Source organism: Sinorhizobium fredii USDA 205 (assembly GCF_001461695.1).
In the GTDB taxonomy this organism is placed as follows: Bacteria; Pseudomonadota; Alphaproteobacteria; order Rhizobiales; family Rhizobiaceae; genus Sinorhizobium; species Sinorhizobium fredii.
In genome coordinates, this window is the sequence record NZ_AUTC01000090.1 from 1 (window position 1) to 55,285 (window position 55,285).

The window sequence follows — 55,285 nt, forward strand, 5'->3', positions numbered from 1 at the left end:
ACCGAACAAGAGGCGGTGATGGTTACACCACGCCGCTCGGCACCATCCGCCGCTGTGATCAACTGCACGTGATGGGACAAGCGGCTCATCGTATCGCGATAGGTTATCGGGTCCAGCCGGGTCTTCTCCAACACATCACGCTCCGGATCGGTATCTCGCACATACATAGACTGTCGCGAAAAATATGAAACTAGGCCGATCGAGATTCTTGCCGATGCGCGCACGCCGATGACGCAGATAGGGTGGTCGTCGTTTCCGGGCCTATCTTTTTCCTTTGACGAGTTCTCCCACTCCCTTAAAACATGGCCTGCGATAGCGGGAAAAAACATGCTGAAATCAATTGATACGACCCTTTTTGTCGCCGCGCTGACGCTGACCTCTCCCGCGCTTGCCGCCGGCCTCAAGATTGCGGTCGTCGCGCCCGCCGACGGCCCCTTCGCGGCGCTCGGCAAACAGATCACCGATGGCGCCGCCTTTCAGGCAGGCGATCGGGGAAGCGAGATCGTACCGATCGCAGAGAGCTGCGATCCGGCCGGCGGCGAGGCGTTGACGAAGGCGTTGCTTGCCAGCGGCGCCGAGGCGGCGATCGGCTTTCTCTGCACCGAGAGCCTGGAAGCGGCGCTGCCTGCCCTCGCCGAGGCCGGCATTCCTGCGATCACCCTCAGCGTGCGCTCGGATATTCTCATGGAGGACGCTCTCAAGAAGAAAAGGCCGCTCTTTCGCCTGGCACCAAGCGGCAAGGCCGAGGCCGCGGCGATCACCGATGCGATCGTGACCAACTGGCGGGACAAGCCGCTGGCGCTCATCGATGACGGAACGATTCATAGCCGCGAACTTGTCGAAAGCGTCCGCAACGCCCTTGCAGAGATCGGCATTACCCCGGTTTTCACCGACACCTACCGTCCGGCCCAGGAACAGCAGGTGAGCCTCGTTCGACGCTTGGCGAAAAGCGGCGCAACGCATGTGTTCACCGGTGGCGACCGCAACGACACCGCCGTCATCGCCCGCGACGCAAAGGCGGAGAATGTTCCGATAACGCTGCTTGGCGGCGATACGCTGAACGCCGCGGATCTCGACGTGCCGCTGGAGAATGGCGTTCTGGCCGTGACTATTCCCGATGCGACCCGGTCGGGCGAGGCTGCGCCGGTCGTCACGGCAATGCGTGCCGCTGGCGTTGAACCAGATGGTTACGTCCTTCCGGCCTTTGCAGCGGTGTCGCTTCTCGAGCAGGCGAAGGATCAAGCGGAGAAAGATGACAAGGCTGTCCTCGACGCTCTTTCGAAGGGTCCTTACACAACCGTCTTAGGACCGATCCGCTTCGACAGCACCCATGAACGGGCCGAGAGCCCCTACACACTGATGCAATGGCGGGACGGCCGTTTCGCGGCCGCTGCGAAATAGGCAAGGCCGAGTGATGCGCAAGGGACCGACGAATCTGATCACCGACGTCGCGGGGATCCTGGTTGGCAACGCCGAGGATCACCGGTTGAAATCCGGCGTAACGGCGGTGTTATGCGATCCGCCGGCTACGGCCGCGGTCCAGATTCTGGGTGGCGCACCGGGCACGCGCGAGACCGACCTCCTCGCCCCGCACAATACGGTCCAGACCGTGGACGCGATCGTTCTATCCGGCGGCTCCGCCTTCGGCCTCGACGCGGCCTCGGGCGTGCAGGCCGCGCTTCGCGAAATGGGCCGCGGCTTTGCCGTCGGCCCGCATCGGATTCCGATCGTTCCGGCGGCAATCCTCTTCGATTTGATCAACGGCGGCGAGAAGGATTGGGGGCAATATTCGCCCTATCGCGACATCGGCTATGAGGCCGCACGCGCCGCGGCCGGGACATTCGCGACGGGCAGCGTCGGCGCCGGAACGGGAGCCTTGACGGCCACTCTCAAGGGAGGCCTCGGTTCCGCCTCGACGATCCTTGCGAACGGCATCACCGTCGGCGCGCTTGTCGCCGTCAACGCGCTCGGCTCGGCAACCATCGGCGAGACGCGCCATTTCTGGGCCGCACCCTTTGAACTGGATGGCGAATTCGGCGGGCTCGGGATGCCATCTCCCTGGCCGCAGGATGCGGCGCAGCCGCGGCTCAAGTTTCGCGAGGCGGCGGCCGCCGCCGCCAATACGACCATAGCCGTCATCGCCACCGACGCGGTTCTCTCGAAGGCGGAGGCGAAACGTCTGGCGATTGCGGCCCATGACGGCTTCTCCCGGGCGCTGTGGCCGTCCCATACGCCGCTCGACGGCGATCTCGTGTTTGCGCTCTCAACGTGCGCCAGCGGCAAGAAACCCCTGCTGGAGGATTTCATCGACTTGAGCGCCGCGGCGGCCGCAACCATGGCAAGGGCAATCGCGCGGGGCGTACACGATGCCGCGGCGGCTGCGGGCGACCTCAAGCCCGCCTGGTCGGCGCAGCCAGATAACTGACGCCCGCCCCTCGCATGTTGTTCGCACGGTCGGGGGATGCTATGGGCGCGGGAAAGACCGGAGGCTGTTCATGACCCACCCCATTCGCATTGCCCCATCGATCCTGGCGGCCAACTTCTCCAAGCTCGGCCAGGAGGTCCGCGATGTCGTGGATGCCGGCGCCGATTGGATCCACCTCGACGTCATGGACGGCCATTTCGTGCCGAACATCACCTTCGGTCCCGACGTCATCAAGTCGCTGCGCTCCTACACGGACGCCACATTCGATTGCCACCTGATGATCGCGCCGGCCGATCCCTTTCTCGAAGCCTTTGCCAAGGCCGGCTGCGACATCCTGACCGTCCATGCCGAAGCGGGCCCGCATCTGCACCGTTCCTTGCAGACCGTGAAGGCACTCGGCAAGAAGGCCGGCGTTTCGCTCAACCCCGCGACGCCCGAACGCGCGCTCGAATATGTCCTCGACAGCGTCGATCTCATTCTGGTGATGACGGTCAATCCGGGCTTTGGCGGCCAGAAATTCATCTCCGCGATGGAAGAGAAGATCCGTCGCATAAAGGCAATGGTCGGCGACCGGCCGATCGAGATCGAAGTGGACGGCGGCGTCACGCCCGAAACCGCCGGCATCGTCGCCGCGGCCGGGGCCAATGTGCTGGTTGCCGGCTCCGCCATCTTCAAGGGCGGCTCCATCGAAGCGTACCGCACCGCCATCGGGGCGATCCGCAAACCGGCCGAAAAGGGTCGCTGATGAGGACGCGGGCGGCGATCGCGACTGCAGTCCTGATCGCAACGGCGAGCGCCGCGCCGCCCACGGTCGCCGGCGACTATGCCAGTTTCCAGCCGATCGGCTTTTCCTCGGACGGCAAGGTCTTCGCCTTCGAGGAATACGGCATTCAGGACGGCTCCGGCTTTCCCTATTCAGCGATATACATCCTCGACACACAAACCGATGCGTTCCTGCCCGGTGCGCCGGTGCGGGCGCGCGTCGAGGAGGATGGCGGCGCTCTTCCGAAAGCTCGCCATGATGCGCGTCGGCGGGCGGCGCCGCTGATCGACGCCTACCGGCTTCTCGACACGCCTGGGCTGCTCGCCGCCTACAATCCTGTGACGGAGCCGGACGCGGCGGACCACAGACTGAAATACGATGCATTCCCCGCCGACCCGGCGTTTCGAAAGACTTACGCGCTGGAACTCGAGTCGAAGAGTTTCGAAGCCGACGGCATCTGCAAGGATCTCCTGAAAGAGGTCAAAGGCTTCCGCCTCGTCATGACGGAGAAAGCCGGACAGCCCGTGTCCGAGGTCTTGCAGGATGACTCCCGCATTCCCGAAAGCCGCCACTGCCCGACCGGCTACCGCATCGGCGGCGTGCTGACCCACATCAACGACGACGGCTCGCAAGTCCATGTCGTCATGGTCTTGGTCAAATCCCTCGGCTTCGAGGGTACGACCGACGGCCGCTGGATCGCGGTGCCAACCTGGCCTGGACGATGAAGGAACAGCCGGCCTCGCGCAGGCGGCTTGTCGATCCCACCAGTTCTCGGAGACGTGGGCGCCTTCTTCGTGCTATTCCGTCATGGCGGGAAGCATGTCTAGGTGGTCCTGCCTGGGGTCTGACGATGGCCTCTTCCGCCTGGTGCGCGCTCTGGCTGCGCGAGCATGACGCAACATTCCACCTGGAAAGCATCCTGCTGCTCTTCGCCTCGGGCGGCCTCATTGCCTGGCCGCTCTCGCTTTTCGCCGGGCGCTGCATGGCGCAGGATCGCGCCGTTGAAACACGCTTTGCCGCCTATCTGCTATGCCTGATCGCCGGCACCGTCGGCGTGACGGCGCTGCTCTTTGCCCTCGACTATCGTCTCTTCTATTCCCAGTGGCATGCGCCGACTGGCTCGCGCATCTGGTTCTACCAGGCGCTGTTTACCTCGCTCTCCGCCTACTATCAGTTCCTGGTGCTGGGTGTCAGGTTATACCTGCCCCTCGGGGCTTTCGCTCTCCTGTTGGCGAGCCTGTGGCTGGCGCGTCCGCAATAACGTTGAGCTTCCGTCCCATCTTTGGTAGAGGCACAGCCATCCTCCACTGAATGAAAGCATAGAGCTCATGATCCCCCGTTACTCCCGGCCGGAAATGGTGGCCATCTGGTCGCCGGAAACGAAGTTCCGCATCTGGTTCGAGATCGAGGCGCATGCCTGCGATGCGCTGGCCGAAATCGGCGTGATCCCCAAGGGAGCGGCCAAGACCATCTGGGAAAAGGGCGGCGCGGCTGAGTTCGATGTGGCGCGCATCGACGAAATCGAAGCCGTCACCAAGCACGACGTCATCGCGTTCCTCACCCATCTTGCCGAATTCGTCGGCCCGGATAGCCGCTTCGTGCACCAGGGCATGACCTCTTCCGACGTGCTCGACACCTGCTTCAATGTGCAACTTCTCCGCGCCACGGATCTGTTGCTCGCCGATCTCGACCGGCTGCTCGAGGCGCTGAAGCGCCGCGCTTTCGAACACAAGGACACGGTGACGATCGGCCGCTCGCACGGCATCCATGCCGAGCCGACGACTTTCGGTGTCAAGCTCGCACTCGCCTATGCTGAATTCGACCGTTGCAAGCAACGCCTTCTCGCCGCCCGCGAAGAAATTGCGACCTGCGCGATATCCGGTGCCGTCGGCACCTTCGCCAATATCGATCCGCGCGTCGAGGAACATGTGGCCGAAGCACTCGGCCTGAAGCCGGAGCCGGTCTCCACGCAGGTGATCCCGCGCGACCGCCATGCCATGTACTTCGCCACGCTCGGGGTCATCGCCTCCTCGATCGAGCGTCTAGCGACGGAAATCCGCCACCTGCAGCGAACCGAGGTGCTGGAGGCGGAGGAATATTTCTCGCCGGGCCAGAAGGGCTCCTCGGCCATGCCGCACAAGCGCAACCCGGTGCTGACGGAGAACCTGACGGGCCTTGCCCGCATGGTCCGCGCCTTCGTCGTTCCGGCGATGGAGAACGTTGCCCTCTGGCATGAACGCGACATTTCGCATTCCTCGGTCGAACGGATGATCGGACCGGATGCAACGGTGACGCTCGATTTCGCGCTGGCGCGGCTGACCGGCGTCGTCGACAAGCTCCTCGTCTATCCGGAGAACATGACGAAGAACATGAACAAGTTCCGCGGGCTTGTTCATTCGCAGCGGGTGCTTCTCGCCCTCACCCAGGCCGGCGTTTCCCGCGAGGACGCCTATCGCCTCGTGCAGCGCAATGCCATGAAGGTCTGGGAGGAAGGCAAGGACTTCCTCGAGGAACTGCTGGCGGACAAGGAAGTCCGGGCGGCGCTCTCCGAAGAGGATATCCGCGAGAAGTTCGACCTCGGCTACCACACCAAGCACGTCGACACGATTTTCCGCCGGGTTTTCGGCACGGTCTGAGCCGCATTTCCGAGTGCCGCGGGCGACACGAGAGCGTCGTCAGCATGGAATCGGCCCGTATTTGGGCGCTTGCTTCAAATGCGGGCCTTTTTGTTAGCAAGCCCTTCAGCGCTCTTATGGAATCTGACTCTGAAACAATCAGGTTAGAGGAAGCCATGGCGTTTAGGGAGAGCGTGCAGCGCGCGTCAGCGCGCAGGGACACAAAGATAACTGGCACGGTCAGCTGCAGTACCGGCTCGAGCAATGGCGTCGTGAAGGATCTTTCCGACGAAGGGATCTGTTTTCAGCTGCTGTTCGACATCGGCGCCCGGACGGGCCAGGAAGTGACGATCCGCAGCGAGGAGCTAGGCTTCCTCACCGGGATGGTACGCTGGTGCCGCGGCGACAGGATCGGCATCAAGCTCAAGCTGTCATCGAATACGGCGGCGCAAATCTCGTCCTATTACAAGTTTTTCCGCTAAGCCGACGGCCGGCCATGGGCCGGCCGTGCTTTTCTGCCGTCTAGCGGATCGGCTGGGCCGGCTCCACCAATTTCCGATAGAGATGCCAGGTGGCGTGGCCGAAAATCGGCATGACAACTGCCAGTCCGACAAAGACCGGGATCGACCCGATCACCAGGCCGACCGCGATAATCAGCCCCCACAAGGCGACCGGCACCGGATTGGCCAGCGTCGCTCTTACCGAGGTCTCGATTGCCGTAAAGGCGCCGACATCCCTGTCCAGCAGCAGCGGGAAGGAGATGACGCTGATCGACAGCACGGCCACCGCGAATACGAACCCCACCGCATTGCCGACGAGAATCAGGTTCCAGCCCTGCTCCGTGCCGATGATGCCATTCCAGAATTCGGCAATGGAGTTCGGCGGCGTTGCGCCGAACATCGTTACGTAGAGGCCCTGGGCGACCAGGAGCCAGACGACGAAAATGACGAACAACAGGGCCGCCACCGCCAGGATCGACGGAATTGCCGGATTGCGGTGCAGCCGCAGCGCATGTGGCCAGGACGCGTCCATGCCGAGTTCGCGGCGCCGGCTGATCTCATAGAGACCGATGGCCGCGACAGGCCCGATGAGGGCAAAGCCGGATGCGAGCGGATAGAGCAACGGCAGCATGTTCGCCCCCGCGCTCCAGGTCATCAGCACGACGCCGGCGATAGGATAGATGAGACACAGAAAAACATAATGCGACGGCTTCTCGCGGAAATCATCCAACCCGAGACGCAGCGCATCGAACACATCTGCAATGCCAATCTTTCGTATCTCGGGATGAACGGCGCTTTCGTTCGCCCCCGAGAGGACATGGAAGGTTGTCATGGCTCACACTCCTCAACGAACCAGAGCAGCCATGGATCCGCAGCGGCGGCAAAAAGATGGCCGATGCGAACCGCGACCGCCATCTCGGATTATACAGAAAACACAACCCTTGTCGCCTGTGCCTTGACTTCGGCTCTTTTCATCGCCAAATCGCGGCGATCATGAAGGTTTCAGAAGCGCATATCCTGATCGTTCCGGGCTATACCAATTCCGGGCCGGACCATTGGCAAAGCCGCTGGGAGCGGAAGCTGTCGACCGCGCGCCGCGTCGTGCAGGCGGAGTGGTCGAAGCCGCTGCGCGAGGATTGGGTGGCGCGGATGATCGAAGAGGTCAATGCCGCAAGGAAACCGGTGGTGATCGTCGCCCATTCGCTCGGCATCGCCACGGCCGTTCACGCGCTTCCACATTGCAAGAAGAAGATCGCCGGCGCCTTTCTTGTCGCTCCGCCCGACGTCGCCAATCCGAACATTCGCCCGAAGCATCTGATGACCTTCGGGCCCTATCCGCGCGAGCCCTTACCCTTCCCGTCGCTCGTGGTCGCCAGCCGCAACGATCCGTTCGGCTCCTACGAACAGGCGGGCGACATTGCCAATGCCTGGGGATCTCTTCTCGTCGATGCCGGCGAGGCGGGCCATATCAATGCCGAATCCGGCCACGGGCCGTGGCCGGAAGGCACGATGGTCTTCGCCCAGTTCCTCAGCCGCCTGCAGGGCTGAGCGGCTCGCCACAGTAGGTGGCACCTACAGCGCCGTGCGTCTTTTCAGACGCACAAAGGTCGCTGTAGCACTTTGATTTGCTGCATGTTTTTTTCCTTAAATCGGCTACGATCTAAGGAAACATGCAGCGGAACCGGGTGTCAGCCGGCCCGAACCGTAGCCTTGCCCTCTTCGACCAGACGGGTCGCCGCGTCGGCGATCGAAATGCGTTCGAAGGCCAGCTCGTCGGCGATCGGGCGAAGCACCCGCTGATCGAACTCCGTCGACCCGAGCGGCGCAGGAGCCGGGTAGTTACCCACCTGGTCCTTGAGCGCGTTGATGTATTTCACCGTTTCCGCCTCCGTCGGGTTGAGCGACGGCAGAATGGCCTCGCGCACCTTGGGCGACATCGGCACACCGCGCTCGACGCCGAGGATCTTGCCGGCTTCCGGATCGTTGACGAAGAAATTGATGAAGCGAGCAGCCTCCTCGCCATGCTCGGTCGTCGCGCCGATGCTCCAGATCAATGCCGGTCGATAATAATGACCGGAGGGGCCGCCCTTCTCGGCGCGCGGCAGCATGCCGATGCCGAGTTTGCTCTTCATGATGAGCTGATAGCCGACCATCTGGTTCGAATAGGCCATACCCATGGCCGAATAGCCGAGCGAAAGGCAATTCGTGTCGATCGTGTTCTGGTCGAGCGTCTGAATGTCGGCACCGACCGTGCCGCCACGCTTGCGCAGATCCTCCCAATAGGCATACCACTCCTTGGCTTCATCGACGCCGAAGCCGAGCCCGCTCTCGGTGTAGAGGCTGCTTCCGCGCTGCCTGAGCCAGGCATCGAAGACATAGGCATAACGGGCACCGTATGGCCCGCCCCAAACGTTCTTCTTGCCTGCGGCCTTGGTCATCTCGATGGCAATGTCGGCATATTCCTTCCAGGTGGTATCGACCCCGGGCGGCGTGATCCCTGCTTTCGCGAAGGCATCGGCGTCGTAGAACAATGCGAAGGCGTTCAGGCCGAGCCCGACGCCCCAGAGCTTTCCATCAACCGTCGTCAGCTTCAGCACATCCTTGCCGAAGGCACCCACGTCCAATGTCGACGGAATGAACGGGTCGAGGGCAAGGCAGGCACCGCGCTTGGAATAGTCGGAGATCGTGCTCGGCTCGAGCTGGAAAACGTCGGCGATGGCGCGGCCGGCCATCTGGGTCGCCAGCTTGGTCCAATAGCCGTCGCCGCTCAGGCTCTCGCCGACAATCGATATGCCCGGGTTCTTCTCCTGGAACAGCTTGGCAACACTCAAGGTCCGCTTCGACCGGTCATTGGATCCCCACCACATGGCGCGCAACTGCACGTTTTCAGCCGCGAGTGGCGAGGTTGCGCCAAGCGCGATGCCGGCGGCGGTGCCTGCCGAGCCGAGCAGGAATGTGCGTCGATTGAGTAGCATGCCGTTCCTCCTGTCGTTATCTGCCGTGCGCTCTCCTCCAGCGCCCGGCGGGTCCAGTTCCGCGGAAAGCTTATGCAAGAACGCAAAATTTGCAAGAATTTGTTTAATGCTTGCAAATTTGCATGATTTGCGCAATGTTTGCGCCATGATCGATACATCGTCCAAACGCTTGCGCCAAGCCGATATCGCTGCCCATGCCGGGGTTTCCGTTTCCACCGTCTCGCGCGTCCTCGCGAACGAACCGGGCATCAGCGAGGACGTGCGCCGGCAGATCCTCCAGGTTGCGAGCGACCTCGGCTATCCGATAAAGGCGCCTTCGGCGGCGCGCCCGGGGACGCTGGCCCTGATCGCGAGCAATGGCGTGACGGGGGGGCTCAGCGTCTTCTATGAGGGCATTGTCGAGGGCCTGCGTTCCGAGGCGGCCAAATTGGGCATGCCGTTCGATATCCGCCTCGTCAGGGAGGCGAAGGCGACGCCGGACAATATCCGCGAGCACATGGAATCCGTTGGCGCGGAAGGCCTCTTCCTGGTGGGGATCGACCCCGCTGACGCCCTTTGCAAATGGCTCGAGAAAAGCGGCACGCCCGTCATCCTCGTCAACGGCACTGACCCGCAAATGCGCTTCGACGGCGTCTCGCCCTCGAATTTCTCCGGCGCCTACGCGGCGACGCAGCGGATGCTTGACGCAGGGCACCGCCGTATCCTTCACCTGACCGGATCGCACCGACACACGATCCGCGAGCGCATCCGCGGCTTCGAGGCGGCAGTCGGTTCTGTTGAGGGCGGCGAAGGGCGCGTCATCCGCCTGCCCTTTGAGAGCAATTCCAGCATAGAGGCGCATGCGGCAACGCTCGCCGCCCTTACCGAGGACGGCGGCTTCTCGGCGGCATTCTGCATGAACGACTTTATCGCCGTCGGCGTGCTCGAAGCGATCGCCGAGATCGGCCGGCGCGTACCCGAGGATTTCGCCGTCGTCGGCTTCGACGACCTGCCCTGCGCGGAAATGGCCAATCCACGGCTTGCGACGATGCGCGTCGACCGCGTGGCCCTCGGCCGCGAAGCGATCGGCATGATGCACTTCCGTCTTCAGCACCGGGATGCGCCGGCCCGGCATGTGTCTCACGCGGTGACCCCGGTGACCGGCGGGACCTTGGACGAGAGACAGCACCCATGACCTATGACCCCGCCAGTGCCAATCCGCTCGCCGCCAATCCGCTGGAAACGCGCAGCGACATGCAGCACGCCTTGCTGGACCTCTTCGATCCGCTGCTGCCGTATTTCTCAAAGGGGAATGCACGCGTGCGTCTTGATGCGGCCGGCGCCCACTTCGACCGGGCCGCTGCCGATCTCGAAGGCTTTGCGAGGCCTCTTTGGGGCCTCGCGCCGTTCGCCGCCGGTGGCGGCGATTTCCGCCATTGGCAGCGTTTTGCCGACGGCATCGCGAACGGCACCGATCCGAACCATCCGGAATTCTGGGGCTGGGTCAACAATCGCGACCAGCGCATGGTCGAACTCGCTGCCATCGGTTTCGCCCTCGCCCTGATCCCCGAAAAACTGTGGGACCCGCTGAACGGCCGGGCGAGAGACAATCTCGTCACCTACCTGCTCCGCGCGCGGAAATTCGACTATGCCGACAACAATTGGAAATTCTTCCGCATCCTCGTCGACGTCGGCCTCGATCGTCTGGGCGTCGGATACGACCGCGGCCTGACCAACGCCTATCTCGCGGAGCTCGACGACTTCTATATTGCCGATGGGTGGTATCGCGACGGCAATGTGCGGCGTGTCGATCACTACATCCCCTTTGCCATGCACTTCTATGGCCTCGTCTATTCGCGCCTTGTCGACGATGACTATTCGAAGCGCTGTCGGGAACGCGCCCTCGCCTTCGCCCAAGATTTTCGTCACTGGTTCGCCGAGGATGGAGCGACCCTGCCTTTCGGGCGCAGCCTCACCTATCGCTTCGCCTGTGCCGGCTTCTGGTCGGCACTCGCCTTTGCCGATCTCGAGGCGCTGCCGTGGGGCGAGGTCAAGGGCCTTTGCCTTCGCCACCTCAGATGGTGGGCAGACAAGCCGATGACGCATCGCGACGGCGTGCTGTCGGTCGGCTACGGCTATCCGAACCTCTTGATGTCGGAAAACTACAATTCGGCGGGCTCGCCCTATTGGGCGTTCAAGGCTTTCCTGCCTCTCGCCGTCGGCGAAGACCATCCGTTCTGGACTTCCTCGGAATCGCCACCCGTACCGCTCTCCGACACGGTGGCGCTTCGTCATCCGGGCATGGTGATGATGCCCTGCAGGGGTGACGTCGTGGCGCTTTCCTCCGGCCAGGAGAACCGGCAGATGCGGTTCGGCTCGGAGAAATACGCGAAATTCGCTTATTCGACGCGCTATGGCTTCAGCGTCGAGAGCGACGAACGGGGCTTTGTCGGCGGGGCTTTCGATTCCATGCTGGCCTTCAGTGACGACGGCATTCACTACCGGGTGCGCGAGACCAATCAAGATGTCCGGCTTGCCGGCAACGTGCTCTATTCCAAGTGGTCGCCGTGGCCAGACGTCGTAGTCGAGACATGGCTGCTGCCAGCCTCGCCTTGGCATGTGCGGTTGCATAGGGTCGCGACTCCGAGACCGCTTGAAACGGCCGAAGGCGGCTTTGCCATCGCCAGACGAGACTTCGAGGCCGACACGCTTTGCGCGTTGACCGGCGCTGCCTATGCCATCGGGGAAGAGGACTTTAGCGGAATCCGCGATCTCGGCTCGACGGTCGCGCGCCAAGGGCTGGCGCAGAAGGCGCCGCCAAACACCCACCTCATCGCCGCAAAGACCCTGGTGCCGCAACTGCGCGCCGCGATTCCTGCCGGTGAAACCATTCTTCGCTGTGCCGTGCTGGCGCTTCGCGACACCTTTGCCGTTTCAAGCGACTGGGAACGTCCGCCGGCTGCGCCAGACCTCACCGACTTGCGTGTTGTAGCGGTGCAAGGCGTGACTGTCAGCGCCATGAATGCGCCGGGACGGATGCCATGACCCGCCCGGCGATTGCCTTTGCGATGCAGCCCGATAGAACCCAGCACGTCCTGACGCCGGACCTTCTCGCGCGCATCGATAGTCTCTCCCGCATTCTCGATCCGCTACCAATGACCGGGTTCACCGACAGCCGAGCGAATCGCTTGCTGGCCGAAGCGGATATCCTGGTGACCGGCTGGGGCGCGCCGCGCTTCGACGCGGCCGCCCTTGCAGCGGCACCGCGCCTTCGCCTCATTGTCCATGCCGCCGGAACGGTCAAGGGCCTGATCGATACCGCTGTCTTCGATGCAGGGATAACCGTAAGCCACGCGGCCGAAGCGAATGCCGTGCCCGTCGCCGAGTTCACGCTCGCGGCGATCATCTTTGCGGGCAAGAACGTCTTTCGTTTCCGCGAGCTTTATGCGGCCGACAGGGGACGCCGGCGAACCCAATTGCTGCAGGGACAGCCGATTGGAAACTATCGCCGCACAGTCGGTATCATCGGCGCCTCGCGGATTGGAAGGCGGGTGATCGAACTGCTTCGGCCATTCGACTATCGGGTGCTGCTCTACGATCCGCTGGTCGGCCAAGAAAGCGCTTCCGGCCTCGGCGTGGAGAAAGTAGACCTCGACGCGCTGATGGCGAACGCAGACATCGTTTCGCTGCATGCGCCTTCGCTACCCGAGACCAGGCACATGATCGACGCGCGGCGCCTGTCGCTGATGAAGGAGGCTGCGACCCTGATCAACACGGCGCGCGGGGCGCTCGTCGACGAGGCCGCCCTCATCGAGAAGCTCGGGACGGGCACTATCAATGCCATCATCGACGTGACACATCCCGAGGTTCCGGAAGAAACGTCGCCTCTCTATGATTTGCCGAACGTCTTCCTGACGCCGCACATTGCCGGCGCCGTCGGCCTTGAAAGGACGCGCCTCGGCGAAATGGCCGTCGATGAAATCGAACGTTTTCTCGCGGGGCGGCCGCTGCTGTTCGAAATCCGCAAGCACGATCTGGAGCGCATGGCATGAGCGATTTCGAACCGGGGCTGTGCACCGTTACCTTCCGTGGCTTGCCCCCGGAAAGTATTGTCGATCTCGCCCGAGAAGCCCGCCTTGCAGCAATCGAATGGGCGGGCGACGCACATGTTCCCCCTGGGGACACATCCATTGCCCGGATTGTCGGGCGCCACTGCGAAAGGGCTGGACTGGCGACCTCCTACGGATCCTATGTGGCGCCGCCGACGGATCACCTGTTCGAATTCATGCGCACAGTCGAGAGTGCGATTGCGCTCGGCGCTTCGAATATCCGCATCTGGGCCGGCACCCGCCGGCGCGATTCCAAAGACTATAGTGCCGGCGAAAGACGCGCCGCGGCCGATGCGATCCGCGACATGGCTGCCGAAGCGGCGCGGCATGACATCAGCGTCTCACTGGAATATCACCCGCAATCGCTGACGGATACGACCGAGTCCGCCTGCGAGCTGATCGAGTCGATCGCCCACGACAATGTCTATCTCTATTGGCAGCCGCGCCCCGGGCTGGCACTCGGCGAAGCGATTGCCGAGGTCGCGCGGATCGGCGAGCATATCTCCCATGTCCATGTCTTCGCCTGGGATCGGGACCGAAACCGCTTTCCCTTGGCGTCGGCCGCCGACTACTGGCGAACCATCCTCGCCAGCCTTCCGGCGTCGCGCTGGAAAGGGCGGAGATTTGCAATGCTGGAATTCGTCGCCGACGACGATCCGAACGCCTTTTTCGAGGATGCGGCGACGCTTCGGAAAATCCTGAGTGATTGAAGGCCTATCCGCCAACTCGTCCGACCCAAGATGGGCTGGCGCAGCCGGTCAAAATCCGCTTATTATACGGGGACTGCCGGGGTCGTAGCTCAGTTGGGAGAGCGCCGCAATCGCACTGCGGAGGTCGAGGGTTCGACTCCCTTCGACTCCACCAAGTCTCCGGTGTCCAGCCCGGCGACATAGGCAACAGATCGTTCCTAAGACATGGGTGACGAACGACACGCCGATGCGGCCTGTCGTCGCTCGCCAGCCCACCACTAGAAACTGTATTTGCTGCGGACCGTTCGCAGACTCCGATGCGGAAAAAAGAGCCCGGGATCCAAGGCCGGGACGTTGAGCGCACGGTATTTTCTCACCTAGTAAAACCGCCTTCTCGCATTGCCTCTTGCTTGCCAAACAGCGTGATTTGAGAGAGACTTAGCTATTGGCATCATTGCATATCGGCAACTCCCGCAGGTGGGGAACATCATGCCTCTCAAATCTCTGATCGCCGTCACTGCAATCACGCTTCTCACACTTTCAGGATGCGCTTCGACGGGCTCAACGGGCAACACAACCTACACCCAGTGGTACGGCCCCTATCCTGAACCTGATTTCGACGTCCTTAGTCCCGGCGGGCTGCGTCTCGCCTACTAGGAAGCGCTACTGCATGACTCCTTAAATCGGAATCGATTCAAGGACAAAATCATGCAGCCTTTCAAAGTGCTACAGCGACCTTAGCGCGTCCGATTGGACGCGCGGCGCTGCAGGGCCGGCGTGCAGGCAAAGCCAAGGCGAGCACGACGCTCGGCCGACGAGCGAAGCTGTGCCGAAAGGGCGGCTTCCCCACCTCTTCCGACGTCAAACGGAGTCACCCCTCTATTGCCGCAATGGGCGTCGACGCTCGGCTAAAGTTCACCGAATATTAAGTGCTTGCGGAACACATATGGAACGGATAGTTTCTGTTCTTGATTTGTTTCGCGAATCTGGAGTGACGCGCATGCTGACCCGCAAGCAACAGGAATTGCTGCTGTTCATTCATGAACGGATGAAGGAATCCGGGGTGCCGCCGTCCTTCGACGAGATGAAAGACGCGCTCGATCTCGCGTCGAAGTCTGGCATCCACCGGTTGATCACGGCGCTCGAGGAGCGGGGCTTCATTCGCCGGCTACCCAATCGGGCTCGTGCGCTCGAGGTTATCAAGCTGCCGGAAGCCTATTCCGCCGCCGCGCAGCCGCGTCGCGGCTTCTCGCCGAGCGTCATCGAAGGCAGCCTGGGCAAGCCTCCCACCGCGCCGAAGCCAGCGCCGGCGCCGGTCGAGAGCGCGTCCATGACGGTGCCGGTCATGGGGCGGATCGCTGCGGGCGTGCCGATTTCGGCCATCCAGAACAACACACACGAAATTTCCGTGCCGGTCGAGATGATCGGCAACGGCGAGCACTACGCGCTCGAGATCAAGGGCGATTCGATGATCGAGGCGGGCATCCTCGATGGGGACACCGTCATCATCCGAAACACAAGCACCGCGAGCCCGGGAGACATCGTCGTGGCCCTGATCGACGACGAGGAGGCAACCCTGAAGCGATTCCGTCGCAAGGGCGCCTCGATCGCACTCGAAGCCGCGAACCCGGCTTACGAAACGCGGATATTCGGACCTGACCGGGTGAAGATTCAGGGCAAGCTCGTCGGCCTGATCCGGCGCTATCATTGACGCCGCTTGGCGCCGACAGGGCGATTTGCATGGGCGGTCGTTGCGGCCGGCATCAGGAGGTTGCGGCCGACGCATCCTTCCGCTTGCTCGGCGCTGCTTGGTCCTGAGGAGCATTGCGACCTTTCCTCTGCTACGACGGAAGGCGAATGATGGCGGAGAAGATCAAGAAGGCCGCTGTTCCACATGCACGAAGGTCGTGCTGGTGGGTTTGTATAGCTGCATGTTTCCTTATGTCCGCTCCGATTCATCCGCCTGCTCCCTGAATTTCCCTTTCCCAGCCGGGATACTCCGCCTCGGCGACGAGCAGCGGCGCGGGCAGTACCCTCCGCGCTTGGCAGCAGCAAACGTCAAGTGATTCGACGCGCGCATTTCCACTTTGAATTGCCAAAACGGCATGGCATGTTCCGGCGGCGCGAAATTGGCTCGGAGGGCTCAGGTGCCGGTATCGGACGAACTGTTCTATCTTCTGTTTCTGTTCGGATTCTACGCCACGACGGTCGTTACCTATTTCGCCCTTGGCTATGGTCTCACCTGGGTCAACGATCGCAATCCTGAGCGAAAGATTCAGAAGGGGCGCGGTTCCGACAAACGTCGCCATGCGGAAATCCGTCAGAGCCTGGCTTCGATGTTCAGCGCTTGCCTGCCGCTGACCATCGGCCTTTACGCCCAGCAAAAGGGCTGGGCGCCGGCGCCCTGGGCCCTGAACTGGTGGGCAGCGGTGCCGCTCTTTGTCCTGTGCATGTTCCTTTATGATACCTGGTTCTATTTCATGCACCGGCTGCTGCACACGAAGTGGCTCTACCCGTTGCACGCACTTCATCATAAGAGTGTCGCACCAACGATCTGGAGCACCTATTCGGAGGATGTTCTCGACAATTTTCTATTGCAGGGATTCTCGGCAGTAATCGTCTTCATCGTGCCGTTTCCGCCGGCAATTCTCATCGGACAAAGGCTGTTCGAACATTTCAACGGCATGTTCGGCCACTGCGGGTTCGAGTATTTCGCCTCGTCCTCGGCGCGCTACCCGTCCCCGTTGCTGTGCACGACCTTCCACGATCAGCATCATTCCGGATTTCGATACAACTACGGCAATTATTTCTCGTTTTGGGATCGCGTGCTGGGTACGATTTCGCCAAATTACGACCAGCGCGTGAGGAAGTTCGAGGCGGAGGGACCGCCGCTCAGATTCAGTCAGGACATTGGCTGCGACCTACATCAGGCCGCCGGCGACAAGAGCGATACGAACATCGAATCCGTCAACACGACGGCTGAGGAACCAAGAGTGACGGCCCGAGTTTGATGAGGGTCGCACTCATCTGAGCGCGACGCTGTATGGGAGCGGTGTCCTCGGCCCCTCGAAGGATGCCGCTCTTCCGAAGCCGGTAAGAAGCAGATGGGCGAGCTCGTGAAGCAGGCTGTGGAAGAACAGGCTGAAACATCATTTCAGAAATCTCCGAAGAGGTTTTTCAGATGTCTGGTCTTGCAAAAATAAGTCGGAAGGGCTAAACGCCCGCCATCGCTCGATTTTCCGAGCACGAGAGGCCTCGTGGCGGAGTGGTGACGCAGAGGACTGCAAATCCTTGTACCCCGGTTCAATTCCGGGCGAGGCCTCCAAACTCTTTCTCCAATAATTTCAACGTATTGAACTTTGCGAAGGCGCGCTCCGGCGCCTCTGCCATGTCGCAAAGGCGCCTTCAGGCAAGCAGAGCGGATTTTCCGGGCTGCTCGAAGGAAGGGCGCGACGGTCCAGATCGATCTTCGGACGCTGGTCGTAACCTTGCTGCCGGCGCCAACTCCCCCGGCAAGCCCACCGACGCGATTGTTTCGGCCGGGTGGAGTCGAGAGTTGGGACGATTAGCCCACGGGAGACTTCCAGGGGAATAAGGACGCCGGGGGGATGGCGGAGTTTCGCCAAGGCGCCAAAGGATCCGTTTCAGGCGGCCCCCGACGTAAAAAACGCAAATGATCCCTTTGAGCTATAATCTCGACGGAACCGAAAGAAGCTCGTCGATCGTCGTGCGTCCCAGGTCGTTCACCCGCCGACCTCAAACGCCTTCGTCAAAATCCCTGTGCAGGAGGCGGATTTCCGCTGTCCAGCATGTCGCTGAGATCAAACATAGGCGAAGCCGCTGCAGATCGTTTTCCCGCTGTGGGAGAAGCATCTCTATGATTCCGATTTGATTAAATTTCAATCGCGCCTACATTAGTAACACATACGCTCCCTCTCGCTGCTGACCACGGATGTACTGGCAGCGGCGGGAGGCGACCACGGAAGGTCGGGTTAAGCCCGGCCTTTTTTATGTCCATCCTGAAAGGAGCTCGTTTGTGAAGAACGCCACTACCGGCCATCTGTTTAAATCCGAGAAGAAGAATCCGGCGGATCGTGCGGATCAGGCGACGCTGGCGGCCCGAGCGATCAACGAGAAGGAGGCCGCGGCCCGTGGGAAGAAGACGGAACGCCTGAAGCAGTTGCGGCTGGAAAAGGAAGCTGCCGACGAGCAGAACGCTCCGGCAGAGTCAGCGAAGAAGCGGAAGCTGGCAAAGCGCAAATAGGAGGTACGCCTCAAGCGTGCTTCAGCTCCGATTTAACCATGCCGTCGTCGCCGCGACGGAATGCCCGCTCACTTCCCCGAGGAATTCTCCGTCCCGCGTCGGCGAGCCCACCAGACGGCGAGCTTGCGGCGGGCGCGGCGCACAGCAGGAATGTCATGCGACAGGACGAGCAGACCGAGGGGAACCATCCAGAAGCCGAGGACCGGCAGAAAACCGAGCAGCCCACAAACGACGAGCAGCGAGCCGATCAGGATGCGCAATGCCGGCGAGTCGGGCAGCGCGATACGCCACTTGCCAAGCACGATTTGTCGCGTTTGCGGATCGATGCCGAAATACCTCTTCTTACTGCCGTTCGTCATCATGCCTCTTTCAACCAACACCCCAACAGTTGGTGCTTTCTCCACAGGCCCGCAACCAGCTCCCGCGATTTTTTTTGAAAAACCGCTTGGCAAATCGAGAAAGCATTTGTATTAGCAGCCTCACTTCTGCGGCGCAGATGATCCCTGGTAGCTCAGCGGTAGAGCACTCGACTGTTAATCGATAGGTCGCCGGTTCGAATCCGGCCCGGGGAGCCAGTTTCGAAAGAGCCATTCGCGGCGAAAGCCCGAGTGGCTCTTTTCATTTGTCGCTCCCACCGACTTTCATGAAGGTGCCTCATGCGCTGGGCATGGCTTTTCCTTGTGCTTGCGATTGCGACCGAAGTCGTCGGCCTCACAGTCATGAAGGCGGCCTCGACATCGAGCGCCTATACCGGTCACGCCGTCATGTACGCCTCGATCGCCCTCTCCTACGTGTTCCTCGCAAGGGCCGTGAAGACGATCCCTGTCGGCGTTGCCTATGCGATCTGGGAAGGCTCGGGCGTCGCGCTCATCACCCTCGTCTCGGTGTTCGTTTTCGACCATGTGCTGACCGGCCGCGAAATGCTCGGCCTGTCGATGGCCGTGGCGGGCATTCTGCTCGTCAATGCCGGGAGGGCTGACGGCGAGGAAGCCACCGAGGAGCCGACGGCATGAGTGCATCGGGTCTCTCTTTCGCCTTCGCCGTCATGGCCGGCATCCTCGATGTTGCGGCGAATCTCGCTTCGACGAAGTCGAATGGATTCGTGAAGCGCGGCTGGGGCGTGCTTTCGATCCTGCTGGTGCTTGCCGCCTTTGCCCTGCTCGCCGAAGCCGTCCGGGGCATGGAACTGGCGATCGCCTATGCCGTGCTTGGTGGCACCGGGATTTTCGGCACGGCGATCTGCGGCCGGCTCTTCTTCGGAGAGAAGCTGAAGCCGATCGGCTGGCTCGGCCTCATGCTCGTCTTCGGCGCGGTGCTGGTGCTTCACACTGCCTGACTCGGCCGTTTGCCGGACGGAGATTGCTTGCGCTTTGGTGCCGCCCCATGCGGCCCCGGTCCGGCCATGAGCCAGTCGAGAAGGGCGAAATAGGCACCATAAGGCAGCAGCCGCAGCAACTTGACGGCGTAGGTGAAGCGTTTTGGAAAAGTGATCTCGAAGCTTCTCGACTTCAGTCCTCGGCATATCCATTCCGCAGCCTCGTCGGCGCTGACAAGGGCGGGGCGCGGAAGGTTGCTCTTCACCCTGCCTCGCGTCGCGACGAATCCGGGACAGATGAGTTGGAGCCGGATGCCGATCCGGTCGAGGTCGAATTTCAGGCTCTCGGTCATGTTGATCAGCGCCGCCTTGGTGGCGCCATAGGCCGCACTCATGGGCAGCCCGCCATAGCCCGCCACCGACGACATGATGGCGATCTGCCCATGGCCGTTCGCCCGCATATGCTCGACCAGAGGCACGAGACAATTGACGACGCCGTGCAGATTGACCGCGAAGCTCCTGTCGAACGCCTCGAGATGAAGGTCGTCGCCGCGAACGGGAATGGCGACGCCCGCATTGAGGATCGCCAGCGCCACGCGGCCATGTTCGTATTCGACCGCGGTCAGCAACCGCTCCATGTCGCGCGGATCGGTGACGTCTCCGTCCAGCACGACGATTTTGCCCGGCCCTTCGGCCTCATGCTGGAGGGCGACCAGCTTCTCATGGCTGCGCGCCGTGACGACGACTGAGAAGCCTTCCTCCACCAGTCGCAGCGCTAAGGAGCGCCCTATTCCGGAACTTGCCCCGGTTACCCACGCCCATCCATGCTCGGGCCGGGCGGTAAATGCAGTCATCATTTCGTCCTCGCACGTCGTTCAGGAAGGTTGCCCTTCCGCAAGGCTCGGCGCAGCCGAGCCGGTTGCCTCTCCGACGGCAAATCCTGCCCGCACTCTCCGCTTCCCGCGCGTCGATTTGACAGCGGAGACGATTTTTGCCCGGGACAGGAAAGCGGCGAAACGCTATTTCTTGCCTGTTGCACAGCGTGAGCCGAAAACACGCCAATATTTCGGCGATCCTGCACTTAAACCAAATGTTTATCGCTTGCCGTTCGTCGAGGTTAATGCTTGGCTGAGGCCCGGCGTTCGTTCCGTCCAGCGTGAGGTTTTCTAAGATGAGTGTCTATCCGTCCGTGCTCGAAGCCATCGGCAATACGCCGTTGATCCGGCTCAACGCCGTTTCCGAAGCCACCGGCTGCACCATCCTCGGCAAGGCGGAATTCCTCAACCCTGGGCAGTCGGTGAAGGACCGGGCAGCGCTCTGGATCATTCGCGAAGCCGAGAAGGCCGGTCAGTTGCGCCCCGGCGGCGTGATCGTCGAAGGAACCGCGGGCAATACCGGCATAGGGCTGGCGGTCGTCGGCAGCGCGCTGGGATACCGCACCGTGATCGTGATTCCCGAAACGCAGAGCCAGGAGAAGAAGGACGCGCTGCGCCTTCTCGGCGCCGAGCTCGTCGAGGTTCCGGCCGTGCCGTACAAGAACCCCAACAACTACGTGAAGGTTTCCGGCCGGCTGGCGGCCGAACTCGCCAAGACCGATCCGAACGGTGCCATCTGGGCGAACCAGTTCGACAACGTTGCGAACCGGGAGGCGCATGTCCAGACGACAGCGCCTGAGATCTGGCGCGACACCGACGGCAAGGTCGACGGTTTCATCTGCGCCGTCGGCTCCGGCGGGACGATTGCCGGTGTGGCTGAGGGCCTGCGCGCCAAGAACCCTGCCGTCAAGATCGGCATTGCCGATCCGGAAGGGGCGGCGCTTTACAACTATTACGCCCATGGCGAACTGAAGGCGGGTGGGAGCTCGATCACCGAGGGGATCGGCCAGGGCCGCGTTACCGCGAATCTGGAGGGCTTCACGCCCGATTTCGCCTATCAGATCCCCGATTCGGAAGCGGTGCCCTATGTCTTCGATCTGATCGAAAAGGAGGGCCTCTGCGTCGGCGGCTCCAGCGGCATCAATATCGCCGGTGCGGTTCGACTTGCGCGCGAGCTCGGCCCCGGACATACGATCGTGACGATCCTTTGCGACTATGGTAACCGCTATCAGTCGAAGCTCTTCAATCCGGACTTCCTTGCCTCGAAAGGCCTGCCGGTACCGGCCTGGCTGAACAGAACCTCGAACATCACCGTTCCCTACGAACCAGTCGGATAGTCTTTGCGATGACCAGGACCGTGACCGCCCTCTTCCGCGAGGATTTCTACCTCTCGACCTGTGAAGCAAGTGTCACGGCGATCCTGGAAGACGGCGGGATCGAACTCGACCAGACCTGCTTCTACGCGACCTCCGGCGGACAGCCTGGCGACACGGGTTTCTTCGAGCGAGAGGACGGCAGTCGTATTCCCATCGTCGACACGCGGCATGGCTCGACCAAGGATGTCATCGTACATGTCCCCGCCGATGGACAAGCACGGCCGACGGTCGGCGAGAAGCTTGTTCTCCATATCGACTGGCCGCGCCGTTACCGGCTGATGCGCATGCATACGGCTTGCCACCTGCTCTCGGTCGTCTGCCCCTACCCGATTACGGGCGCCGCCGTTGGCGATGAAGAGAGCCGGGTCGATTTCGACATGAGCGAAACGATCGACAAGGATGAGGTGACGGCGGCGCTGATGAAGCTCGTCGAGGCAAACCATCCGGTCTACGTACAATGGATCGCCGACGAGGAACTCGCCGCCAATCCGGGCATCGTCAAATCGAAGAATGTCCGCCCTCCCATCGGCATGGGGCGTGTGAGCCTCGTGTGCATCGGCGAAAACTCCGCCGTCGACAGCCAGCCTTGCGGCGGCACCCACGTTTCGGAGACGCAGGAAGTCGGCGCGATTCACATAGCCAAGATCGAAAAGAAGGGTAAGGAGAACCGGCGCTTCCGGATTCGTTTCGGAGCGGCCGAAAACCTTGCCGCCCTTTAAGCCATCGAGGAACGACAATGACCAACGATAACAACAATCGAAGCGCCTTCGTCGTTTCCCCGGACTGGCTCGAGCAGCATCTCGACGATCCGAGCATCAGGATCGTCGATGCCGCCTGGTACCTGCCGGCGCAACAGCGCGATCCCAAGGCGGAATACAGGGCCGCGCATATCCCCGGAGCGGTCTTCTTCGACCAGGATGCGATCGCCGACCAGACAAGCGGCTTGCCGCACACGCTCCCCTCTCCAGATGCCTTTGCCGAAGCCGTCGGAGCCATGGGCATCAGCGAGAACGACACGATCGTCGTCTATGACGGACCGGGCATCTTCACGGCGCCGCGGGTCTGGTGGATGTTCGGCATCATGGGTGCCAAGAACGTCTTCGTTCTTGACGGCGGCATGGACGGCTGGAAGGCGGACGGCAGACCGACGACCACCGAGATCCCCAGCCCGGCGCCGCAGACCTTTCATGCAAGCTTCGACGCCAGGGCCGTCACGTCCTTCGAGCGCATGAAGGAGACCGTCGAGAACCGCCTCGCCCAGATCGCCGATGCGCGGAGCGCCGGCCGTTTCAGCGGCGAGGAACAGGAGCCGCGGGCCGGGATGCGGTCGGGCCATATGCCCGGCGCCAGAAGCCTTCCCTCCGGCGTTTTCTCCGACGGCGGCAAGCTCAAGGACCTCAACGCGTTGCGTCAGATCTTCGCGAACGCCGGCGTCGACCTGACGAAGCCGGTCGTGACGACCTGCGGATCGGGCGTGACCGCCGCAATCATCACGCTTGCGCTTCAATCATTGGGACATACGGACAATACGCTCTATGATAGTTCCTGGTCGGAATGGGGCGGCCGGCCGGATACCCCGGTCGCCATCGGTAGAGAGTGAAAGCCATGCAAGGATCGAAGCCCGCTGCGATCACGGCACATGTGACTGAACTCGAGATGACGTCGCCGCCGAAGCAAAGCCTGCCGGTGCCCGTCAATATACACACCGCGATCCTGCGGGTGTCCGACATCCCGCTGCCCTATTATCGTTTCCTCTATCTGCGCGTCGGCAAGCGCTGGAACTGGGCGGAACGGCTGCGGATGAACGACGAAGATCTTGCGGCGGTGCTGCACGACAGGCGGACGACGCTGACGGTTCTCTACGTCAACGGTGCTCCCGCCGGTTTCTTCGAACTGCAGCAGCGAGATGGCGACGTCATCGACCTCACCCATTTCGGGCTCATGGAACATGCCCTTGGCCTCGGCCTCGGCAAGTGGTTCCTGCTTCAGACCTTGTTCGCTGCCTGGGCGATGGACCCGCGCAAGGTGACGGTCACCACCAACAGCCTCGATCATCCGCGTGCCCTGCAGCTCTACCAGCAGTTCGGCTTTTCCCCGGTCGCGACGCGGGAGGCGATCGTTCGACCTTTGAGCGACGACGAGCTGCTCACCTTCGCCAGGAAGCTCTGAACGGACCGCTCCGGCAAGTTTCGGGTGTCGCGAGCAAGCGCAAGGGGCCATTCTCCTCGTCGAAACGATGAGGAGAGACCCTATGACGCTGCGATACGTCGCGATGCCTGATATGGATGCGGAACAGCTATGGCAAGGAGGCCGGGATGCCTATGGCAACCTGCCGGAACGACACATCTCGGATGGGGTGGGCGTTCCGTGCCGGCACTGCCTGCGCAATGTCGAGGAAGGCGAGGCTTACCTGATCCTTGCCTATCGGCCGTTTTCGTCAGCCCAGCCTTACGCCGAAACGGGACCGATCTTCATGCACGCCGATGCGTGCCCGGCGGCGGACGGGACCTTGCTTCCGTCGATCCTCACATCCAGCACAGATTACCTGCTTCGCGGATACAGTGCCGACGAGCGCATCGTCTATGGGACCGGTGGCGTGGTCCCTGCGGACATGCTCGAGCGGCGGGCAGATGAGCTGCTGGCACGGCCGGACGTGGCTTCTGTGCACGTGCGCTCCGCCAAAAACAATTGCTATCAGTGCCGCATCGAAACGGCCTGAAGGCCGGCCCGGCGTCCGAGGACGCCGAGCCGGTTTGAAACATTCCGCTCAGGCGACGTGAAGTACGCTCTCCGGCGCGTAGGAGTCATAGCCAAGCGCTTCGGCGACGGGCGCGTTCGTCACCCGGCCCCGATGGACGTTGAGGCCGGCTCGCAAATGCCGGTCCTCGGCAATCGCCTTGAGACCACGATCGGCAAGCTGCAGGCCGTAATAGAGCGTCGCATTGTTGAGAGCATGGGTCGAGGTAATCGGCACGGCGCCCGGCATGTTGGCGACGCAATAGTGCACGATGCCATCCACCTCATAGGTCGGCTCGGAATGGGTCGTCGCATGCGAAGTCTCGAAGCAGCCGCCCTGGTCGATCGCGACGTCCACGATCACCGCACCCTTCTTCATGCCCGACAGCATTTCGCGCGTGACGAGCTTCGGCGCAGCCGCACCGGGGATCAGCACGGCGCCGATCACCAGGTCGGCGGAAAACACTTCCTCCTCCAAGGCGTCGATCGTCGAATAGCGGGTATGGACGCGACCGTTGAAGATGTCGTCGAGCTGGCGAAGGCGCGGAATCGAGCGGTCGATGATCGAAACGTCGGCGCCAAGGCCGACAGCCATTTTCGCGGCGTGCAGACCGACGACGCCGCCGCCGACGATCGCCACCTTTGCGGGAAGTACGCCGGGCACCCCGCCGAGCAGGATGCCGCGGCCGCCATTGGCCTTCTGGAGGGAGGTGGCGCCAGCCTGGATGGCGAGCCGGCCGGCCACTTCAGACATCGGCGCAAGCAGCGGCAGGCCGCCGCGATCATCCGTTACCGTCTCGTAGGCGACCGCGGTGACGCCCGAGTTCAGCAGTCCCTTCGTCTGTTCGGGATCCGGCGCCAGATGAAGATAGGTGTAGAGAATTTGGCCGTCACGCAGTTGCGCCCATTCGGAAGGTTGCGGCTCCTTGACCTTGACGACCATGTCCGATTTCTCGAACACGTCCTTGGCCGTCGGGACGATCCTCGCGCCCGCGGCGCGATAGGCGTCATCATCCGCCCCGATCCCCGCCCCGGCCTTGGTTTCGACGATAACCTCGTGGCCATGGGCAACGTATTCCCGCACCGATCCGGGCGTCAGGCCGACCCTATATTCATGATTTTTGATTTCCTTCGGGCAACCGACACGCATCTTTGCGTTCCTCTCCTGTCTGTGCGCTTGCGCAACATTGATGATCAGACAAGGAAAACAGATGGCGTCGAGAATGTCCTTGCAAAGTCGTGTCCCTCGGCGCATGGAATTCGTGGTTTATTGCAGGACTAACGAGATTTTTAGAGGAAAGCACGAATGAGCGAACTGGATGCCATTGATCGTTCGATTCTGCGAGTCTTGCAGGAGGATGGCAGGATCTCGAATGCCGACCTCGCCGCCAAGGTCGGGCTATCGCCGTCGGCCTGTTCGCGGCGGGTCGACATCCTCGAGAAATCCGGCACGATCGCCGGCTACCATGCACGCATCGCGCACAAGGCGCTCGACTACAAGATCATGGTCATCGTGCATATTTCGCTCTCCGGCCAGTTCGCCAAGACGCTCGCCGAATTCGAATCGGCGGTAAAGCTCTGTCCCAATGTGCTCGTCTGCTACCTGATGTCCGGGGAATACGACTACATTCTGCGCGTCGCAGCGAGGGATCTCGAAGACTACGAGCGCATTCACCGCGACTGGCTGTCGGCCCTGCCACATGTGGTGAAAATCAACTCGAGCTTCTCGCTGCGAGAGGTCATCGACCGCCCTAATGTCGGGATCTGAAGTGCCCTGTGGATCAGCGCCCGACGACGCAGTTGCGGCCGGTGTTCTTGGCCGCATAGAGACGAATATCCGCCTCGGCCAGGAGTTCGTGAATCCGGGCACCGTCGGCAAGGGTCGATGAAACGCCGATGCTGGTGGTCACCGGATGACCGTTCGGAGTCTTGACCGCGGCGGAGACGGCAAGCCGTATGTCCTCGGCCCGTGAATGAACATCCGCATAGGGAATGCCTGGGCAGAGCACGATGAACTCCTCACCGCCATAGCGGAAAAGCAGGTCCGCCGGCCGGAGCTTTGCCCTCACCGTCTCGGCCAGCTTTTTCAGCACGCGATCGCCTTCCATGTGGCCGAACTGGTCGTTGACGCTCTTGAAACGGTCGACGTCGATGATCATCAGGCTGAGCGGAACGCTTGCCGCCACCGCGTCGCGCATCATCCGCTGCCCCTGTGCTTCGAAGCGGCCACGGTCCAGCGCACCCGTCAGCGTATCGTGACCGGAACGCGACAGCAGATCCTCGTAGCGCTCACGGAAGGTAAGATCGTTGAAGACGTCGCCGAGAGGCCGGTCCGAAATCGCCAGGAAGGTGTGACGGGAAGCCGTGAGATAAAAGCCGATTGCGACGGCATAAAAGGGCGCCGCCAGCATCTTCGCCATCCACCCGCCCCAGAAGAAATCCGAAGGCGCGCCGTTGATGAAGTGGAGCGCGGCATAAAAGCCGACCTGGTCGAATGTCAGCACCACGACGCCGCAGATCAGGAAGCGGATCGTGACGAAGCGGCGAAACCATCGACCGAGCTTCTCGTAAAGCAGGATGATGATCAGAGAGTCGAAATAGAGGAGCGTCGTGCCCCAGACCATCAGCCAGCCCATTTCATCGATGAAGGCGATATCGGCGAAACGGCCGGGAACGATCGACACTGTCTCATGCCGCCTCAAAAGAAGGCTGAGCGCCACGGTCAGGAAGTTACCGGCGAGCAATCCGTAGATCGGCTGGCGGACGGTCGCCGCGTCCTCCTTCACATACAGGAGGAGGATCATCATGAGCTTGCCGGAAAAGAATACGGCCGAGCCGGGAGAAATCACTCCGAATGGCAGTTGAACATAGAAGACGGCGGCAAGATAGGTCTCGATGAAATGCATGACGCCGAGGGCCGCCACGAAGACGCCGAGCCCCAGACGGGAGCGCAAGTGCAGAAGCCCGATCATCGACGCTACATAGACCAAGGCCTCGGCAAGCAGGAGCATGAGATTGGCGTATGGCATGCGCTGAGGAGACTTTCGTTTTCACTTGATCGCTCCTTAACGCTAGAACTTGAATAAAGCTTTACCGAGCGACCTATGCGGGCAAGGACGAGGCAAGATTCCGCCCCTTGCGGTTCGGCGGCAGTCGGTCATAGTCGCGCGGTCAGGTTGCACAGACGGCCGCCATGGCGGCCGCTTGCACGTCTTGATCTATCCGAACGAGGCCTGGATACGGAGACCGCCATGACTTCGACGACCGCATTGCATCCCATTACCCGCCGCGCCCTGCTCGGCGGCTTGGCTGCCTCCTCCGCCCTCGCCGTCCTGCATCCCTTCTCCGTGCGGGCCGCCGCCAACCAGGCCCATCTCAGGATCATGGAAACGACAGACCTGCACGTGCACGTGTTCCCCTACGACTACTACGCCGACAAGCCAAACGATACGCTCGGCCTCGCACGCACCGCCTCGATCATCGATGCGATCCGCGCCGAGGCGACCAACGCCATCCTCGTCGACAACGGCGACTTCCTGCAGGGCAACCCGATGGGCGATTACATCGCCTACAAGCGCGGCATGAAGGCGGGCGACATTCACCCGATCATCGCCGCCATGAACGTACTCGGCTACGACTGCGGCACGCTCGGAAACCACGAGTTCAACTACGGCCTGGACTTCATGTTCAATGTGCTCCAAGGCGCGAACTTTCCGATCGTCTGTGCCAACCTGACCAAGGGTGCACTCGCCGCTGGCCCCCGGCAGGACCAGCTTTTCCTCAAGCCCTACGTCATCCTCGATCGAAAGGTGAAGGACGGCGCCGGCCAGGAGCACCCGATCCGGATCGGGCTGATCGGATTCGTGCCGCCGCAGATCATGACCTGGGACGCCAAGCACCTCGAAGGAAAGGCAAACGCTCGCGACATCGTCAGGGCCGCGGAAGCCTGGGTGCCGCAGATGCGCGAGGAAGGCGCCGATATCGTCATCGCTCTTTCCCACTCCGGCATCGGACAGCAGGCCTATGCCGAGAACCTCGAAAACGCCTCGGTGCCGTTGGCGGCGATCGACGGCATCGATGCGATCGTCACCGGCCACAGCCATCTCGATTTTCCCGGGCCGAAGTTCGCTTCGATCGGAGGCATCGACAACAAGACAGGGCTGATCTCCGGCAAACCCGGCGTGATGGGCGGCTTCTGGGGCTCCCATCTGGGCTTGATCGACCTGCTCGTCGAGCGCGACGGCGGCGCGTGGCGGGTGATCAGTTCAACGAGCGAAGCACGGCCGATCTACCGGCGGGAGGAGAAGAAGGTCATCGCCGAGGTCGGCGACAAGTCGGAGGTGCTGGCGGCGGCGCAGAAGGACCACGAGGCGACGCTCGCCTATGTCCGCACCCCCGTCGGCAAGACCTCCGCGCCACTTTACTCCTACTTCGCCCTCGTCGCCGACGATCCCTCCGTGCAGATCGTCAGCCAGGCGCAGACCTGGTACATCCGCAATATGCTGAAGGACACCGAGCACAAGGACCTGCCGGTGCTTTCGGCGGCAGCCCCCTTCAAGGCGGGCGGCCGCGGCGGTGCCGACTACTATACCGACGTTGCGGCCGGCGACATCGCCATCAAGAACGTCGCCGATCTCTACCTCTATCCCAATACCGTGCAGGCGGTCGTCATCACCGGCGAGCAGGTGCGCAACTGGCTCGAAATGTCGGCCGGCATCTTCAACCAGATCGCCCCGGGGTCAACTGACGCCAGCCTGATCAACGGCGACTTCCCGTCCTACAATTTCGACGTGATCGACGGTGTCTCCTATCAGATCGACCTTTCGCAACCGGCCAAATACGACAAGGACGGCAATGTGGTGAACGCCACGGCCAGCCGCATCCGCGACCTGCAGTTCTACGGCACGTCGATCGATCCGGCCCAAAAATTCGTCGTGGCAACCAATAACTACCGCGCCGGCGGCGGGGGGCATTTTCCGGAGATCGCCGCCGACAAGGTCATCTTCGTCGCCCCCGATACCAATCGCGACGTGATCGTGCGCTACATCGTGGAGCAAGGGACGATCAACCCGTCGGCCGACGCCAATTGGAAGTTTGCGCCGCTCAAAGACACCAGCGTCATCTTTGACAGCAGCCCAAAGGCAAGGCAGTTCCTGGCTGAGGTCAAGGCCGTCACCGTCGAAGACGCCGGCGACGGCGCCGACGGCTTCGCCCGTTTTCGCATCAGGCTATAGAGGGTGCAAATGGCTACCCCCTCTGGCCTGCCGGCCATCTCCCCCACAAGGGGGGAGACTAGATGTGGCCCGCTCTGCGCTTCAATCGAACCGTTCCGCTTGCAGACCTGACACCGGTCGGGGCAAGGGGCGAGCCGCACATAGTCTCCCCCCTTGTGGGGGAGACGGCCGGCAGGCCAGAGGGGGTTAGCGCCCCAGAACCTCGACTTACATATCAAAGAAATTCTGCAACCGATTGCTGCAGAACAGATTGTGCCGCTTACACCGACCGGGACTGGGCCTCGTCGGAAAAGAGCGCCGCGCGCTGCTCATCGATAATCTGCCGCCCCTTGCGGAGCACCGAATCGATGGCGTCCTGCTCGGTGGTGAACAGATCGGCACGGATGAAATTGCGCACTTTCGTGCCGCCATCCGGCATCGCCTTTTCGATGCTGCCGGCCAGCCGGAACTGCGCGCCCTCGCGCATCGGCGTGGCACGGATCAGGCAATCCGCATAGGTCTCAGTCTTGCCTGGAACGGGCTCGGCCTGCTTTTCGGAGCCGCTTGAGAAGCCGAACAATTTCGAGAAAAACGATGCCATGCCTCATGGTTAGCCGTGGCGGCTGCCTCTGTCAAAGCCAAAGTTGGCTGGACTGCGCAGCCAGCCACCGACGGCCGTCAAATGACCAGATTGGCGAGAATCTCGTTCTCGGTAATGTCCTGATATCTGAGCCCCGCCGCGTCGAAGCGCTGCTTCAGCAGCGGGAAGTTTTCCGCATGTTTGGTCTCGATGCCGATCAGGACGGAACCGAAGTTGCGCGCCGATTTCTTGAGATATTCGAACCGGGCAATGTCATCCTCCTCGCCCAGCAGATTGAGAAAATCGCGCAGGGCGCCAGGCCGCTGCGCCATGCGCAGGATGAAGTATTTCTTCAGACCCGCGTAACGCATCGCCCGCTCCTTCACGTCGGGCAGGCGCTCGAAGTCGAAATTGCCGCCGGAAACGACGGCGACCACCGTCTTGCCTTCCAGCGCCTCGCGACCGAGCGCTTCCAGCGCGGTGATGGACAAGGCTCCGGCCGGCTCGAGAACCACACCTTCGACGTTCAGCATTTCGGTGATCGTCAGGCAGATGGCGTTTTCGGCGAGAAGCATCACCTGTTCCGGCGCAAAGCCGCTGAGCGCCGCGAAATTGAGATCGCCGATCCGGCCCACCGCCGCGCCGTCGACGAAATTGTCCACCTGATCGAGTGTCACGACACTGCCCGCCTCAAGGCTGCGCCGCAGGCTCGGCGCGCCCTCCGGCTCGCAAAACATGAATTGATCGGTCGTCAGGGCATCGCCGAAATAGCCGGTCACCCCGGCCGCCAGTCCGCCGCCGCCGACGGGCAGCACGACAAGATCGGGGACCGCGCCGTCCGGCAATTGCTCGACGATTTCCGCCGCGACGCTCGCCTGTCCCTCGATGATGTCGGCGTGGTCGAATGGCGGCACCATGATGCCGGCGATCGCCTCGACGTGGTCGCGCGCGGCCTGGTAGCACTGGTCGAAAATATCGCCGACGAGGCGGATGGTAATGTATTCGCCGCCGAAGATGCGGGTCTTGTCGATCTTCTGCTGCGGCGTCGTCACCGGCATGAAGACGATGCCCGGAACGGAGAAGTGCCGGCAGACGAAGGCAAAGCCCTGCGCATGGTTTCCGGCCGAGGCGCAGACGAAGGTCTTGCCCGAAGCACCCGATGCAAGCGCCTTGCGGAAGAAGTTGAAGGCGCCGCGGATCTTGTAGGAGCGCACCGGCGAAAGATCCTCGCGCTTCAGATAGACCGTGGCGCCGTAGCGCGCGCTCAGATGGTCGTTGAGCTGCAGCGGTGTCGCCGGAAAAATCTCGCGCATCGCCGCGGCCGCCTGTTCAACATCCTGCTTCATCTCGTGCCATCATCCGTTGGTTATTCAGATCGCCGTCGCTATCGCACATTGTCGAGGTTGAAACCATCGATTTGACAGGTCGCGCTTTTCGACGCTCGGCAGTGCTCGGGAAAGGTCACTCTACGCCGATCTGCTGCGTCGCCGCAGGCTCCTTCGTCTTGACTTGCGGATGCCAAATGCCGACAGTTTGGGCAGTCAGGATGCTGGGGACCTGCGATGGCGAACTACCTGCCCATGCTTGCAATGCTGGCACTGGCGGCTCCGGCCGTCGCCGTTTGCGAAGCCGCGGCCGGCCCGCTTTCCGACGCTGCGGCGAAGGCGGAAAAACAGGCAGACTCCGGCGATGCAGCGGGCGCGCGGGAAACGCTGCGCCAGGCGGTCAGCGCATTCGCACAGACCCTTCCCTTCACGATTGGCAAGGCGGTTTTCGTCACGGCCGAACCGGCCGGCTACGCCATGTACGAACCGAAGCAGGATTCGGTCTTCAAGACGGGCGAAACGCTCGTCTCCTATGTCGAACCGGTTGGGCTCACCTGGAAGGAGGCAAGCGCCAAGGGCAAGCTCGAGACGCGCTTCACCGTCGATCTCGACATCGTCAGCCCGAAGGGCGAGGTGCTGGCGACCCGCAAGGCCTTCGGCGACTTCACCTTCACCGGCTACCTCCGCAACCAGGAGATATATGCGACGCTCACCGTCGACGTTTCCGGGGCGCCGGCCGGAGACTACGTCCTGCGCTTCCGCTTCAACGACATCAACAGCGGCAAGAGCGCCAGCGTCGACCAGCCATTCAAGATTGCGGGTGAGTAGCGGGAGATTGCGTGAGAGGGTCCACTGCAATTTCTACGCGGAGCAGTTGGTGCGGACAACGGGACTCGAACCCGTAAGCTATTGAAGCGACAGATTTTAAGTCTGTTGTGTATACCAATTCCACCATGTCCGCGCGTGACTTAATTCAATTACTTAGACGCTTCAGTCAAGCAAGTTTTGCGGGCACCTACACGCCGCGCGTACTATCGGACGCGCAAAGGTCGCTGCAGCACTTTGAAATTCTGTATGATTTTGTCCTTAAATCGATTCCGATTTAAGGCATCATGCAGAGCGTTTTGGGAATTCCCGCCGGAAGGCTGCCACTTACCTCCCTTCAACTGAGGTGCGGTCCAATCTCAGTGCCACGTTCTTGACAAAATTCACCCAAACCCCTGATTCGCCAGGGGTTCAATCCTTGCGTGTTGCTGGCAATGTGTTGACCTCAAAACTGTCCTTTTTGGCTGAGGGGATCGGCGTGCGTCCATTGCGAGCGTCCAGCAACACACCTTTGTGGCCGGAGGACCTCGACGCGCTTCAGCGTGTCTTCGACCGGCTGTGCAGCGAGTACCGGTGGCCGCGCAAGAGTGCCCAGGCGCAGCGATACGGCCGGATGCTGATCGAAGAGTATCAGGCCGGTACGCGGGATGAGCGCCTGCTCCTGGCCGCCGGACGATCGTTCGTCGATCGGTCCCTCGACCAGAGGAGGCCGGCATGACGCAGGAGGTTTCGGTCAATTGCGATGATCTCGCCGAGAAGCGCCGCGCCATCGACGCCATGAAGGACGCCTTCGCCAGCGCCATCGAGGCGCGCCAAGCGGAGATCCGCGCTCGCGACCTGCCGGGGCAGAGGACGGGATGGATAGGCATGCTTGTGCGAAAACCGCGCGAGACACGTCCTTCACGACGTGAGTCGGCGTGACGCCTCGACGCCGACACTCGCCTCATACGCGAATGCCGGGGCCTGCCGCCTCATTCATGGAAACGGCGCCGTGCGCGGCCGTCTCAGTGATAAAAGAAATAATCGCAATCGGCTTTCTGGGCGTCTTCGCCGCGCCAGACCCGGACTGCCAATTTTGACGATTCGCCTTTGTCTTCGAGCCGTAACCCGAGCAGCGACACGGCGGCCGCCTTTGGGTTGGGGGCATCGATTTCGATGACCGATCCGACCTGGTGAACGCCCTCCCGAGCGGTCCAGGTGAAGATCTGAACGCTATAGTGCATAGATATCCTCCGTCGCGCTGTTGCTCGCGTCCGTGGACGACCTGGGATTAGGGGCGAAACATCGGTCCGCAGGCAAAGGCCCCTATGAACTCTCAGCCATCCTCGACGGTTGCTTCAGGTCGATCTCCTCCATCGGCGTGTTCGAAATGCCAGTTTCCCTGCTCATCCTGGAAGCTGATTTCCTCATCGTCGCCGCCGACCTGCTGTTCCGCCGCCGCAACTCTTGCGGCCGCCAGCGCCATCTCGCGACTGGGAAAGGACTCTGAATACGCGTCGGCTGCCTTGTAGGCCCAGCCTCCGTCGTGTTGAACGATCGAATAGATGATCCGCGCCATTCTTCACTCCCGTGGATTTCCAGAGACAATCATGCCCCCGGTTGGGCCGTTGCCGCACGGCCGCTATGCTCCTCCTTGCCTGTGGCGTGTCCACGCTGGACGGCGCGATGTTAACACAAATTGGCTAGAGTTGTGCCATTTTTGAAAGCTGCTCCACGACCTCCCTCCCCGACTTCAATTGCTGAACGATTTCAATGGAAAACGCGGCCCCGAGAGGGGGCCGCGTTCGCATGGGACTAGCTAATTCGATTGGGATCAGTCGGCCAGCTTGGCGGCGATCCGCGCGACATGGGCGCCCTGGAAGCGGGCCGCGTCGAGCTCGACCTCGGACGGCTGGCGCGAGCCGTCGCCGCCGGTGATCGTCGATGCGCCATAGGGGGAGCCACCCTTGATCTCGTCAATGCCCATCTGCCCCTGGAAGGCGTATGGCAGACCAACGACCACCATGCCATGATGCAGCATGGTGGGGATCAGGCCGAGGATGGTCGATTCCTGACCGCCATGCTGGGTTGCCGAGGAGGTGAAGGCCGACCCGACCTTGCCGACCAATTTGCCCTTCGCCCAGAGGCTGCCGGTCTGGTCGATGAAATTCCGCAACTGCGAGGCAACCGTGCCGTAGCGCGTGCCGGCGCCGAAGATGATCGCGTCGTAGTCGCCCAGTTCCTCGACCGTCGCGACCGGCGCCGGCTGGTCGATCTTGTAGTGGGAAGCCTTGGCGATCTCTTCTGAGACGAGTTCCGGGACACGCTTCACCGACACCTCCGCGCCGGCCGACTCGGCCCCCTCCGCAACGGCGTAGGCCATCTTTTCGATATGTCCGTACGCCGAGTAGTAAAGAACCAAAACCTTAGCCAAAGAAAATCTCCTTCGATGTCCGGCAATTCCGCTTGATCGCCGCGGCCGGCAGGATTTATCAAATCGCATGCCATTGCCAGAACGGGACCGGTCGACAGACTGTTCAGTCTTTTTCAACAGTAAGCAGATCGTGTTAAACGATCCGAACCATTCCGGAGCGCAAAATGAACAGTGCCAGTGTTGTCACCGCTGCCATGCTCGCCATTGGAGACGAGCTTCTCTCCGGCCGCACCAAGGACAAGAACATCGGCCACCTTGCCGACATGCTGACGATGGTCGGTATCGATCTGCGGGAGGTTCGTATCGTCGCCGATGACGAGGAAGCAATCGTCGAAGCCGTTAATACGCTGCGCGGCCGCTATGACCATGTCTTCACCTCCGGCGGCATCGGCCCGACCCATGACGACATCACCGCCGACGCCATCTCGAAGGCGTTCGGGGTGGAGTGCGTCCACGATCCCAAGGCGATGGAATTGCTCGGCGCGATGTATCAGCGGCGTAGCATGGAGTTTACCGAGGCACGAAAGCAGATGGCGCGCATGCCGGTCGGCGCCGACCACATCGCCAATCCGGTATCGACCGCCCCGGGCTTCAAGGTCGGTAATGTCTACGTCATGGCCGGGGTGCCGCAGGTATTCCAGGCGATGCTCGATGGCCTGCTGCCCAGCCTCCAGACCGGTACGCCGGTCCTGTCGCGAACGGTGCGCTCCCCCTTTGGCGAAGGCGATATCGGCACGCCGCTGACCGAGGTGCAAAAGCACCATCCCGAAACGAGCATCGGTTCCTATCCGAAATTCGACGGCAAGAGCTTCTCGACCGATATCGTGATCCGCGGCCGCGACGAGTCGGCGCTTGCGGCGGCCGAGGCCGATGTGGCGGCGATGCTCGAAGCGATCTCACGCTCGCGCCAGGGCGGCTAACCCGGTCCGCAAGCAAAAAGACAACAAACCGACCCCAAGTTCATGCGACCGGCGTACCGGCTACGCAGGCTCTTGCGCGGCAGGCTTCATTGCCAGTATTGCATTCGCCAACATGGAAGCGCCGCGTGTGGCACGCCGATCTGCCGAAGCGCTTCACAGTCCCAATCGACCAAGCGGAGCGCGTCACATGTCTCTTCCCGAAAAAGCCTTTCCCGTATCCTGGGACCAATTCCATCGCGACGCGCGGGCGCTCGCCTGGCGGCTCGCCGACAACGGGCACGAATGGCGCGCCATGGTCTGCATCACCCGTGGCGGCCTCGTGCCGGCGGCAATCGTCAGCCGGGAACTCAACATCCGCATGATCGAAACCGTCTGCATCGCCTCCTATCACGACTACGACACGCAGGGGCAGATGAAGCTGCTGAAGGGCATCTCGCCAGAGATCGCCAAGGACGGCGGCGAAGGTGTGCTGATCGTCGACGACCTGACCGACACAGGCAAGACGGCCGCCGAAGTCCGCGCCATGCTGCCCAAGGCGCATTTCGCCGCGGTATACGCCAAGCCGAAGGGCCGCCCGCTGGTCGACACCTTCGTGACCGAAGTGAGCCAGGATACCTGGATCTATTTCCCCTGGGACATGGGCCTCACCTATCAGGAGCCGATCGCCAAGGGAACACGCGGCTAAGCCCGTCGCCGCTTCAGGGAAGCGGCGGAATATGCTCGACCAGCATCTCGGCCGTCGCGGTATGGCCGGCGCGGATCCCCGCCTCGCCGTGGCGCCAGACCGCCGCGGCGGCCGCTTCGAAGGCTGGAAAGCCCTGCGCCAGATGAGCGCCAATCATCCCAGCCAGCACATCGCCCGATCCGGCAGTGGCAAGCCAGGGCGGCGCGTTCGTATTCACGACGGCGCGGCCCGAAGGCGCGGCCACGACGGTGTCGGGTCCCTTGTAGACGATCACCGCATGGCTGAGGCGCGCCGCGGCTTGCGCCTTTTCGATCTTGGAAAGCGCGGCATCCGCGGCAACCTCCGGGAAGAGGCGCACAAACTCACCTTCGTGCGGCGTCATGACAACCTGGCCGCCACTTGCTGCGATCTTTTCAAACAGCTCTCCCCTTGCCTGCTGAAAGGAACTCATCCCGTCGGCATCGAGAACCAGGGCGCGATCGCAGAGCATCAGGGCGAAGTCCCTCGCCTTCTTGCCGACGCCGAATCCCGGGCCAAGCACGAATGTGCCGAGCCGCTTGTCCTGCAGCCATTCGGCGAGGTCGGCGGCACTGCCGATTTCCTTGAGCATGACGGCCGTCAGGTGCGAAGCGTTGACGGCCATTGCCTCCCGCGGGGAGCCGAGCGTGACGAGCCCTGCCCCGGCGACCAGACCGGCCGTTGCCGAGAGCCGCGCCGCACCGGTGGACGTCGGCCCTCCCGAAAGGACGGCAAGGTGACCGCGCTTGTATTTGTGCGTGCCCGCTTCGGGGCCAACGGCATACTGCCTCCAGATGGCCGGCCCGTTGATCCGCAGGTCGCTTGCCCGCGCCGCCACCAACCGAGCCGGGATGCCGATATCGAAGACCTCGAGCGCGCCGCTCAGCACACGTCCCGGCATCAGCACATGCCCGGGCTTCGGCGCCATGAAAGTGACCGTATGGGCAGCGGTGAAACTTGCGCCGCGCACCTCCCCGGTGCGGCCGTCGATGCCAGAAGGCAGATCGACCGCCAGAACCGGTATCCGGCTTGCATTCACCTGCTTGACGACCTTCCGTGCAGCATCTGCCAGGTCGCGAGCGAGCCCTGCCCCGAACAGCGCGTCGACGATAACGTCGCCCGATTTAGGCTGGTAAGATTCGATATCCACGACCGCGAGCCGGCAGGCGCTGCGGGCCTTGGCCGCGTCACCCCGAAGCTTTCTGGGGTCCCCCAGGGAGAACAAGGCAACCTGCGCGCCACTTTCCGCCAGGGCTTCTGCGGCGACATAGCCATCGCCGCCATTATTGCCCGGCCCGCAGAGGACGACAAAGCGAGAGGCAGCCGGAAACAGCCGGAGGGCGGCAGCCGACACCGCCATCCCCGCCGAGCGCATCAGCGAGAAGCTGTCGATGCCGGAATCGGCTGCGTCCTTGTCGATCGCCGCCATCTCGTTCGGCGTCACCAGCATGTCTTGAAGCGCGTCGTGCATGGCACTGATCTAAGCGCGCCCTTGTCCGACAGACAAGAGCGCATCCGGACAAAGCGACATGATTACATATTATGCATTTGCCTATTATTGGTGCTCAAATAACAGGCTTCGAACATGAAACCTTGGCGATCGCCTGGGGAAAGTGCGCTCTAACGGGTGAATCTTCATAAAAAATAGGCAGAGTGGCAATGCGGATCGGAAGGTAGCGCTGGCGGGCTCGACGTGATCAGGTGAAATTTCCCTCTCCTCACATCACCCCTCTATAAAATTGGCACGCTACATGCATACTGGAACGCGAGCGGGTAAGACCCGGCTTTACAGGGAGAAGCGGAGAGAAATTTTCTCATGAAAAAGATCGAAGCGATCATTAAGCCCTTCAAGCTCGACGAAGTGAAGGAAGCCCTTCAGGAAGTCGGCTTGCAGGGGATTACCGTCACGGAAGCCAAGGGCTTCGGGCGGCAGAAGGGACACACGGAGCTCTACCGGGGCGCCGAATACGTCGTCGATTTCCTGCCGAAAGTGAAGGTGGAAGTCGTGCTGGCGGACGAGAATGCGGAAGCCGTCATTGAGGCCATCCGCAATGCCGCCCAAACCGGCCGCATCGGCGATGGAAAGATTTTCGTGTCCAATGTGGAGGAAGTGATCCGAATCCGCACCGGCGAAACCGGCCTCGACGCCATCTGATTGACTGACCGTCCGATACCCCCATCCGATCCTGAGGGCCGCCCGGCCCCGATTTTCCAACTGCGTCATCTCACACAGGGAATTGCAAACAATGACGACTGCCAGTGAAATTCTGAAGCAGATCAAGGACAACGACATCAAGTTTGTCGACCTGCGCTTTACCGATCCGAAGGGCAAGCTGCAGCATGTGACGATGGACGTTGCCGTGGTCGACGAGGACATGTTCGCCGACGGCGTGATGTTCGATGGCTCTTCGATTGCCGGCTGGAAGGCCATCAACGAGTCCGACATGGTGCTGATGCCCGATCCGGAAACGGCCCACATGGACCCGTTCTTCGCGCAGTCCACCATGGTCATCGTCTGCGATATTCTCGATCCGGTTTCCGGCGAAGCCTACAACCGCGATCCGCGCGGCACAGCGAAGAAGGCCGAGGCCTACCTCAAGGCATCGGGCATTGGCGACACCGTCTTCGTCGGCCCCGAGGCCGAGTTCTTCGTGTTCGACGACGTCAAGTACAAGGCCGACCCGTACAACACCGGCTTCAAGCTCGACAGCTCCGAACTGCCCTCGAACGACGACACGGACTATGAGACCGGCAACCTCGGTCACCGTCCGCGCATCAAGGGCGGATACTTCCCGGTTCCGCCGGTCGACAGCTGCCAGGATATGCGCTCCGAAATGCTGACGGTGCTTGCCGAAATGGGCGTCACGGTCGAAAAGCACCACCACGAGGTGGCCGCCGCCCAGCACGAGCTTGGCGTCAAGTTCGACGCGCTCGTCCGCAACGCCGACAAGATGCAGATCTACAAATACGTCGTGCATCAGGTTGCCAACGCCTACGGCAAGACCGCGACCTTCATGCCGAAGCCGGTTTTCGGCGACAACGGCTCCGGCATGCACGTTCACCTGTCGATCTGGAAGGACGGCAAGCCGACCTTCGCCGGTGACGAATATGCGGGGCTGTCCGAAACCTGCCTCTACTTCATCGGCGGCATCATCAAGCACGCCAAGGCGCTGAACGCCTTCACCAACCCGTCGACGAACTCCTACAAGCGTCTCGTCCCGGGTTACGAGGCGCCGGTTCTGCTGGCCTATTCGGCCCGCAACCGATCGGCCTCCTGCCGCATTCCGTTCGGCAGCAATCCGAAGGCAAAGCGCGTCGAAGTCCGCTTCCCGGATCCGACCGCCAACCCCTACCTCGCCTTCGCCGCCATGCTGATGGCCGGCCTCGACGGCATCAAGAACAAGCTGCATCCCGGCAAGGCGATGGACAAGGACCTCTACGATCTGCCGCCGAAGGAACTGAAGAAGATCCCGACGGTTTGCGGCAGCCTGCGCGAAGCCCTCGAAAGCCTCGACAAGGACCGCAAGTTCCTGACCGCCGGCGGGGTCTTCGACGACGACCAGATCGACTCGTTCATCGAACTCAAGATGCAGGAAGTCATGCGCTTCGAGATGACCCCGCATCCGGTCGAATACGACATGTACTACTCCGCCTAATGGCGGTCGCTGGCCCGTCAGATGCGGCCGGTCCAATCGAGATGAAAGCGAAAGGCGGGTTTCGAACGAGGCCCGCCTTTTCTCAAATGCGACAGAGGCAATGCATTTTCGGCAGCCCGGCGGGCCTATTGATGTTCCACATGCGACAACCCAAATAATGGTCTGAAAGGATGTGTTGCGTCATGAAACAGAGAAACGCGAAATTCGAGATCGGGCAGATTGTTCGCCACCGGTTCTTTCCGTTTCGCGGCGTCATCTTCGACGTCGATCCGGAGTATGCGAACACCGAAGAATGGTGGAACTCAATTCCCCAGGAGATCCGGCCGAGCAAGGACCAGCCCTTCTATCATCTGTTCGCCGAGAACGACGAAAGCGAATATGTCGCCTATGTCTCGGAACAGAACCTCGTGTCGGACGAAAGCGACCAGCCGATCCGCCACACCCAGGTAGACGCTCTGTTCGAGAAGGCGGATGTGGGGCATTACAGGCCGAGGGCCGATTATCGCCATTAGGCGATCGAGGGTTCGGATCGAGCCGGCGTCAGACAATGCCACGAACGCAAGGTGCGGAAGGGAAACCATTCGCACCTTTTCCTATCTGCTCAACGAAAAACGCCCGGCTGATCACCGGGCGTTCTCTCAATCTCAAAAGCGAAGCGATTACTGCTGCTTGGCAGCCTTCTGCGCCTCTTCCAGCTTCTTGCGGGCATCTTCCGCCTTCTTCTGCATTTCTTCCTGCAGCAGACGCTGACGCTCTTCGAGCTGCGACTGTTCGATCGGCTCGCCGTCGAATACACCCGTGAAGCCTTCCAGCGTCATCTTGATCGGGTTGGGGGCGCGCTGGAAATTGACCGACGTGAAGACGACTTCATTGCCCTTCTTGAGGTTGGCGATGAGTGCGTCGGAGAGTGGCGCCTCGGCAACGCACTTGTCGGGCATGCAGATGGCGTAGTCGAGCTTGACGCCCTTGCCGCCGTCGATCTGCATCTGAACGCCCGGCGGGATCATTCGCGCGGACGGTACGGAAACCTGCACAACCTTGCGGTTGACCTTGCCGGAGACGGTGATAAGGCCGACGGCGGTGATGAGCTGACCATTGTTGGCGGTGAGCAGGTTCTGAACGATGCAAACATCGTTATCCTCCTGCTTGGTGCAAACCTTGAACCAACCCTGCGGCGGCTTGCCCTGCTGCGCAGCGGCGATACCCGGCGCGCCGGCTGCTGCTACGGAGAGCGCCAGCGCTGCCATTCCCGCCCGTTTGGTGAAGTTCGACTTGAAGATCATTGTAGTTCCGTCTCCTGAAAACCGGCCACGGAACAGCCGTTCCGCTGGTGAGTATCGTCAGCCGCCGTTGTCCTGTTGGCCAAATGAGGCTTTTGAATGGCCCCGATTCCGGAAACACCTGTTACATTGGCTTGTGCCGTTTATCCAGTGTTTCCTTGCATTTTTTAGCTCGGTAACACCGGAAACTGGCTGCGAGGCGCGCAAGGCGTCGCAAGCCTGCGATGACGACGGCGGCCGCCCCGCACAGCCGTCTTCCCCCGCTGCCTTGTTGGAAATATCCCTGCGCATTGGTAACGTGCCGGGAATCGGACCGTCCAATCCTACGGGAGGTGAAGTTGCGCGCAGTTCTTTCCGGCCTGGTCATGCTTCTGGCGACCAGCATATCGGCCAATGAAGCCGCCGCCGCACCAGTGCACGCCATCTCCATGCACGGCGAGCCGGCCCTGCCGGCTGATTTCAAGCATTTTCCCTACGTCAATCCGGACGTCAAAAAGGGTGGAAAGATTTCCTATGGAGTGGTCGGCACCTTCGACAGCCTCAACCCCTTCATCCTGAAAAGCATGCGCACGACCGCGCGCGGAATGTGGGACCCGGGGTTCGGAAACCTGGTCTACGAATCGCTGATGCAGCGCTCCCAGGACGAGCCGTTCACCATGTACGGGCTGCTCGCGGAATCGGTCGAATGGGACGACGACCGCACCTTCATCCAGTTCAATCTCAATCCCAAGGCGCGCTGGGCTGACGGCCAGCCCGTGACCGTCGAGGACGTGATCTTCACCTTCGAATTGCTGCGCGACAAGGGACGCGCGCCTTTCAGCAACCGGTTGTCGAAGGTTGCGAAAATGGAAAAGGTCGGTGATCGCAGCGTTCGCTTCACCTTGAAGGAGGATGCCGACCGCGAGTTCCCGCTGTTGCTGGCGCTTTCGCCGGTGATGCCGAAGCACGCCATCAATGTCGAGGCGTTCGACCGCACGACGCTCGAGCCGCCGCTCGGCTCGGGTCCCTACCGCGTCGCCGAGGTGAGACCGGGCGAGCGGATCATCTATCGCCGCAATCCCGATTATTGGGGCAAGGAGCTGCCCTCGAAGATCGGCGTGGACAATTACGACGAGATTTCCGTCGAGTATTTCCTCCAGGAGAACACGCTTTTCGAAGCCTTCAAGAAGGGCGAGATCGACCTTTATCCGGAAGGCAGTGCCACCAAATGGGCGCGCGCCTACGATTTCCCCGCCGTTCGCTCCGGTGACGTGGTCAAGGAGAGCTTCAAGCCGAAAACGCCCTCCGGAATGCTGGGCTTCGTCTTCAACACCCGCAGGCCGATGTTCAACAACGTCAAGCTCAGGCAGGGCCTCGCCCTCGTCTTCGACTTCGAATGGGTCAACAAGAACCTGTTCGACGGCGCCTATACCCGCACCCAGAGCTACTGGCAGAACTCGTCGCTCTCCTTCCTGGGCGCCGCGGCCGACGACCGTGAACTCGGCCTGATGGGAGACGTGAGGGAGAAGATCAATCCCGCCATCCTTGACGGGACCTATCGGCTGCCGGTCACCGACGGCTCCGGCCGCGACCGCAACGTGTTGCGCGAAGCGGTGACCCTGCTTCGTGAGGCCGGCTATTCGATCAAGGACGGCAAGATGGTCGATGCAAAGGGTACGCCGCTTGCCTTCGAGATCATGAGCCAGAACGCCGGGCAGGAGAAGATCGCGCTTGCCTATCAGCGCTTCCTCGCGCCGCTCGGCATCGTCGCAACGGTCCGCACCGTCGACGATTCCCAATACCAGCTGCGCAGCCAATCCTTCGACTACGACGTGATCATCAAGTCCTATCCATCGTCGCTATCGCCGGGCGCCGAACAGATATCCTACTGGGGGGCCGTTTCGCGTGATCGCCAAGGTAGCTCCAACTTCGCCGGCGTTGCCGACAAGGACGTCGACAAGCTGATCAACAACATCCTGCAGGCGCGCACGCCCGAGGATTTCACCGCCGCCGTACGTACGCATGATCGGCTGCTGGTCAACAACGCCTATGTCGTGCCGCTCTATCACCTCGACGAACAATGGATTGCCCGCTGGAAGCATATCGGTCGTCCCTCGGCGGTGCCGCTCTATGGCTATCAACTGCCGACCTGGTGGGACGAGCGGGTGCAGTAGGCAGGGTACGCTGGTTCCCTTTTGGTAACGCATTGAAACAAGTGGCCGGTCGGCCTATGTGGCTGGCGAATGAAACAGAAAGGCCGCCACCATGGAAACCGTCAACATCGATATCGTCTCGGACGTCGTCTGCCCGTGGTGCTATCTCGGCAAGGCCCGCCTCGACCAGGCGATCGCCGAAGTCGCAGGCGAGGTCGATGTCGCGATCCAGTGGCGGCCCTATCAGCTCAATCCCGATCTTCCGCCGGAAGGCGTCGATCACAAACGCCACCTTGCGGCCAAGCTCGGCGGGCAGGATGCCGTCGACCGGGCGCATCAGATGCTCGAAGATTTAGGCCGGGAAGCCGGAATCGGCTTTGATTTCGATGCGGTGAAAATCAGCCCGAACACGCTCGACGCGCATCGCCTCATCCGCTGGGCGTCTACCAGCGGCACGGCTGCCCAGGCCGAGACCGTACGGCTGCTCTTCAAGGCGAATTTCGAGGAAGGCAAGAACGTGGGCGATCACGCCGTTCTGCTCGACATCGCCGAACAGGCGGGACTGGACCGGCCCGTCATTGCCGCCCTTTTCACCTCCGATGCGGACAAGGACGCCGTCAGGCAGGAAATCGAAATGGCCCGGGAAATCGGCGTGACCGGCGTTCCCTGCTTCATCATCGAACAGCAATATGCGGTGATGGGGGCGCAATCCGTCGAAGTGCTGACCAATGCGCTTCGCGAAATCGCCCAGATGAAGGCCACTCGCCCGGCCCACTGATAGGGTCAAGCGCTTTTTGGCAATGGCGCCGGCACGTCGGCGCCATTGTCGTTTCACGCCGCCTTGGCGAGCGTCGCAAGCTGGGTCATCACCATGGCCGCGCCGGAGAGACGCTTGTCCGGCGTTACGAGTTCGCGCTGGAAGAAGATGCTCTGGTCGGGGCGGATCTTGGCGAGCGTTCCCTGCTTGGCGATGTGGCCGACGAGCGCGGCTGGATTGGGAAACTCCTTGTTGCGGAACTGCACGACGACGCCCTTCGGCCCCGCATCGAGTTTCTCGACATTGGCCGTGCGGCAGAGCGCTTTGATATAGACGATCTTCAAAAGATGCTGGACCTCGATCGGCAGCGGCCCGAAGCGGTCGATCAGTTCGGCACCGAAGCCGTCGATTTCCTTGAGGTCGGTCAGTTCGCCGAGGCGACGATAGAGGCCGAGCCTCAGATTGAGATCGGGCACGTATTCTTCCGGAATCATCACCGGCGTGCCGACCGATATCTGCGGCGACCAGCCGGTATCGTGGATTTCCTCGTCCCCCTTGAGCTCGGCAACTGTCTCTTCCAGCATCTGCTGGTAGAGCTCGAAACCGACCTCCTTGATGTGGCCGGATTGCTCCTCGCCGAGCAGGTTGCCGGCGCCGCGGATGTCGAGGTCGTGGCTGGCGAGCTGGAAGCCGGCGCCGAGTGTGTCGAGCGACTGCAGCACCTTGAGGCGCCGTTCCGCCGGGCCGGTCAACGTCTTGTTGACTGGAAGCGTGAAAAGCGCGAAGGCGCGCACCTTGGAGCGCCCGACCCGGCCGCGAAGCTGATAGAGCTGGGCGAGGCCGAACATGTCGGCGCGGTGCACGATCAAGGTGTTGGCGGTCGGCACGTCGAGCCCCGACTCGACGATCGTCGTCGACAGAAGCACGTCATAGCGGCCTTCGTAGAAGGCATTCATGATGTCTTCGAGTTCGGTTGCTGGCATCTGGCCGTGCGCCACGGCGACCTTCAGTTCCGGCACGTCGGATTTCAGGAAATCGTGGATCTCGGAAAGGTCGCTCAGCCGCGGGCAGACGTAGAAGCTCTGGCCGCCGCGATAGTGCTCGCGCATCAGCGTCTCGCGGATCACCAGTGCGTCGAAAGGCGAGATGAAGGTGCGCACTGCCATGCGGTCGACCGGCGGCGTGGTGATCAGCGACAGTTCGCGAACGCCGGTGAGCGCAAGCTGCAGGGTGCGCGGAATGGGCGTCGCTGAGAGCGTCAGGACATGCACGTCAGTCTTCAGTTCCTTCAAGCGCTCCTTGTGCTTGACGCCGAAGTGCTGCTCCTCGTCGATGATCAGCAGGCCCAGATTGGCGAACTTGATCGACGAACCGAGAAGCGCGTGGGTGCCGACGACGATGTCCGTCTTGCCTTCGGCGACTTCCTTCTTCGTAAGCGCCAGATCCTTCGAGCCGACGAGGCGGGAGGCTTGCTGGATGCGGATCGGCAGCCCGCGGAAGCGGTCCGAAAACGTCTTGAAATGCTGCCGCGACAGCAAGGTCGTCGGCACGACGACGGCGACCTGGACGCCGTTCATCGCCGCTATGAAGGCGGCACGCAGCGCCACCTCGGTCTTGCCGAAGCCGACGTCGCCGCAGACGAGGCGATCCATCGGCCGGCCGCCGCCGAGATCGTCGCGGACCGCCTCGATCGAGGTCATCTGATCCTCGGTCTCGTCATAGGGAAAACGCGCCGCGAATTCGTCATAGACGCCATCATGCGCGACAAGGATCGGCGCGTGCCGCGTGTGCCGCTCAGCAGCGATGCGAATGAGGCCGCCCGCCATGTCGAGCAGCCGCTTCTTGAGCTTTGCCTTGCGCGCCTGCCAGGCGACGCCGCCCAGCTTGTCGAGGATCGCATCGGTGCCCTCGGACCCGTAGCGCGACAGGAGCTCGATATTTTCCACCGGCAGGAACAGTTTCGCCTCGTCGGCATAGACGAGCTCCAGGCAATCATGCGGCGCGCCGGCGGCCTCGATCGTGCGCAGGCCGACGAACCGGCCGATGCCGTGCTCGGCATGCACGACGTAGCTGCCCTCGTCGAGGCCCGTCACTTCGGCGATGAAATCGGCGCCGCGCTTGCGGCGCTTCGAACGTCGCACCATCCGGTCGCCAAGAATATCCTGCTCGCCGATGACCACGAGGTCGCCTGTCTCGAAGCCGGATTCGAGGCTCAAGACCGTGGACGCCGCCTCGCCCTGCTTCAGCGAGCGCAGATCGGCGAGCGCCTTCACCGGGCGGATATTTGCGAGGCCGTGTTCGGCGAGCACCTGAAGCAGCCGGTCGAGCGAGCCCTCCGTCCAGCCGGAAATGACGACCTTCGCGCCTTTTGCCCGTCTCTCGGCGATGTGCTTCACGGCCTGGTCGAAGACATTGGCGCGAGCGCCGTCACTTTCCTCGGCCTCTCCTGCGGTCTTTGCCCAGCGCACCCCCTGCCGAGCCTCGACGGTCACCACCTGGCGGGCTTCGCCCTCATGTTCGGAAAACGGCGACAGCCGGACGGCATTGCGCTCCGTTAGGCCGGCACCAAAACTTTTGGCGCTGAGATAAAGGTGTTCCGGCGGTACCGGCTTGTAGGGCGTGCCCTGGGATATCTGCGACTTGGCGGGAGACGCCGAGGCTTGGCGCGCCTCATAGTAGTCGAGAATGAGCTTCGAGCGCTCCGCCGCCGCTTCGCGCGCCAGATGATCCGTGACGATGCGGAAACCTTCGAGATAGTCGAAGATGGTTTCCAGCCGATCGTAGAACAGCGGCAGCCAATGCTCCATGCCGGCGTAGCGACGTCCCTCGGAGACCGCCTGGTAGAGCGCGTCGTCGCGTGTTGTCGCGCCGAAGAGGGAAAGATACTGCTTGCGGAAATGGCTGATCGTCTCCGGAGTCAGCGACACTTCGCTCATCGGATTGAGATCGAGGGACCGCACCTGACCGGTGGTGCGCTGGCTCGCCGGATCGAAGGAGCGGATCGTCTCCAGCGTATCGCCGAAGAAATCCAGCCTGAGCGGCTCACCGCTGCCCGGCACATAGACATCGAGGATGCCGCCGCGCACGGCAAACTCGCCGACCTCGCGCACGGTCGGCACGCGCTCGAAACCGTTTCGCTCCAACCGCGCGGCAAGCTCGTCCATCTTCACCTGATTGCCCGGACGCGCCGAGAAGGCGAGGCTTTCGATCACGTCCTGGGGCGAAATCTTCTGCAGAGCTGCGTTGACGGTGACCAGGACGATCGCCGGATGCGGCTTGTGGCGATGCGCGATCAAGGCGCTCAGCGCGGCAAGCCTTCGCGCTGACGTATCGGCGCTCGGCGAAACGCGGTCATAGGGCAGACAGTCCCAGCCCGGCAAGGTCAGGACCGGGATGTCGGGCGCCACGAAACCGAGGACCTGCTCGAGATCGCTGATCCGCTGGCCGTCGGACAGAAAATAGGCGACCGGTGTGCCGGCCCGTGCCACATCGGCGAGGATCAGCGCTTCGGCACCGGAGGGAACGGGCCCAATCGTCACTTCTCGCGTCGCCGCAAGAATTCTCTTGGGATCAAAGCCAGGGATCATCGTTGAGCTCATTCCGTCTCTTGCTGAACGGGGTCGAATTCCGGGCGGTAGGCGGCTATACGCGCAAAGAGCTCCGTCGCGAAGCGCTCGGGCAGCGGCTTTTCTCCGGTGATCCAGCGAACGAGGTCGTTGTCTTCCTCGCGCATGATCGCTTCGAGTTCATCCAGTTCCGCATCGGAAAGGGTAGCAAGCTCCGCCTCGGCAAATTGCCCGAGAATCAGGTCCATCTCGCGAATGCCTCGATGCCAGGCGCGGAAGAGGATCCTGCGCCGACGCGGATCAAGGTCGGCGCTCGTGCGCGATATCCCGGTCATGGAACGTCCTTCCTGCCACCGCCGCCATGGCGGATCGTGTCCACGGGCTCTATAAACGCTGGAAAGCGGCTTGTCAGCCTTGCCAATGCCGGATTTCTTGTCGCAATTTCATGACCATGCGCCCTGCCCTGCTCGATCCGCTGTTTTCTCCGCTCGATAGCCTGCCCGGCATCGGCCCCAGGACCGGCGAGCTATACGCGCGCCTGCTCGGACGCGAGTCGATCGACGACTGCCGCGTGATCGATCTCATCTTTCACGCGCCCCATTCGCTCATCGACCGACGCCAGCAGCCCGGCATTGCCTATGCGCCACAGGGCTCGATCGTCACCATCACCGGCCGTGTGGACCGGCACCAGCCGTCGCCGCGCGGCCGGCCGAATGTCCCCTATCGCGTCTTCCTGCACGACGATACGGGCGAGTTGGCGCTGACCTTCTTCCGGGTCAAGGGAAACTGGCTGGAAAAGGCCCTGCCGATCGACGAGACGGTTATCGTCAGCGGCAAGGTCGACTGGTTCAACGGACGCGCCTCGATGGTGCATCCGGACCATATGGTGCGGGCCGCCGAAGCCGAAAGCCTGCCGCTCGTCGAACCGGTCTACGGCCTGACAGCGGGCCTCACGCTGCGGCCACTGCGCAAAACAATCGAGGCGGCAGTGGCGCGCGTTCCCGAGCTTCCCGAATGGCTGGACGAAACGTTGATGCGCCAGCAGGGCTTGGCGGGCGCCAGGGAGTGTTTCCATCGCCTGCACGAACCGCGCGACGAAACTGATATCGCTCCACAGGCGCCGGCTCGGCGGCGGCTCGCCTATGACGAGTTTCTCGCCGGCCAGCTATCCCTGTCTTTGGTGCGCCAGCGCTTACGCAAGGTCGCCGGAACGCCGGTTCATGCGACAGGCCAGTTGAGTGGACCGGTCATCGCCGCCCTGCCCTTCTCTCTCACGGCCAGCCAGTCAGGTGCCGTCGGGGACATCCTTGCAGACATGTCTGTCAGCGAGCGCATGCTGCGCCTGTTGCAGGGCGATGTCGGCTCCGGCAAGACGGCCGTTGCGCTGATGGCGATGCTTGCGGCTGTCGAATCCGGCGGCCAAGCGGTGTTGATGGCGCCGACGGAAATTCTCGCACGCCAGCACCATGCGACCCTTGCGAAAATGGCGGCGCCGGCCGGCGTGACGATCGACGTCTTGACCGGCAGGACGAAAGGCAAGGAGCGCGATGCAATTCTCGAGCGTATCGCCTCCGGCGAGACGCAGATGGTCATCGGCACGCACGCGCTTTTCCAGGATGCCGTCAATTACCGGCAACTCGTGCTGGCCGTCGTCGATGAGCAGCATCGCTTCGGCGTTCACCAGCGGCTGCGGCTCACCGCCAAGGGCATTTCCCCGCACATGCTGGTGATGACGGCGACGCCGATCCCGCGCACCCTGGTGCTGGCGGCCTTCGGCGACATGGACGTCTCGAAGCTGACGGAGAAGCCCGCCGGGCGAAAGCCGATTCAAACCGTCACCATCCCGACCGAGCGCACCGACGAAATCATCGAGAGGCTCGATTCGGCACTCAGCCAGGGCAAGAAGGCCTACTGGATCTGCCCGCTGGTCGAGGAATCCGAAGAAACCGACACGATGTCCGCCGACGAGCGGTACCAGAGCCTGGCACAGCGTTTCGGCAAGGACGTCGGTCTCGTTCATGGTCGCATGACGGGGCCGGAAAAGGACGCCGTCATGCTCGCGTTCAAGAACGGCGAGATTCGCGTGCTGGTAGCGACGACGGTGGTGGAGGTGGGCGTCGACGTTCCCGATGCGACGATCATGGTGATCGAGCATGCCGAGCGCTTCGGGCTGGCGCAATTGCACCAATTACGCGGCCGCGTCGGGCGCGGCGACGAGGCCTCGACCTGCATCCTGCTTTACAAGGGACCACTGAGCGAGGCCGGCCGGGCGCGCCTTTCGATCCTGCGCGATACCGAAGACGGCTTCCTGATTGCCGAAGAGGACCTGAAACTGCGCGGCGAAGGCGAACTGCTCGGCACACGCCAATCCGGCACGCCGGGATTTCGCATCGCCAGCCTCGAGGCGCATGCGGATCTTCTGGAGATCGCCCGGAAGGATGCCGCCTATCTGATCGAGCGCGACCCGGAACTCACGACGGAGCGCGGCCAGGCATTGAGGACGCTGCTCTATCTCCACCGGCGAGACGAAGCGATCCGCTTCCTGCGTGCCGGTTAATCCTTGGAATGGCGACCGACGTTACGCCCTTTTCTGCTGCGTGATCGTCCGCGGCGGTGCGTTGGCCAGGGGCTTGTGATCCGGCGTGACAAGACCGCCGGAAATCAGGAGCTTGGCCGCATCCTCGGCACTCATCTGCAGCGGGACAATCTTGTCGCGCGGCACGAACAGCAGGAAGCCGGCGGTCGGCAGCGGCGTCGGCGGCAGGAACACGGCCACCATATCCATGCCGCGCTCGTCGAACTTGGCGGCGATCTCGCCCTTCACGTCGGTCGCGATGAAGACGAGAGACCAAAGCCCGGGACTTGGGTATTCGATCAGCCCGGCCTTCTTGAAAGAAGAGGATTGGTCCTGCAGCACCGTCTGGAAAATCTGCTTCAGCGACTTGTAGATCGTCCGCACGAGCGGCATGCGGTCGAGCAGCGATTCGCCGAAATGGATGATCGAGCGCCCCACAAGGCTCGCCGTCAGGAAGCCGACGAGGGTGATCACGACGATGGCGACGAGGAGGCCGAAGCCCGGGATTGCCACCGGCGAATAGGTGTCAGGGTTATAGAAGCTCGGCAGATAAGGCTTCACCCAGCTATCCGCCCATTCGATGAACGAGCGAACCAGCCACACCGTGATGGCCACGGGTGCACAGATGATCAGGCCCGTGAGAAAGTAGTTGCGCAGCCGGGCTGCGATGATGCCGCTTTTGGAAGAACCGTCCGTCATTGAAGTGCCATGGATCCTCACACCGGCCCGAAAAAGGCCGGATGATAGGCGACCGTGCCGGAAACCCGGGCTTCCGACAAGGCCAGAACCATGAAATATTGCGGCGCACAACCGGGAAAGACAAGAGCGGGATCGTTGCGGAAACCGAATCTTTGGTAGAAGGCCGGATTGCCGGCCAGGACACAGCCGGCCGCACCAAGCTCGCGCAACTTTTCAAGGCCCTCGCGAACGAGTGCGCTGCCGATGCCCAGACCCTGTCTGTCCGGACGTACGGCGACGGGACCGAGTCCATACCAGCCCGCGGCATCGGGGGCGATCGTCACCGGCGAGAAGGCGATGTGGCCGATCACCTCTTCCCCCTCTACGGCGACGAGGGAGAGCGTAAGGGCTCCGGCCGCGCGCAGGCGATCGATGATCAGCGGCTCGGTCTGGTCGCTATACGGCTGCCCCGCGAAGGCAGCCGCCGTCACGTCGTGAATCACTGCGTGATCGCCATCGGTTTCCGGCCGGATGATCATTCGACAGTGACCGATTTGGCCAGGTTGCGCGGCTGATCGACGTCGGTGCCCATGAAGACCGCCGTATGATAGGCGAGCAGTTGGACCGGCAGCGAGAAGATCATCGGCGCGACGATCTCGTCAACATTCGGAAGCACGATCGTGTGCATGGTATCGAGCTTCGACGCGGCGGCGCCCTTCTCGTCGGTGATCAGGATGATCCGTCCGCCGCGAGCCGCAACCTCCTGCATGTTGGAGACGGTCTTGTCGAAGAATCGGTCATGCGGCGCAATCACGATGACCGGCATGTTCTCGTCGATGAGCGCGATCGGACCGTGTTTCAATTCGCCGGCGGCATAGCCTTCCGCGTGGATATAGGAAATTTCCTTGAGTTTCAGGGCACCTTCCATGGCAAGCGGGAAGCTCGTGCCGCGGCCGAGATAAAGCACGTCGCGGCACTTCGACAATTCGCGCGCCAGGAATTCGATCTTCGGCTGGATGCTGTTGAGCACCTGCCCCATCACACGCGGCATTTCGGCAAGGCTTCTCACCAGCGCCTGCTCTTCCTGCTCGCTGACGGTGCCGCGGGCTCTGCCAGCACCGATCGCAAGCGCAGCCAGGACGGCGAGCTGGCAGGTGAACGCCTTGGTCGACGCCACGCCGATCTCAGGACCGGCAAGAATCGGAAAAACGGCATCGGACTCACGCGCAATCGTCGATTCGCGCGTGTTGACGACGGCGCCGATCTTCAAGCCGTGATCCTTGCAATAACGCAGGGAGGCCAGCGTATCGGCGGTCTCGCCCGATTGCGAGATGAACAGAGCCGCCGATTGCGGCGAGAGCGGGATTTCCCGGTAGCGAAATTCCGAAGCGACGTCGATTTCGACCGGCAGGCGCGCATAGCGCTCGAACCAGTATTTACCGATCAACCCGGCCAAATAGGCGGTACCGCAGGCGGAGATGGCAAGGCTTGGCACCTTGGCGAAGTCGATATCGTCCGAAACCGGCAGCACCCGATGGTCGATGAAGTTGATGTAGTGGCTGAGGGCGTGGGAGATGACCTCCGGCTGTTCGTAGATTTCCTTCTCCATGAAATGGCGATGGTTGCCCTTGTCGACCATATAGGCCGCAGCCGTGGATACCTGGCGCGGGCGGGTGATGACCTTGCCATCCATGTCGAAGATATGGACGCCGGTCTTGCCGATCACCGCCCAGTCGCCGTCGACGAGGTAGGTGATTTCGTTAGTGAAGGGCGCCAGCGCAATGGCGTCGGAGCCCAGGAACATCTCGCCATTGCCGTGGCCGATCGCCAGCGGCGGACCGTTGCGGGCCGCCATGATGGTCGACGGATCGTCCTGGAAGAGAACGGCAAGGGCATAGGCGCCCCGCACCCGCTTCAGCATCGCGTGCATCGCCTCGCGCCGTCCCATACCGTCACGACGAAGTCTTGCCAGCAGTTGTGCGACCACCTCCGTGTCGGTCTCGGTCTGGAATTCGGCCCCGGCCTCGGCCAGTTCGTCCTTCAACTCGGAAAAATTCTCGATGATGCCGTTGTGAACGACGGCGACGCCGTCGGTGAAGTGCGGGTGGGCATTGCGTTCGGTCGGCGCCCCGTGGGTTGCCCAGCGCGTGTGGGCGATGCCGATGCTACCCGCCAGTGGCTCCATTTTCAGCCTCGCCTCGAGGTTGACAAGCTTTCCCTCGGCGCGTCGGCGGTCCAGCGCTCCACCATCGATTGTCGCGACGCCGGCCGAATCGTAGCCCCGGTACTCCAGGCGTTTCAACGCATCGACCAGCCGCTCCGAAACCGGCTGCTGCCCGACGATACCCACAATCCCGCACATGTCACTCTCCGCGTCCGTCGCACGCCGGTTGTGGCGTGCCAGCTCAAATGCAGCGACCCCGTCGCCAATGTCGCAGCCTTGGTAGCGAAATTATCACGGGAAACAATCCGCTTCGATTTCACTTTCAGTTTCAATGATTAACGAGGCTACTCGGAAGCATTGATCTTCTTCCTCGCCGCTTTTTCCGCCTCGTAGCGCTCCCTTAAAATGGGGGCACGTCCGGGCTTGATCTCCTGCCGCGCCCGGCCGAACGCAACGGCATCGGCCGGCACGTCCTCGGTAATCACGCTGCCGGAGGCGACGAGCGCCCCGCTGCCGATCGACACGGGAGCGACGAGCGACGAGTTCGAGCCGATGAAGGTATTTTCGCCGATCCGCGTGACGTGCTTGTTCACGCCGTCATAGTTGCAGGTGATGGTGCCGGCGCCGATGTTCGATCCGGCACCGACGAATGCATCGCCGATATAGGTAAGGTGGTTCACCTTGGCGCCCGCACCGATCTCCGCCTTCTTCACCTCGCAGAAGTTGCCGACCTTCGATTTCGGACCGAGATCAGCGCCCGGACGAAGACGGGCGAAGGGGCCGACCGTCGCGCCCGCGCGGACATGGGCGCCCTCGACGTGCGAGAAGGCGTGGATGACGGCACCGCTCTCGACGCGAACCCCGGGACCGAAGACCACGTTCGGCTCCACCAGCACATCCTGGGCAAGTTCGGTGTCCCAGGCGAGGAAGACCGTCTCCGGCGCGACCATGGAAACCCCGGCCAGCATCAGTTCGTGGCGGCGGCGTTGCTGCCAAAGCCGCTCGATATAGGCGAGTTCGGCCCGCGTATTGCAGCCGGTGAGCTCCTCCTCAGGCGCCTTGACGGCGATCGCCCGGCCTCCGAGCGAGCGGACGATCTCGACGAGGTCCGTCAGGTAGTATTCGCCCTTGACGTTGGCATTGCCGATACGGCCGAGAAGGTCGAGCGCCTTGCGGCCGCTGATCGCCATCAGGCCGCCGTTGCAATAGGTGATGCGGCGCTCCTCCTCGGACGCGTCCTTGTGTTCCCGGATGGCAAGCAATTCCCCGTCCTCGACGATCAGGCGGCCGTAGCCGGTCGGATCCGCGGTTTCGAAGCCGATGACGACCACATCATTGCCTTCCGCCAACCGTTCGCGCGCAGCCGTGAGCGGCGCGGCGGTGATAAGCGGCGTATCGCCGAAGACGACAAGGACGTCGTCATAGCCCTTCTCGATCGCCTCGCGCGCTGCAAGAACGGCATGCGCCGTCCCCAGCCGTTCCTTTTGCAGGAAGGAGGAAACGTTTACAGAGCCTGTGCTGGCGGCAGTCGACACAGCTTCCGCGTCGCGGCCGACAACCAGGGCCACGTCGGCAATGGATGCGCTTGCCAGGGCGTCGACGACATGCGCAATCATCGGCCGGCCCGCCACCGGATGCAGCACCTTCGACATGGCCGATTTCATCCGCGTGCTCTCGCCCGCCGCCAGGATGATCGCCAGGCAAGTCCGTTCCATACTCTGATCTCCTTGGTATTCTTCGGGTATTCGTACGCATGCCCGTCGCCCGACTCGACGCGTGCCGTCCGCAAACTATTGCGAAAAGCATATATCGCACAATCACGTCCCGTTAATCCGGGTAAAAGGCGATGGTGGCTCCCTGTTTCGGAAAAGTCACGT

55 protein-coding genes, 4 tRNA genes and 1 pseudogene are annotated in these 55,285 nt (G+C 62.1%); 39 read left to right on the top strand and 21 right to left on the bottom strand.

The features are described 5' to 3' along the window. Positions 1-329 (bottom strand): annotated as a pseudogene (locus tag N181_RS34740) (hypothetical protein); the annotation flags it as partial. On the opposite strand from N181_RS34740, the gene N181_RS09970 reads away from it, so the two are divergent. From N181_RS09970 to N181_RS10000, 7 genes are all read left to right on the top strand, one after another. Further along, a complete protein-coding gene (locus N181_RS09970; RefSeq protein WP_037392941.1) occupies positions 328-1,401 on the top strand; it encodes a branched-chain amino acid ABC transporter substrate-binding protein in 1,074 nt (357 codons plus the stop codon). The pseudogene N181_RS34740 and the gene N181_RS09970 overlap by 2 nt on opposite strands. A gap of 10 nt (positions 1,402-1,411) precedes the next feature. After that, positions 1,412-2,425 (top strand): P1 family peptidase, encoded by a 1,014-nt coding sequence (locus tag N181_RS09975; protein ID WP_037392939.1) that lies wholly within the window; start codon positions 1,412-1,414, stop codon positions 2,423-2,425. 70 nt (positions 2,426-2,495) lie between these two features. Next, complete coding sequence (gene rpe, locus N181_RS09980) at positions 2,496-3,170, top strand: ribulose-phosphate 3-epimerase (RefSeq protein WP_037392936.1); 675 nt, start codon at positions 2,496-2,498, stop codon at positions 3,168-3,170. Then, the gene (locus N181_RS09985) at positions 3,170-3,913 is read left to right on the top strand and encodes a DUF2259 domain-containing protein (protein ID WP_037392934.1); all 744 of its coding nucleotides are present in this window, start codon (positions 3,170-3,172) and stop codon (positions 3,911-3,913) included. The genes rpe and N181_RS09985 overlap by 1 nt, the downstream gene beginning before the upstream one ends. After that, entirely contained in the window at positions 3,910-4,449 is a 540-nt protein-coding gene (locus N181_RS09990) for a hypothetical protein (RefSeq protein WP_014328381.1), read from the top strand. The genes N181_RS09985 and N181_RS09990 overlap by 4 nt, the downstream gene beginning before the upstream one ends. A gap of 67 nt (positions 4,450-4,516) precedes the next feature. Further along, positions 4,517-5,824 (top strand): adenylosuccinate lyase, encoded by a 1,308-nt coding sequence (purB, locus tag N181_RS09995; protein ID WP_037392928.1) that lies wholly within the window; start codon positions 4,517-4,519, stop codon positions 5,822-5,824. A 155-nt stretch (positions 5,825-5,979) separates the two neighbouring features. Further along, on the top strand, positions 5,980-6,285 hold the full coding sequence (locus N181_RS10000) for a PilZ domain-containing protein (RefSeq protein WP_014328379.1): 306 nt from the start codon (positions 5,980-5,982) through the stop codon (positions 6,283-6,285). A 40-nt stretch (positions 6,286-6,325) separates the two neighbouring features. On the opposite strand, the gene N181_RS10005 is transcribed toward N181_RS10000, so the two are convergent. Next, positions 6,326-7,135, bottom strand: coding sequence for a DUF2189 domain-containing protein (locus N181_RS10005; protein WP_014328378.1), 810 nt, complete (start codon positions 7,133-7,135; stop codon positions 6,326-6,328). Between the two features lie 161 nt (positions 7,136-7,296). Here N181_RS10005 and N181_RS10010 point away from each other — a divergent pair, with 161 nt between their 5' ends. After that, positions 7,297-7,851 carry an RBBP9/YdeN family alpha/beta hydrolase gene (locus N181_RS10010; protein WP_037392987.1) on the top strand — a complete coding sequence of 185 codons (555 nt, stop codon included), beginning with the start codon at positions 7,297-7,299 and terminating at the stop codon, positions 7,849-7,851. A gap of 140 nt (positions 7,852-7,991) precedes the next feature. Here N181_RS10010 and N181_RS10015 read toward each other — a convergent pair whose 3' ends face one another. Then, positions 7,992-9,278 carry an ABC transporter substrate-binding protein gene (locus N181_RS10015; protein WP_014328376.1) on the bottom strand — a complete coding sequence of 429 codons (1,287 nt, stop codon included), beginning with the start codon at positions 9,276-9,278 and terminating at the stop codon, positions 7,992-7,994. Positions 9,279-9,423: 145 nt separating this feature from the next. Here N181_RS10015 and N181_RS10020 point away from each other — a divergent pair, with 145 nt between their 5' ends. The 10 genes from N181_RS10020 (at position 9,424) to N181_RS10060 (ending at position 18,319) form a co-directional block, all read left to right on the top strand. Continuing rightward, positions 9,424-10,452, top strand: coding sequence for a LacI family DNA-binding transcriptional regulator (locus N181_RS10020; RefSeq protein ID WP_037392986.1), 1,029 nt, complete (start codon positions 9,424-9,426; stop codon positions 10,450-10,452). Beyond that, a complete protein-coding gene (locus N181_RS10025) occupies positions 10,449-12,302 on the top strand; it encodes a DUF2264 domain-containing protein (RefSeq protein WP_037392925.1) in 1,854 nt (617 codons plus the stop codon). Before N181_RS10020 ends, N181_RS10025 begins: the two co-directional genes overlap by 4 nt. Continuing rightward, a complete protein-coding gene (locus N181_RS10030; RefSeq protein WP_014328373.1) occupies positions 12,299-13,309 on the top strand; it encodes a hydroxyacid dehydrogenase in 1,011 nt (336 codons plus the stop codon). Before N181_RS10025 ends, N181_RS10030 begins: the two co-directional genes overlap by 4 nt. Then, positions 13,306-14,076, top strand: coding sequence for a sugar phosphate isomerase/epimerase family protein (locus N181_RS10035; protein WP_014328372.1), 771 nt, complete (start codon positions 13,306-13,308; stop codon positions 14,074-14,076). The genes N181_RS10030 and N181_RS10035 overlap by 4 nt, the downstream gene beginning before the upstream one ends. 78 nt (positions 14,077-14,154) lie before the next feature. Next, positions 14,155-14,230 (top strand) — tRNA-Ala (locus tag N181_RS10040). Positions 14,231-14,544: 314 nt separating this feature from the next. Beyond that, positions 14,545-14,712, top strand: a complete 168-nt coding sequence (locus tag N181_RS34010; RefSeq protein ID WP_014328371.1) for a hypothetical protein — start codon at positions 14,545-14,547, stop codon at positions 14,710-14,712. Positions 14,713-15,055: 343 nt separating this feature from the next. Then, on the top strand, positions 15,056-15,766 hold the full coding sequence (gene lexA, locus N181_RS10045; protein WP_014328370.1) for a transcriptional repressor LexA: 711 nt from the start codon (positions 15,056-15,058) through the stop codon (positions 15,764-15,766). Between the two features lie 436 nt (positions 15,767-16,202). Further along, entirely contained in the window at positions 16,203-17,066 is an 864-nt protein-coding gene (locus N181_RS10050; RefSeq protein WP_014328369.1) for a sterol desaturase family protein, read from the top strand. Between the two features lie 240 nt (positions 17,067-17,306). After that, positions 17,307-17,380, top strand: a tRNA-Cys gene (locus N181_RS10055). 711 nt (positions 17,381-18,091) lie between these two features. After that, positions 18,092-18,319, top strand: a complete 228-nt coding sequence (locus N181_RS10060) for a hypothetical protein (RefSeq protein WP_014328368.1) — start codon at positions 18,092-18,094, stop codon at positions 18,317-18,319. 68 nt (positions 18,320-18,387) lie between these two features. On the opposite strand, the gene N181_RS10065 is transcribed toward N181_RS10060, so the two are convergent. Continuing rightward, entirely contained in the window at positions 18,388-18,678 is a 291-nt protein-coding gene (locus tag N181_RS10065) for a hypothetical protein (protein WP_014328367.1), read from the bottom strand. A gap of 141 nt (positions 18,679-18,819) precedes the next feature. Here N181_RS10065 and N181_RS10070 point away from each other — a divergent pair. From N181_RS10070 to N181_RS10080, 3 genes are all read left to right on the top strand, one after another. Next, positions 18,820-18,894: transfer RNA gene (locus N181_RS10070), tRNA-Asn, on the top strand. Between the two features lie 81 nt (positions 18,895-18,975). Continuing rightward, positions 18,976-19,332: an SMR family transporter gene (locus tag N181_RS10075; RefSeq protein ID WP_037392795.1), complete on the top strand. Its 357-nt coding sequence runs from the start codon at positions 18,976-18,978 to the stop codon at positions 19,330-19,332. Then, on the top strand, positions 19,329-19,655 hold the full coding sequence (locus N181_RS10080; protein WP_014328365.1) for an SMR family transporter: 327 nt from the start codon (positions 19,329-19,331) through the stop codon (positions 19,653-19,655). The genes N181_RS10075 and N181_RS10080 overlap by 4 nt, the downstream gene beginning before the upstream one ends. Here the strand turns inward: N181_RS10080 and N181_RS10085 are convergent. Beyond that, positions 19,643-20,488, bottom strand: a complete 846-nt coding sequence (locus N181_RS10085; RefSeq protein ID WP_037392977.1) for an SDR family NAD(P)-dependent oxidoreductase — start codon at positions 20,486-20,488, stop codon at positions 19,643-19,645. The two genes, N181_RS10080 and N181_RS10085, sit on opposite strands and share 13 nt — an antisense overlap. 317 nt (positions 20,489-20,805) lie before the next feature. Here N181_RS10085 and N181_RS10090 point away from each other — a divergent pair, with 317 nt between their 5' ends. The 5 genes from N181_RS10090 to N181_RS10110 all read left to right on the top strand — a co-directional run bounded on the left by N181_RS10090 (position 20,806) and on the right by N181_RS10110 (position 24,604). Next, positions 20,806-21,846, top strand: a complete 1,041-nt coding sequence (locus tag N181_RS10090; protein WP_014328363.1) for a cysteine synthase A — start codon at positions 20,806-20,808, stop codon at positions 21,844-21,846. Positions 21,847-21,854: 8 nt separating this feature from the next. Then, positions 21,855-22,604 carry an alanyl-tRNA editing protein gene (locus tag N181_RS10095; RefSeq protein ID WP_014328362.1) on the top strand — a complete coding sequence of 250 codons (750 nt, stop codon included), beginning with the start codon at positions 21,855-21,857 and terminating at the stop codon, positions 22,602-22,604. 17 nt (positions 22,605-22,621) lie between these two features. Next, positions 22,622-23,485, top strand: a complete 864-nt coding sequence (sseA, locus tag N181_RS10100) for a 3-mercaptopyruvate sulfurtransferase (protein ID WP_037392792.1) — start codon at positions 22,622-22,624, stop codon at positions 23,483-23,485. 5 nt (positions 23,486-23,490) lie between these two features. After that, positions 23,491-24,054, top strand: a complete 564-nt coding sequence (locus tag N181_RS10105) for a GNAT family N-acetyltransferase (RefSeq protein WP_014328360.1) — start codon at positions 23,491-23,493, stop codon at positions 24,052-24,054. A gap of 82 nt (positions 24,055-24,136) precedes the next feature. Beyond that, the gene (locus tag N181_RS10110; RefSeq protein WP_014328359.1) at positions 24,137-24,604 is read left to right on the top strand and encodes a DUF1203 domain-containing protein; all 468 of its coding nucleotides are present in this window, start codon (positions 24,137-24,139) and stop codon (positions 24,602-24,604) included. A 48-nt stretch (positions 24,605-24,652) separates the two neighbouring features. Here the strand turns inward: N181_RS10110 and ald are convergent, their stop codons facing one another. Then, positions 24,653-25,771 carry an alanine dehydrogenase gene (gene ald, locus N181_RS10115; RefSeq protein WP_014328358.1) on the bottom strand — a complete coding sequence of 373 codons (1,119 nt, stop codon included), beginning with the start codon at positions 25,769-25,771 and terminating at the stop codon, positions 24,653-24,655. 156 nt (positions 25,772-25,927) lie between these two features. Here ald and N181_RS10120 point away from each other — a divergent pair, with 156 nt between their 5' ends. Beyond that, positions 25,928-26,389, top strand: a complete 462-nt coding sequence (locus tag N181_RS10120; protein WP_014328357.1) for an Lrp/AsnC family transcriptional regulator — start codon at positions 25,928-25,930, stop codon at positions 26,387-26,389. Between the two features lie 13 nt (positions 26,390-26,402). On the opposite strand, the gene N181_RS10125 is transcribed toward N181_RS10120, so the two are convergent. Then, entirely contained in the window at positions 26,403-27,650 is a 1,248-nt protein-coding gene (locus N181_RS10125; RefSeq protein ID WP_037392773.1) for a GGDEF domain-containing protein, read from the bottom strand. A gap of 222 nt (positions 27,651-27,872) precedes the next feature. On the opposite strand from N181_RS10125, the gene N181_RS10130 reads away from it, so the two are divergent. Beyond that, entirely contained in the window at positions 27,873-29,855 is a 1,983-nt protein-coding gene (locus N181_RS10130) for a bifunctional 2',3'-cyclic-nucleotide 2'-phosphodiesterase/3'-nucleotidase (RefSeq protein ID WP_014328355.1), read from the top strand. A 259-nt stretch (positions 29,856-30,114) separates the two neighbouring features. Here N181_RS10130 and N181_RS10135 read toward each other — a convergent pair whose 3' ends face one another. Together N181_RS10135 and ilvA are read right to left on the bottom strand one after the other, a co-directional pair. After that, a complete protein-coding gene (locus N181_RS10135; RefSeq protein ID WP_037392765.1) occupies positions 30,115-30,435 on the bottom strand; it encodes an HlyU family transcriptional regulator in 321 nt (106 codons plus the stop codon). A 77-nt stretch (positions 30,436-30,512) separates the two neighbouring features. Continuing rightward, a complete protein-coding gene (gene ilvA, locus N181_RS10140; protein WP_014328353.1) occupies positions 30,513-31,760 on the bottom strand; it encodes a threonine ammonia-lyase in 1,248 nt (415 codons plus the stop codon). Positions 31,761-31,976: 216 nt separating this feature from the next. Between ilvA and N181_RS10145 the strand changes: the two genes are divergently transcribed. After that, positions 31,977-32,567 (top strand): hypothetical protein, encoded by a 591-nt coding sequence (locus tag N181_RS10145; protein ID WP_014328352.1) that lies wholly within the window; start codon positions 31,977-31,979, stop codon positions 32,565-32,567. 47 nt (positions 32,568-32,614) lie between these two features. On the opposite strand, the gene N181_RS10150 is transcribed toward N181_RS10145, so the two are convergent. Beyond that, positions 32,615-32,700, bottom strand: a tRNA-Leu gene (locus N181_RS10150). Positions 32,701-33,042: 342 nt separating this feature from the next. Between N181_RS10150 and N181_RS10155 the strand changes: the two genes are divergently transcribed. Continuing rightward, positions 33,043-33,282, top strand: coding sequence for a hypothetical protein (locus tag N181_RS10155; RefSeq protein WP_014328351.1), 240 nt, complete (start codon positions 33,043-33,045; stop codon positions 33,280-33,282). Further along, complete coding sequence (locus N181_RS10160) at positions 33,279-33,485, top strand: hypothetical protein (RefSeq protein ID WP_014328350.1); 207 nt, start codon at positions 33,279-33,281, stop codon at positions 33,483-33,485. Before N181_RS10155 ends, N181_RS10160 begins: the two co-directional genes overlap by 4 nt. Before the next feature lie 83 nt (positions 33,486-33,568). Here the strand turns inward: N181_RS10160 and N181_RS10165 are convergent, their stop codons facing one another. The 3 genes from N181_RS10165 to wrbA form a co-directional block, all read right to left on the bottom strand. Next, positions 33,569-33,787 (bottom strand): hypothetical protein, encoded by a 219-nt coding sequence (locus tag N181_RS10165; protein WP_014328349.1) that lies wholly within the window; start codon positions 33,785-33,787, stop codon positions 33,569-33,571. A gap of 92 nt (positions 33,788-33,879) precedes the next feature. Further along, positions 33,880-34,122, bottom strand: coding sequence for a DUF2188 domain-containing protein (locus tag N181_RS10170; RefSeq protein WP_014328348.1), 243 nt, complete (start codon positions 34,120-34,122; stop codon positions 33,880-33,882). Positions 34,123-34,377: 255 nt separating this feature from the next. Then, a complete protein-coding gene (gene wrbA, locus N181_RS10175; protein WP_014328347.1) occupies positions 34,378-34,977 on the bottom strand; it encodes an NAD(P)H:quinone oxidoreductase type IV in 600 nt (199 codons plus the stop codon). 164 nt (positions 34,978-35,141) lie between these two features. Here wrbA and N181_RS10180 point away from each other — a divergent pair, with 164 nt between their 5' ends. Together N181_RS10180 and gpt are read left to right on the top strand one after the other, a co-directional pair. After that, the gene (locus N181_RS10180; protein ID WP_014328346.1) at positions 35,142-35,897 is read left to right on the top strand and encodes a competence/damage-inducible protein A; all 756 of its coding nucleotides are present in this window, start codon (positions 35,142-35,144) and stop codon (positions 35,895-35,897) included. A 187-nt stretch (positions 35,898-36,084) separates the two neighbouring features. Then, positions 36,085-36,582 (top strand): xanthine phosphoribosyltransferase, encoded by a 498-nt coding sequence (gene gpt, locus N181_RS10185; RefSeq protein ID WP_014328345.1) that lies wholly within the window; start codon positions 36,085-36,087, stop codon positions 36,580-36,582. A 13-nt stretch (positions 36,583-36,595) separates the two neighbouring features. On the opposite strand, the gene N181_RS10190 is transcribed toward gpt, so the two are convergent. Further along, positions 36,596-38,071 (bottom strand): bifunctional ADP-dependent NAD(P)H-hydrate dehydratase/NAD(P)H-hydrate epimerase, encoded by a 1,476-nt coding sequence (locus N181_RS10190; protein ID WP_014328344.1) that lies wholly within the window; start codon positions 38,069-38,071, stop codon positions 36,596-36,598. Positions 38,072-38,416: 345 nt separating this feature from the next. On the opposite strand from N181_RS10190, the gene N181_RS10195 reads away from it, so the two are divergent. The 3 genes from N181_RS10195 to hspQ all read left to right on the top strand — a co-directional run bounded on the left by N181_RS10195 (position 38,417) and on the right by hspQ (position 40,768). Continuing rightward, positions 38,417-38,755, top strand: coding sequence for a P-II family nitrogen regulator (locus N181_RS10195; protein ID WP_003528058.1), 339 nt, complete (start codon positions 38,417-38,419; stop codon positions 38,753-38,755). A gap of 91 nt (positions 38,756-38,846) precedes the next feature. Beyond that, the gene (gene glnA / locus N181_RS10200; protein ID WP_014328343.1) at positions 38,847-40,256 is read left to right on the top strand and encodes a type I glutamate--ammonia ligase; all 1,410 of its coding nucleotides are present in this window, start codon (positions 38,847-38,849) and stop codon (positions 40,254-40,256) included. A gap of 182 nt (positions 40,257-40,438) precedes the next feature. Continuing rightward, complete coding sequence (gene hspQ, locus N181_RS10205; RefSeq protein WP_014328342.1) at positions 40,439-40,768, top strand: heat shock protein HspQ; 330 nt, start codon at positions 40,439-40,441, stop codon at positions 40,766-40,768. Between the two features lie 147 nt (positions 40,769-40,915). Here hspQ and N181_RS10210 read toward each other — a convergent pair whose 3' ends face one another. Beyond that, positions 40,916-41,539: an invasion associated locus B family protein gene (locus tag N181_RS10210; protein ID WP_014328341.1), complete on the bottom strand. Its 624-nt coding sequence runs from the start codon at positions 41,537-41,539 to the stop codon at positions 40,916-40,918. 335 nt (positions 41,540-41,874) lie between these two features. Here N181_RS10210 and N181_RS10215 point away from each other — a divergent pair, with 335 nt between their 5' ends. Together N181_RS10215 and N181_RS10220 are read left to right on the top strand one after the other, a co-directional pair. Then, positions 41,875-43,689 (top strand): extracellular solute-binding protein, encoded by a 1,815-nt coding sequence (locus tag N181_RS10215; protein ID WP_080577290.1) that lies wholly within the window; start codon positions 41,875-41,877, stop codon positions 43,687-43,689. Between the two features lie 91 nt (positions 43,690-43,780). After that, the gene (locus N181_RS10220; RefSeq protein WP_014328339.1) at positions 43,781-44,446 is read left to right on the top strand and encodes a DsbA family oxidoreductase; all 666 of its coding nucleotides are present in this window, start codon (positions 43,781-43,783) and stop codon (positions 44,444-44,446) included. A 53-nt stretch (positions 44,447-44,499) separates the two neighbouring features. Here the strand turns inward: N181_RS10220 and mfd are convergent, their stop codons facing one another. After that, positions 44,500-48,012, bottom strand: coding sequence for a transcription-repair coupling factor (gene mfd, locus N181_RS10225; protein ID WP_060563360.1), 3,513 nt, complete (start codon positions 48,010-48,012; stop codon positions 44,500-44,502). An 8-nt stretch (positions 48,013-48,020) separates the two neighbouring features. After that, positions 48,021-48,326, bottom strand: a complete 306-nt coding sequence (locus N181_RS10230) for an FAD assembly factor SdhE (RefSeq protein WP_014328337.1) — start codon at positions 48,324-48,326, stop codon at positions 48,021-48,023. A gap of 116 nt (positions 48,327-48,442) precedes the next feature. Here N181_RS10230 and recG point away from each other — a divergent pair, with 116 nt between their 5' ends. After that, complete coding sequence (recG, locus tag N181_RS10235) at positions 48,443-50,548, top strand: ATP-dependent DNA helicase RecG (RefSeq protein WP_037392753.1); 2,106 nt, start codon at positions 48,443-48,445, stop codon at positions 50,546-50,548. Between the two features lie 21 nt (positions 50,549-50,569). Here the strand turns inward: recG and N181_RS10240 are convergent, their stop codons facing one another. From N181_RS10240 to glmU, 4 genes are all read right to left on the bottom strand, one after another. Next, entirely contained in the window at positions 50,570-51,265 is a 696-nt protein-coding gene (locus tag N181_RS10240; protein ID WP_037392752.1) for a DUF502 domain-containing protein, read from the bottom strand. A 17-nt stretch (positions 51,266-51,282) separates the two neighbouring features. Beyond that, complete coding sequence (locus tag N181_RS10245) at positions 51,283-51,783, bottom strand: GNAT family N-acetyltransferase (RefSeq protein WP_037435895.1); 501 nt, start codon at positions 51,781-51,783, stop codon at positions 51,283-51,285. Then, entirely contained in the window at positions 51,780-53,606 is a 1,827-nt protein-coding gene (gene glmS / locus N181_RS10250; protein WP_014328333.1) for a glutamine--fructose-6-phosphate transaminase (isomerizing), read from the bottom strand. The genes N181_RS10245 and glmS overlap by 4 nt, the downstream gene beginning before the upstream one ends. 146 nt (positions 53,607-53,752) lie before the next feature. Then, entirely contained in the window at positions 53,753-55,123 is a 1,371-nt protein-coding gene (gene glmU / locus N181_RS10255; RefSeq protein ID WP_014328332.1) for a bifunctional UDP-N-acetylglucosamine diphosphorylase/glucosamine-1-phosphate N-acetyltransferase GlmU, read from the bottom strand. Positions 55,124-55,285 lie beyond the last annotated feature (162 nt).

Coding starts and splice junctions, on each gene's coding strand:
- ald (WP_014328358.1), bottom strand. CDS start 25,771: ATGCGTGTCGGTTGCCCGAAGGAAATCAAAAATCATGAATATAGGGTC.
- N181_RS10135 (WP_037392765.1), bottom strand. CDS start 30,435: ATGGCATCGTTTTTCTCGAAATTGTTCGGCTTCTCAAGCGGCTCCGAA.
- N181_RS10125 (WP_037392773.1), bottom strand. CDS start 27,650: ATGCCATACGCCAATCTCATGCTCCTGCTTGCCGAGGCCTTGGTCTAT.
- N181_RS10230 (WP_014328337.1), bottom strand. CDS start 48,326: ATGACCGGGATATCGCGCACGAGCGCCGACCTTGATCCGCGTCGGCGC.
- sseA (WP_037392792.1), top strand. CDS start 22,622: ATGACCAACGATAACAACAATCGAAGCGCCTTCGTCGTTTCCCCGGAC.
- purB (WP_037392928.1), top strand. CDS start 4,517: ATGATCCCCCGTTACTCCCGGCCGGAAATGGTGGCCATCTGGTCGCCG.
- recG (WP_037392753.1), top strand. CDS start 48,443: ATGCGCCCTGCCCTGCTCGATCCGCTGTTTTCTCCGCTCGATAGCCTG.
- glmU (WP_014328332.1), bottom strand. CDS start 55,123: ATGGAACGGACTTGCCTGGCGATCATCCTGGCGGCGGGCGAGAGCACG.
- N181_RS10105 (WP_014328360.1), top strand. CDS start 23,491: ATGCAAGGATCGAAGCCCGCTGCGATCACGGCACATGTGACTGAACTC.
- N181_RS10165 (WP_014328349.1), bottom strand. CDS start 33,787: ATGCACTATAGCGTTCAGATCTTCACCTGGACCGCTCGGGAGGGCGTT.
- N181_RS10145 (WP_014328352.1), top strand. CDS start 31,977: ATGGCGAACTACCTGCCCATGCTTGCAATGCTGGCACTGGCGGCTCCG.
- N181_RS10020 (WP_037392986.1), top strand. CDS start 9,424: ATGATCGATACATCGTCCAAACGCTTGCGCCAAGCCGATATCGCTGCC.
- hspQ (WP_014328342.1), top strand. CDS start 40,439: ATGAAACAGAGAAACGCGAAATTCGAGATCGGGCAGATTGTTCGCCAC.
- lexA (WP_014328370.1), top strand. CDS start 15,056: ATGCTGACCCGCAAGCAACAGGAATTGCTGCTGTTCATTCATGAACGG.
- ilvA (WP_014328353.1), bottom strand. CDS start 31,760: ATGAAGCAGGATGTTGAACAGGCGGCCGCGGCGATGCGCGAGATTTTT.
- N181_RS10035 (WP_014328372.1), top strand. CDS start 13,306: ATGAGCGATTTCGAACCGGGGCTGTGCACCGTTACCTTCCGTGGCTTG.
- N181_RS10015 (WP_014328376.1), bottom strand. CDS start 9,278: ATGCTACTCAATCGACGCACATTCCTGCTCGGCTCGGCAGGCACCGCC.
- N181_RS10240 (WP_037392752.1), bottom strand. CDS start 51,265: ATGACGGACGGTTCTTCCAAAAGCGGCATCATCGCAGCCCGGCTGCGC.
- N181_RS10245 (WP_037435895.1), bottom strand. CDS start 51,783: ATGATCATCCGGCCGGAAACCGATGGCGATCACGCAGTGATTCACGAC.
- N181_RS10030 (WP_014328373.1), top strand. CDS start 12,299: ATGACCCGCCCGGCGATTGCCTTTGCGATGCAGCCCGATAGAACCCAG.
- N181_RS10195 (WP_003528058.1), top strand. CDS start 38,417: ATGAAAAAGATCGAAGCGATCATTAAGCCCTTCAAGCTCGACGAAGTG.
- rpe (WP_037392936.1), top strand. CDS start 2,496: ATGACCCACCCCATTCGCATTGCCCCATCGATCCTGGCGGCCAACTTC.
- N181_RS10190 (WP_014328344.1), bottom strand. CDS start 38,071: ATGCACGACGCGCTTCAAGACATGCTGGTGACGCCGAACGAGATGGCG.
- glnA (WP_014328343.1), top strand. CDS start 38,847: ATGACGACTGCCAGTGAAATTCTGAAGCAGATCAAGGACAACGACATC.
- N181_RS09990 (WP_014328381.1), top strand. CDS start 3,910: ATGAAGGAACAGCCGGCCTCGCGCAGGCGGCTTGTCGATCCCACCAGT.
- N181_RS10170 (WP_014328348.1), bottom strand. CDS start 34,122: ATGGCGCGGATCATCTATTCGATCGTTCAACACGACGGAGGCTGGGCC.
- N181_RS10120 (WP_014328357.1), top strand. CDS start 25,928: ATGAGCGAACTGGATGCCATTGATCGTTCGATTCTGCGAGTCTTGCAG.
- N181_RS10095 (WP_014328362.1), top strand. CDS start 21,855: ATGACCAGGACCGTGACCGCCCTCTTCCGCGAGGATTTCTACCTCTCG.
- N181_RS10180 (WP_014328346.1), top strand. CDS start 35,142: ATGAACAGTGCCAGTGTTGTCACCGCTGCCATGCTCGCCATTGGAGAC.
- mfd (WP_060563360.1), bottom strand. CDS start 48,012: ATGATCCCTGGCTTTGATCCCAAGAGAATTCTTGCGGCGACGCGAGAA.
- gpt (WP_014328345.1), top strand. CDS start 36,085: ATGTCTCTTCCCGAAAAAGCCTTTCCCGTATCCTGGGACCAATTCCAT.
- N181_RS10065 (WP_014328367.1), bottom strand. CDS start 18,678: ATGACGAACGGCAGTAAGAAGAGGTATTTCGGCATCGATCCGCAAACG.
- N181_RS10210 (WP_014328341.1), bottom strand. CDS start 41,539: ATGATCTTCAAGTCGAACTTCACCAAACGGGCGGGAATGGCAGCGCTG.
- N181_RS10000 (WP_014328379.1), top strand. CDS start 5,980: ATGGCGTTTAGGGAGAGCGTGCAGCGCGCGTCAGCGCGCAGGGACACA.
- N181_RS10220 (WP_014328339.1), top strand. CDS start 43,781: ATGGAAACCGTCAACATCGATATCGTCTCGGACGTCGTCTGCCCGTGG.
- N181_RS10005 (WP_014328378.1), bottom strand. CDS start 7,135: ATGACAACCTTCCATGTCCTCTCGGGGGCGAACGAAAGCGCCGTTCAT.
- N181_RS10085 (WP_037392977.1), bottom strand. CDS start 20,488: ATGACTGCATTTACCGCCCGGCCCGAGCATGGATGGGCGTGGGTAACC.
- N181_RS10090 (WP_014328363.1), top strand. CDS start 20,806: ATGAGTGTCTATCCGTCCGTGCTCGAAGCCATCGGCAATACGCCGTTG.
- N181_RS10080 (WP_014328365.1), top strand. CDS start 19,329: ATGAGTGCATCGGGTCTCTCTTTCGCCTTCGCCGTCATGGCCGGCATC.
- N181_RS10160 (WP_014328350.1), top strand. CDS start 33,279: ATGACGCAGGAGGTTTCGGTCAATTGCGATGATCTCGCCGAGAAGCGC.
- N181_RS10025 (WP_037392925.1), top strand. CDS start 10,449: ATGACCTATGACCCCGCCAGTGCCAATCCGCTCGCCGCCAATCCGCTG.
- N181_RS09985 (WP_037392934.1), top strand. CDS start 3,170: ATGAGGACGCGGGCGGCGATCGCGACTGCAGTCCTGATCGCAACGGCG.
- N181_RS10075 (WP_037392795.1), top strand. CDS start 18,976: ATGCGCTGGGCATGGCTTTTCCTTGTGCTTGCGATTGCGACCGAAGTC.
- N181_RS10010 (WP_037392987.1), top strand. CDS start 7,297: ATGAAGGTTTCAGAAGCGCATATCCTGATCGTTCCGGGCTATACCAAT.
- N181_RS09970 (WP_037392941.1), top strand. CDS start 328: ATGCTGAAATCAATTGATACGACCCTTTTTGTCGCCGCGCTGACGCTG.
- N181_RS10130 (WP_014328355.1), top strand. CDS start 27,873: ATGACTTCGACGACCGCATTGCATCCCATTACCCGCCGCGCCCTGCTC.
- N181_RS10110 (WP_014328359.1), top strand. CDS start 24,137: ATGACGCTGCGATACGTCGCGATGCCTGATATGGATGCGGAACAGCTA.
- N181_RS34010 (WP_014328371.1), top strand. CDS start 14,545: ATGCCTCTCAAATCTCTGATCGCCGTCACTGCAATCACGCTTCTCACA.
- glmS (WP_014328333.1), bottom strand. CDS start 53,606: ATGTGCGGGATTGTGGGTATCGTCGGGCAGCAGCCGGTTTCGGAGCGG.